We start from the raw sequence: 57,671 nt of genomic DNA, 5'->3' as shown, positions 1-57,671 counted from the left end.
CCTGCGCGGCAATCAGCGCCCCGAGGCCCGAATAGGCGGCATGGCCGAACGACAGCAGTCCGGTCTCTCCGAGCAACAGGTTGTACGAGAGCGCGAAGACGATCATCGTGGCGGTCTGCGCGAGATAGACGAGCAGCCAGCTTTGACGCCAGATCAATGGCGGTGCCGTGAGAAGGACAATGAGCGCGAGCCACGGTGCGAGACGACGCCACATCGCGTGAGAACGCTGGGTCCCGGCTACGGGCGACGCTTGCGCGGGCTCCGGCTTGAGCAGTTCACGCATGATCGTCGCGCCGGCCGGAGAGTCCGCGCGGGCGCAGCGCCAGCATGCCGACGAGCAGCAGGTACGGAATCAGCGGCGCAAGCTGCGCGAGCGTCAGCGCATCCCATTCGCGCGGCAGCGAAGCGTCGAACGTAGCGAGCACGTCGCCGAGCGAAACATCGCTCGCCACCGCCAGGGTCTGCACACAGCCGATCAGCAGCGACGCAGCCAGCGCGCCGCCCAGCGATCCCAGCCCGCCTATCACCACGACGACGAACACAATCGAGCCGAGCGATTCGGCCATAGCGGGTTCGATCACGGAAAGCGGCGCGCCGATCACGCCGGCCAGCGCGGCGAGCGCCGTGCCCGCCGCGAAGACGCCGGTGAAGACGCGCGGCACATTGTGGCCGAGCGCTTCGACGGCGCTCGGGTGCGTCAGCGCGGCCCGCACGATGAGGCCCGCCTTCGACACGCGCAGCACCGCGTACAGCGAGAAGAGCATCACAAGAGAGACGAGCATCATGAACGCTCGATAACGCGCGAAGGTCGCGTCGTAGAGCGTGAAAAGCGGACCGTCCAGCGCGGCCGGCACGCTCGCGCCGAGCGGACTCAAACCCCAGCCGAGCTTCACGAGTTCGCCGAGCACATAGGCGGCGCCGAACGTCAGCAGCAATTCCGCCAGATGGCCGTGGCTTCGCACCCGGCGTAACAGCCAGCGCTCCAACGCAGCACCGATCAAACCGACGACGAGCGGCGCGATCACGAGCGCGCTCCAGAATCCGGCCCGCGCGGCCACCGAATAGCCGACGTAGGCGCCAAGCATGTAGAAGCTCGCATGCGCGAAGTTCAGCACGCCGAGCATGCTGAAGATCAACGTCAGCCCGGCCGACAGCATGAAGAGCAGCAGTCCGAAGCTGAGCCCGTTAAGCAGGTTGATGGCTAACGACTGCACGTGCCTAATCCGCCGCTGTGCCGGTGACAACGCGGATCGGCTCGAGCGCCTCGCGCAGTGCATCTGGCAGGCTCACTGGACGGCGAGTGACGCGATCCACGTACACATGCACGAAGTGGCCGTGCGCGGCGGCTTCGTCGCTGCCTTCCTTGAAGAGTCCCACTTCGTAACGCACACTCGACGTGCCGAGCCGCGTCACTCGCAAGCCCGCTTCGACGCGCTCCGGGAACACGAGCGGCGCGAAGTAGTTGCAATGCGTCTCGACCACCAGCCCGATCGTTTCGCCGCGCTCGAAATCAAGCACGCCGGCGCGGATCAGATACTCGTTCACCACCGTATCGAAGTAGCTGTAATAGACGACATTGTTCACGTGACCGTAGACGTCGTTGTCCATCCAGCGCGTGGTGATGGCGAGAAAGTGCGGGTATGAGCTTCGTGACGCGGCGGCGGGTTTGGACATTGGGGTGGCTGGGTCGCTTGAGTGGTGGTGTCGGGGTGCGGTCGGGTTTGGGGCGATGCCTGCCGTTGCCGTATTTGCGGCGCCGCTGTCCGGCTCGCCGACGTTACCGGCGATCGGGCCGCTCACGACTATTGCCCCGGCTTGTCGACGAATTCGAACGGCAAGCCGCGCCGCCGCATCCATTCGCCGAGCGCCTGCCCGGTGCCGGCGCGCCATGGCCGCAGCTTCGCCGGCTCGACCAGCCGGTACTCGAGCAGTTCCGGCGACAGAGAGATCGTGCCGTTTGCCTTCACGTGATACGCGATGATCAGTTCGTTCTTGCGAATGAATTCATACACGCCGATCAGTTCGACCGACTCGGCATGCAACGACGTCTCTTCAAGCACCTCGCGCGCAATGCCCTCTTCCGGCGTCTCGCCGTTTTCGAGGAAGCCCGTGATCAGCGCAAAGACGCCCTCCGCCCACGCAGCATTGCGCGCGAGCAGAATTTTGCCCTCGTATTCGACGATCGCCGCGACCACCGGCAGCGGATTGTTCCAGTGCACGTAGCCGCATCCGGCATCGGGACAGGTCTGGCGGATGCGCCCGCCTTCGTGCTCGGCGTCGGCGCGCTCCGTCAACGGCGTCGCGCAGCGGGGACAAAATCGGTATTCGGTCATGGTGAGGTGACTTGGAGGTTCGGTCTTTGCCGGCGCGGCGCGCTGGCGGCGTTGCGGTGTTGCGGCTTACACGGCTTCCCGGCTTCCCGGTTTGCACAGCGGACGAACTTTACGCCGCGCACAACTCGCGGACTTCGGTCGCGAAACGCTCGACCGTTTCGGGTTGCGTGTCCCACGCGCACATCAACCGGCAGCCGCCCGCGCCGATAAACTCGTAGAACTTCCAGCCGTGCGCACGCATGGCCTTCGCGGCTTGCGCGGGCAACTGCGCGAACACCGCGTTCGACTCGCGCGGGAACATGATGCTGACGCCCGGAATTTCCTGCAACCGCGTTTGCAGCAGTTGCGCCATCGCGTTCGCGTGACGCGCGTTGCGCAGCCACACGTCGTTATCGAGCAGGCCGAGCCACGGCGCAGAAATGAAGCGCATCTTGGAAGCAAGCTGGCCCGCCTGCTTCAGTCGGTAGGCGAAGTCGGCAGCGAGCGCGCGGTCGAAGAACACCACCGCTTCGCCCACCGGCAAGCCGTTTTTGGTGCCACCGAAACACAGCACGTCGACGCCCGCGCGCCAGGTGATCTCGGACGGATGCACGTCGAGCGCGGCGACCGCATTCGCGAAACGCGCGCCGTCCATATGCACCTTCAGATGACGCCGCTTGGCGATTGCAGCGATCGCGCGCACTTCCTCGACGGTGTAGACGGTGCCGACTTCGGTCGACTGCGTGAGCGTGACGACCTTGGGCTTCGGGTAATGAATGTCGGCGCGACGCGTGACGACCGCCTCGATCGCATCGGGCGTGAGTTTGCCGCCGATGCCGGGCGCCGTGAGCAGCTTCGAGCCGCCAGAAAAGAACTCGGGGCCGCCGCATTCATCGGTCTCGATGTGCGCGAGTTCATGGCAGATCACTGAGTGGTATGACTGGCAAAGCGACGCAAGCGCAAGCGAATTGGCCGCCGTGCCGTTGAACACGAAGAACACTTCGCAATCGGTCTGGAACAGTTCGCGCAGACGGTCGCATACCTGATTGGTCCAGGAGTCGTCGCCATAGGCCGGTTCGTGGCCGCTGTTGTTGGCGGCGATCAGCGCATGGAGCGCTTCGGGACAGATGCCGGCGTAGTTGTCGGACGCGAAATGTTGCATGGTGAGCAGCGCGGCCGGCGACAGACGCGCGGGGATGACGGAAAGCCGTCATTTTAGTGCTAGAGGGCGGGATTTGTTTTTTGAGGGGGTGCGGTTTTGGGGTTGAGCGTGGGTGGTTCGAGCTTGGGGGGCAAGCGTGAGGTTTTTGCGTGGGATCGCGGAAGGGGGTTGTTCGAGGATATTCGCTGGCGAGAATGCAATCGGAGCACGCGGGCAGCGCGTTGTCCGGTCACCGGTCTGCGCGACCGTCGGCAGATTTACCAAGTTATCCGACGCCGGTGTCCAAGGACAAGTATGCAACCGAAGGGCGCGACGGCGCGTTGTCTCGTCACGGGGCTGCGCGACCGTCGGCAGAGTTACCAAGGCGTCCGCCGCCAGTCTCCAAGCGAGAGTATGCAACCGGAGGACGCGACGGCGCGTCGTCTCATCACCGGGCTGCGCGGCGGTCGGCGAACTTACCGCAGGTGTCCAACCGCGGCTTTAACCGCAGCCGCACTCCGGCATGCGCCCTCGCCCGCGAGGCATTCTGGCGACGGCTACAAGACCGCCCGCCCCCAGCAACAACACGCCGGCCGCCAGCCACAAAGCCGGCGAAAACGAGCCGGTATGCGCGGCGATCGGCGCGGCGACGAGTGGTCCGATGATCTGGCCGAGGCCGTAGGCGGCAGTGGCATAGCCCATGAGGCCGGCCGCGTCGTCGCCGCGCAGACGCCGTGCCTCGCGCATCGCGAACAAGGTAATTGCAGTAAAGGGCACGCCGATCAGAATGCTTCCGAGTGAGAAGCCGCCCGCGGTCGGCCAGACAATGCCGAGCGCGATACCGCAGGCTTGCAACACGTAACTGCCGGCCAGCAACACGCGATTGTCCAAGTGCAACGGCAGCCGCGCGGCCAGCAATGCACCGACAATCAACGCGGCGCCGAACATCGGCCAGAACAGATCGGGCCACGGCGAGCCGGGCAGCGCATGGCGGGCGATAACCGGCAGAAACGTCGCGGTAATGATGTATCCGAAGCCGGGCACACCGTAAAGGACGACGAGCCAGAAAGCGTCCGCGGGATGGCTGCGACGCTCGTTGCTCACGGTCGGGCGGGTTGCGTGGCCATAGTCGCTTCGCGCGGCGGCGTTGGGCGTTGCCGGGGCAGGGCTGGGCGCTACTGTTGCATGTGCGGTTGCAGCGGCGGTTGCAGCGGCGGAGACGTTTGCTTCGATGGCGTCAGGCGCGGCGGTGGCAAAACTCTTTGCCGTAGTTACGCCGGAGTTCGCGGCAGCCAGACCCTCCGGCGCCGCCGTTGGGCCGCGCGTCGCCGAGCCAAAGCTGGATGTACGTGGTTGGCCGGTGCGTTGACCGGCGCCTCCTACCGTTCCAGTGAACGATCCGCTAGCCGGCCTTTCTCCCATCGCCTTTTCATTGACTAAAGGCGCAGAGCGGCGATGCGCATTCTCAGCACCCGAACCGGAAGCGGCCGACGCGCCGAACGCGGACCAGACCACCACCGTGAGAACCGCCGAGATCAAGCCAAAGCCGATCCAGCCCACCGTCGCGCCATAACCGCCCGCCGCGCTGACCAGCAAGCCGGTTCCAACGATGCCCACGCCCGGCCCTGTGTAAATCACGCCGCTCCATGCAGGCTGACCAAGTTCCGCGAGCCGCCGCAGGCCCCATTGCGACGCGAACACGAAAGTCCAGGCGCTCACCGCTCCGGCGATGAACCGCACCGCGGCCCACACCCAGAACTGACTCGTGACGCCCATTGCCAGTGTCAACAAAACGGTCAGTACCAGCCCCGAGCGCACCATCCGGGCGGGCTCGACGCGCAACGCCGCGCAGGTCAAAGCGCCGACGAAATAGCCCGCGTAATTGAACGACGCCAGCCAGCCGCCGTGCTGGATGTCGATCGGCGGCTGACCGAACACGCCGCCGCCGTGCAGCATCAGCGGCAACAGCGGTGTGAACGCAAACCGCCCGACTCCGAGCGCGACGGCCAGCGTCACCATACAGGCGAGCGCTGCGCGCCGGGCGGCATGGGGTTCCGCGGACATGAATTGGGCTTGGGAAGCAGAATCGTTCATGGATGGCCGTTGAAGGAAACGCACGCGACATGCAGGAAGCCGCGCGGCAGCTCACATGAGCTGCGGCGCGGTCGGCCCCATGCCGACCAGCATGCGGGCGGCGCCTGAGCCGAAGCTGTATCCATATTAGCTTGACGATTTGATCATGGAAAATGAATAATTTGGATACCATCCATCGCGAGGAGAGAATCGTGGACCTGGCAGCCTTGACGATTTTTCGGGCAGTCGTGCGCGAAAACGGCGTGACCCGCGCCGCCGCGAAGCTCAATCGCGTGCAATCGAATGTCACCACCCGCATCAAACAGCTTGAAGAGCAGCTCGGGGCGGATCTCTTTATCCGCGACGGGCGACGCCTCGTGCTGACGCCCGCCGGGGAGACGCTGCTGCCGTACGCCGAACGGCTGCTCGCTCTTGCCGACGAAGCACGCCACGCGGTGCGCGCCGACCGTCCGAGCGGGCGGCTGCGTCTGGGCACAATGGAAAGTGTCGCGGCAACACGTCTTCCCGGGTTGCTCGCCCGCTATCACCAGCAATGGCCCGACGTCGCACTTGAACTCGAAACCGGTACGACCGGCAAGCTGATCGAACGGGTGCGCGAATTCGAAGTGGACGCCGCTCTCGTGGCAACACCACTGGACCCGGCGGCGCTTGGCGACTTGTTCGAGACTGTGCCGGTGTTCAGAGAGGAACTGGTGATGCTGACGCCGCGCGGCCATCGGCCCATTCGCGGAGTGCGCGACATCGCGCTATCGACGCTCGTTGCGTTCGAGCGCGGCTGCGCCTACCGGGCCTACATCGAGAAATGGTATCTGGAGCACGGCGTGAGGCCGGCGCGGGTGCTGGAACTCGGCTCGTATCATGCGATCGTGGCTTGCGTGGCCGCGGGCGCCGGGGTGGCCGTTGCGCCCCGCTCGGTGCTGGGACTGCAAGCGGACGCGAGCAACATCGCTGTGCATGACTTGCCCGACATCGGTGTGATCGAGACATTGCTCGTTTGGCGACGTGGGCATTTTTCGTCGGCCCTCAACGCGCTTAAGCAGACTCTGGTCGCGCAGGAGAGCGCTGGGGTTGTGACGGTGGAGGTGGCTGCGGGTGCAGGTTCAGATGCTGATCCAGGCGTGCGCGCTGACATGAGCGCTGGCGTCGCCTGATTTTTCGCTACAACGCTGGACACTCAGCGAGTATCTGAAATTGGCCGGTAGACGCGTCACGCCGCCGTGTCTCGCTCCCCCAACGGTAGGCCCGAAACGCTAACCGAACGCCGACGCAGCCAAAAAAATTGGGTCACCCGCCACGCCGACAATCCGGCGCACCGCGTGACCCACTTCAGATCTTTTCAACGAGGTTCGGCTCGATCCAGCCCATAACGGCCGGATCGAAACCCGATCAAAGCTGCGCTTCGACCCACCCCTTCACACCAGCAAGCGCTGCGGGCAGATTTGCCGGCTCGGTCCCGCCAGCCTGCGCCATATCCGGCCGACCGCCGCCCTTGCCGCCCACCTGCTGCGCGACGAAGTTGACGAGCTCGCCCGCCTTGACCTTCTTGCTCGCGTCCGCGGTGACGCCGGCGATCAGGCTGACCTTGCCGCCTTCGACTGAAGCCAGCACGATCGCCGCGCTCTTCAGCTTGTCCTTGAGCTTGTCCACCGTTTCGCGCAGCGTCTTCACATCTGCGCCTTCAAGCGTGGCGGCCAGAACCTGCACGCCGGACACTTCGATCGCCTGACCGGCGAGTTCGTCGCCCTGGCTCGACGCCATCTTCGACTTGAGCGCGCTCAGTTCCTTCTCAAGCTGCTTCACCTGATCCTGCACCTGGGTGATGCGCTGCGTCAGTTCGGACGGTTGAGCTTTCAGCACGGCCGCCGCGGCATTGATGCGCGCGTCGAGATCCTGCACGAAGCGCACGGCGTTGTCGCCCGTGATTGCTTCCACGCGACGGATCCCTGCCGCCACACCGCCTTCCATCACGATCTTGAAGAGACCGATGTCGCCGGTGCGTTGCACGTGCGTGCCGCCGCACAACTCGCGGGAGAAGCCGAGGTCGAGCACGCGCACTTCGTCGCCGTATTTCTCGCCGAACAGCGCCATGGCGCCGCCCTTCACCGCTTCGTCGAACGGCATGACGCGCACGATGCCCGGTGCGTTCGCCAGCACTTCGGCGTTGACGATTTCTTCGACGCGGCGGATCTGCTCGTCTGTCATTGGCGCGTTGTGCGCGAAGTCGAAACGCGTCTTGTCCGGATCGACGAGCGAGCCTTTCTGCTGCACGTGGGAGCCGAGCACTTCGCGCAACGCCTTGTGCATAAGGTGCGTGGCCGAGTGGTTGCGGGCCGTGCGGGCGCGGCGCACCGCGTCGATTTCAGCCTTGACGACGTCGCCCACCTTCAGCGTGCCCTGTTCGAGGGTACCGTGATGACCGACCACGTCGGCCTGCACTTTCAGCGTGTCGGATACCGCAAAGCGCACGCTCGCGTTGGCGAGCAGGCCCTGATCGCCAACCTGGCCGCCCGACTCTGCGTAGAACGGAGTATGGTCCAGCACGACAACGGCCTGCTGCCCGTGTGTGACTTCCTGCACCGAAGCACCATCGACATAAAGCGCGACAACCTTCGCGTCGTCGAAGATTATTTCTTCGTAGCCGTGGAACGTGGTTTTCGCGCCCGAATATTCGAGCCCTTGCGCCATCTTGAACTTGCCCGCTGCGCGAGCCTGTTCGCGCTGACGCGCCATGGCTTCATCGAACGCTGCTTCGTCTACCGTCACTTCGCGCTCGCGACATACGTCGGCGGTCAGGTCGAGCGGGAAGCCATACGTATCGTGCAGCTTGAACGCAAGTTCGCCGTCGAGTGTCTTGCCGCCCTTCTTTTCGAGGTCGGCCAGCGCGTTTTCGAGAATCGACATGCCGTGCTCGATCGTCTCGAAGAAGCGTTCTTCTTCCTGACGCAGCACGTCGGTCACGCGCTGTTGTGCGTCCTTCAGTTCCGGATACGCGCCGCCCATTTGCGCGACGAGATCGGCCACCATGCGATGGAAGAACGAGCCCTTCTTGCCGAGCTTGTAGCCATGACGGATAGCGCGACGCACGATACGGCGCAGCACGTAGCCGCGACCTTCATTGCCGGGAATCACGCCGTCGACGATGAGGAACGAGCACGCGCGAATATGATCGGCGATAACTTTCAGCGAGTTGTTCGTGAGATCGCTCACGCCGGTTTCGCGCGCGGCAGCCTGGATGAGCGCCTGGAACAGGTCGATCTCATAGTTGCTGTGCACGTGCTGCAACACCGCGGCGATACGCTCGAGACCCATGCCTGTGTCGACGCACTGCTTGGGCAACGGCGTCATGTTGCCTTGCGCGTCGCGATTGAATTGCATGAACACGAGATTCCAGATCTCGATGTAGCGGTCGCCGTCTTCTTCCGGCGATCCCGGCGGGCCGCCCCACACGTCCGGGCCGTGGTCGTAGAAAATTTCCGAGCACGGACCGCACGGGCCGGTGTCTGCCATTTGCCAGAAGTTGTCCGACGCGTAACGCGCGCCCTTGTTGTCGCCGATGCGGATGATGCGCTCTACCGGCACGCCGACTTCTTTCGCCCAGATGTCGTGCGCTTCGTCGTCTTCGTGATAGACGGTGACCCACAGCTTGTCTTTCGGCAGCTGGTACACGCCCGTCAGCAGTTCCCACGCGTAGTGGATTGCGTCACGCTTGAAATAGTCGCCGAACGAGAAGTTGCCCAGCATTTCGAAGAACGTATGGTGGCGCGCGGTATAGCCGACGTTTTCCAGATCGTTGTGCTTGCCGCCCGCGCGCACGCTGCGCTGCGCGGTAGTGGCGCGCGAATACGGACGCGACTCCGCGCCGAGGAACACATCTTTGAACTGCACCATTCCCGAATTGGTGAAGAGCAGCGTCGGGTCGTTGCCGGGCACAAGGCTCGACGAGCGAACGATCGTATGGCCCTTCGATTCGAAGAACTTGAGGAATTTCTCGCGGATTTCGGCGGCTTTCATAGCGTGCGGGGGACGGTCCTGACTGTTTCCAGACTTTTACCGGCGGCATCGGAAGATGCGCCAACTGTTTGTTTCTTAAACGACTGATTATACGGGATCGGCGGCCTCGCGCGGCGCGCTGCCGCGTGGTCAGCCGTTCGGCCAGGTCGCACCGGGTAGTGTGAGACACAGGACGCGCCAAGCCGCGCATGGGTCCTCGCGTGGCTCTTGGAGCGCTTGTGAGAATTGCGCGTCATTCGTCTTATGACGTTTGGCCGACTGCGCCGGCGCCCGCGAATCGCTTAAGATTGCCCACATACACGGTGCCTTGCGCGCCGGCCGCTTACATAGGAGACATCGACAAACATGGGCGCTCTCAGTCATATCCGCGTGCTGGATCTCACCCGCGTGCTCGCCGGCCCCTGGTGCGCGCAGACGCTTGCCGATTTCGGCGCAGACGTGATCAAGATCGAACGCCCCGACGTGGGTGACGACACGCGGCACTGGGGCCCTCCGTACCTCAAGACGCCCGAGGGCACGGACACGCGCGAGGCGGCTTACTATCTCGCCGCGAACCGCAACAAGCGCTCGGTGACCATCGACATCGCGTCGCCGGAAGGTCAGCGGATCATTCGCGAACTGGCCGCGCAAAGCGACGTGGTGCTGGAGAACTACAAGGTCGGGCAACTGAAGAAATACGGCCTCGATTACGCGTCGCTGAAAGAAGTGAAGCCGGATCTGATCTACTGCTCCGTGACGGGATTCGGGCAGACCGGACCGTATGCGCAGCGGGCGGGCTACGACTTCATCGTACAGGGGATCGGCGGATTCATGAGTATCACCGGCGAGCGCGACGGCCAGCCTGGCGGCGGCCCGCAAAAGGCCGGGGTGGCGATTGCCGATCTCATGACCGGCATGTATTCGACCATCGCCGTGCTCACGGCTCTCACGCACCGCGACCGCACCGGGGAAGGCCAATATATCGACATGGCATTGCTCGACGTTCAGGTCGCCATGCTCGCCAACATGAATTCGAACTACCTCGCGAGCGGTCAGCCGCCAGTCCGCTGGGGCAACGCGCATCCGAACATCGTGCCGTACCAGACGTTCCAGACGAGCGACGGCTGGATCATCGTCGCGGTCGGCAACGACGGCCAGTTCCGCAAGTTCGTCGAGGTGGGCCAACGCCCGGAACTTGCCGAAGACGAGCGTTTCGCGACCAATCCCGCGCGCGTGCGACACCGCGACGTGCTCGTGCCGATCCTCGCAGAGATGGTCCGCTTGAAGGGCAAGCAGGACTGGATCGCGGCGCTCGAGGCAGCCGGTGTGCCGTGCGGTCCGATCAACGATCTCGCCGAAGTGTTCGAAAACGAGCAGGTGGTGGCGCGCGGCATGCAGGTCGATCTGCCGCATCCGTCGGGCGGCACCGTCAAGCTGGTGCGCAATCCGATCAATATGACGGGCACGCCGCCACAAGCGCTCACGCATCCGCCCACGCTGGGAGAGCATACGGAAAGCGTTCTGCGCGACGTACTCGGTTACGGCGACGAACGGATCGCGGCGTTACGCGGGCAATCCGTGATTTGAGAAATGCCCGCTTCCGCGCGGGCTGGCTCTCGTCCCGCGCTCAAGCGGAAGCGCGCAGCGCAGCGAGCCAGCCGCGCGCGTCGTCCCAATCGCCGAGCCCGCTGTCGGCATTGATATGTCCGCGGGGACCCACGTCGATCCAGCGGCTGCCCCACGCGTTTGCGCAGGCTTGCGAGAACGGCACGCCGCCGTACGGATCGTCGCTACTCGCAACCACGATGCTCGCAAACGGCAAACGCTCAGTCGGCACCGGCGCGAATCCGCTCGCGTCCTGCGGGAAGTTCGCTCCAGCGGGATCGGGAACGGCGACAAGCAACGCGCCCGCCACTTTGCCGAGCTGCGCGACGCTCGCATACTGCGTGGCCCAGAACGCGGCCGTCAGGCAACCGAGGCTGTGGGCAGCGAAGACGACCGGACCATCAGCGGCTGCCACCGCTGAGTCGAGCGCGCGGCACCACGCATCGCGCACGGGATAATCCCAGTCAGGCATCTGCACCCTCGCGAATGCGGGATCAAGAGCCTCCCAGCGCGTCTGCCAATGCCCTGCGCCGGAGTTCTGGTAACCCGGCAATACGAGTACGCCCGGCTGTCGTGCGTTCATTGTGTTCCCCGTAGATTTTGTTTTAGCGTGCAATCGCGGCCGACCGCTATCAGCGGTGGCCAGCTGCAACCCGTCGAGCGCTCAACGTATCACACGTCCTGTTCCCATGCCACGTGGATCGGCGGCCGGCTCGGGCGTCGTGCCGTCGATGCGGATCATCTGCACGTCGCCGTTGAACGACTGCCCTTCCAGCGTGTAGCCCAGGTCCTGCAGCGCGGTGGCGAGTTCGCCCGTAATGGGATGATACGGCTCGAAGTAAATCGTCTTGGGCGGCAGTAACTGATGATGAAAGCGCATCGCGGCGAGTGCATCGCCGGGCGGCATATTGAAGTCGTAGAGATCGGTCATGACCTGGAAGATCGACGTGAGAATGCGCGATCCTCCGGGCGTCCCGATCACAAGCGACACCTTGTTGTCCTTTAGCAGGATGGTCGGCGTCATCGACGAAAGCGGGCGGCGGCCCGCCACCACCGTGTTGAGTTCCGCACCCGTGGCAGCCGTGGCACCCGTGGCACCGGTCGCAGCCGTCGCACTGGTCGAGCCAGATGGGCCTGCGGCGCCGGCCTTCGTCACGAAGTCGTCCATCGCGTCATTGAGCAGGAAACCCGCGCCGTCGACCACCACGCCCGAGCCGAATTCGCCGTCGAGCGTCGTGGTGTTCGACACCGCGTTGCCCCACTTGTCCACCACAGAGAAATGCGTGGTCTGCGCTTTTTCGGGTACCGCGTCGCCAAGGCCGGGTTTGACCGGCGTCGCGCCTGGCACTTCGTCCGCACTGACTTCGGAGGCGCGCTGGCTAAGATAGGCGTCGTCGAGCAGCTTATCGACCGGCAGCTTGTACGAATCCGGGTCGCCCAGGTACTGCTGGCGATCGGCGAACACGCGGTCTTCGATCTGCGCGACCAGATGGATATACGGCGCAGAGTTCAATTCGAGCCCGTCGAAAGCCGGCTTCAGATCGGCCTTCATTTTCAGCATCTGGATCAGCCCCACGCCGCCCGAACTCGGCGGCGGCGCCGTCAATACCTGATAGCCGTTCCAGTTTGCAGTGAGCGGCTGACGCCACACGGCCTTGTATTGCAGCAGGTCACCCTTCGTGACGAAACCATGCCCGTACATCTGCTGCGCGAGCAGATCGGCGGTGCGCCCTTCGTAGAACTCACGGCCGCCGTCGCTCGCAATCCGTGTGAGCGTTTGCGCCAGTTCCGGCTGCCGATAAGTGGCGCCGGCTTTCATGCCCGAGAAATAGGCGTCGAAGTTCGTCCTGCCGGCGAAATTCTTCGCCGCCGCGTCACGCTGCTGCTGGAGCCGGGGATCGACCTGAAAGCCTTCAGTGGCGTAGCGGATGGCGGGCGCGAGTACCTGCTTCCACTTCAGCTTTCCAAAACGCTGCTGAGCCTGCCACATACCGTCGACGCTGCCCGGCACAGCCACCGCGCGATGGCCGATGGAACTCATGCCCAGCACGACGTTGCCTTTGTCGTCGAGATACATGTCGCGCGTCGCCTGTTGCGGCGCGCGCTCGCGGTAGTCGAGGAAATACGGCTTGCCGTCGACGAACAGCGTCATGAACCCACCGCCGCCGAGGTTCCCGGCGTCCGGCCGCGTGACGGCCAGCGTGAACGCGATGGCCACGGCGGCGTCCACCGCGTTGCCGCCTGCGGCGAAGATTTGCTGCGCGGCGTCGGCGCTGTAGCGATCCGGCGCGGCCACCGCGGATGCATCGAACACGGCTTTAGGCTGCGGCGTTTTGGCGAACACCGCGGCGGGCGCGACGATGCACGCAGCGAACGTGGCCGATAACGTGGCGGCCGCGATCAATCGCGCAAACGAAGTAAAGGCAAAGGGCGCGCAAGGCGCGTCGTGCGTCAAGATTGGCATCCGAGAAACTCCGGCAACTTAGGGCGCCATGTTGCACGAACGGAAAAAGTCCGAGCAAGGCGAGACGGAACGTGCGGCTTGCGTGAGCGCAGCGCGAGGCGGATGCGCCGCCACGGCGCATCCTGCACCGTTCTTGAATGATCGGCAGGCGCCGACGTGGCCGCCCGGGGCGGCGCGCGGCGGCCTGACGGCAAAGCGCGTTTCTTGCGCCCGCGCAGACCCGCGCCGACCGGCATGCTAAGTCGCTGTCAGGCGCGGAACAAAACGATTTACCTCCTGTTACAGCCGGTCTGCGCATCGAACTGCGCCCGAACTGCCGCGCGAGTCCCCGCATAACTCGCGGCGCGGCGCGCCATGAAAGCCGCTCGAACGTCGGCTGCGCGCCGCACTCGCCTGCCGCATCGTGCCTCGTCAGGTAGAATTGTCGGATAAGTGGGCGTATTGCGCGCCCCCGACAGACTTTCACCATCTCGCATGAATACCGAACGCAACGACGCGCCAGCGGCATCCAATTTCATCCGCAACATCATTGACGACGACAACCGTACCGGCAAGTGGGGCCAGCGCGTCGAAACGCGCTTTCCGCCCGAGCCGAACGGCTATCTGCACATCGGTCACGCCAAGAGTATCTGCCTGAACTTCGGCGTGGCGCGCAGCTATGGTGGCGTATGCCATCTGCGCTTTGACGACACCAATCCGGAAAAGGAAAGCGTCGAATACGTCGATTCGATCATCGACGCCGTGCGCTGGCTCGGCTTCGAGTGGCAGAAAGACGGCAAGGAACACCTCTACTACGCGAGCGACTACTACGACAAGCTGTACGAATTCGCCGAGTTGCTCATTCAGCGCGGCAAGGCGTATGTCGACAGCCAGTCCGCCGAGGAAATGCGCGCGAACCGCGGCTCGGCTACCGAGGTCGGCACGCCCTCGCCCTTCCGCGAGCGTTCGGTGGAGGAAAATCTGGACCTGTTCCGCCGCATGAAGGCGGGCGAGTTCAAGGAAGGCGAGCACGTGCTGCGCGCGAAGATCGACATGTCGTCGCCGAACTTCAACATGCGCGATCCGGTGCTTTACCGGATCCGCTTCGCGCATCACTACCGCACGGGCGATAAGTGGTGCGTGTATCCGATGTACGACTACACGCATTGCATTTCGGACGCACTGGAAAACATCACGCATTCGCTGTGCACGCTCGAATTCGAAGACCACCGTCCGCTGTACGACTGGATTCTGAACGAGCTGGCCGAAGCGGGTATCTTCACGCGCCCGCTGCCTCAGCAAATCGAATTCTCGCGTCTGAACCTGACGTACGCGATCACCAGCAAGCGCAAGCTGCTGCAACTCGTGAACGAAGGCCACGTGGATGGCTGGGACGATCCGCGCATGCCGACCATCGTCGGCGTGCGGCGTCGCGGCTTCACGCCTGAGTCGATCCAGTTGTTCTGCGAGCGTATCGGCGTGACGAAGGTCGATTCCTGGATCGACATGAGCGTGTTCGAAGGCGCACTGCGCGACGATCTCGACGAAAAGGCGCCGCGCATCGCCGCCGTGCTCGACCCGCTGAAACTGATCATCGACAACTTCCCTGAGGGCCTCACCGAGCCGTGCAGCGCGCCGGTGCATCCGCATCATCCGGAACAGGGCATGCGCGAGTTTCCGATTTCGCGCGAGCTGTGGATCGAGCGCGACGACTTCACCGAAACCCCGCCGAAGGGCTATTTCCGCCTCTTCCCGGGCAACAAGGTGCGTCTGCGCTACGGCTACGTGATCGAATGCACGGGTGCGGAGAAGGACGAGAACGGCAACATCGTCGCGGTCCATTGCAACTACTTCCCGGACAGCCGCTCGGGCACCGAGGGCGCGAACAACTACAAGGTCAAGGGCAACATTCACTGGGTCAGCGCGGCAGCCGCGTGCCCGGCCGAAGTGCGAATTTACGACCGCCTCTTCAAGGAACCGCAACCGGACGCAGGCGGCCGCGACTTCCTCGAAGCGCTGAATCCCGACTCGAAGCGCGTGGTCAACGCCTACCTCGAACCTGGCGCGCACGGCACGTTGCCCGAACAGCGCTATCAGTTCGAGCGTCACGGTTACTTCGTCGCGGACCGTGTGGACTCGCAGCCGGGCAAGCCCGTGTTCAACCGGATCGTGAGTTTGCGCGACAGTTGGGGCAAGCCGGCGTAAGCGGCGAAGCCAACGGCTAACGGCTAACGGCTAACGGCAAGTCGCCGCTTCAGAGGGCGTTAGCCGCGCACCAATGATCGACCAGGGCGTGCATCTGTTTCATCGGATGCACGCCTTTTTCTTTGTGCGTGCCTTCTCGCGTCGGGAATCGTCAGCAGAAGCGCTGCCGCGCCGCTATAGCGACCGATGCAATTCCGTCAGTGAAAGCGTGGTTTGAAAGAGCCGCGCGAGGCTGCGGCTCGCGTACTTTTCCACTTCGTCGGGCGCGGTCCAGCGATAGGCATCCATCTCGGGAATCAGCTTACCGTCCGAGCGGCGCGGAAAAAGCGACGTGCATGTGTAGGAACTCAGGTCGAGTTCATCGACGGTGGCGCGCGCTGCGAACAGATGCAGATCCTTGTCGCGCCGGTAGACAAAGAGGCCCAAATCCTTCAGACGCTCCGGCCCGATTGCGACTCCGGTCTCTTCGACCATCTCGCGCAGCGCGGTGACGTGCGGGGCCTCGCCTTCCTCGCCATGACCTTTCGGAATGTCCCAGTGCGATGTCTCGGTGGCATGCGCGAGCAGCACGCGGCCTTCGGGATCGAGTAGCACGATTCCGCACGAGACGATCCGCGGACTCATCGCCGCCCCGACCCAGTCCGACTCACCGCATCCGTGCGGGCTCGCGAACGACCCGCCGGCATTCCAACGACTGGATGCATGCCTAGTTCTTCTTCTGCAACTGCCACTTGCCGCCGCCCTGCTTGCAGAACTGCGGGCGCAGGTTCATGGACTGCCCTTTTGCATTGAGCACGACACCGAGGTCGCGACACGTGCGCTCGCCTTCTTTCGACGTGCTCGCGATCGTAATGGTCGCGTCGATCTTCACGCTGTTGCGCGTGCCTTCATTGACCCAAGTGATGCTTTCGCCGTCCTGCTTCTGATCGAGTGCGGCGAAGACCGCCTGCTTGATCGACTCGACGTCGCGCTCTTTCATGTAGCTGATCGGCGTGTCGTTGAGGAAACCGAGATTCGCCGCTTGCGCGCCGATGGCCGCTCCAAGCAGGAGACCGGCGGCGGTCAGTTGACGGAGTGCACGAGTTCGCATCGACATGAAGGGGCTCCTCGGATACGTTTTACTGCGTTTTTGGGCGGTCTCGAGCGCACTGATGGCCGCTGTTGATCTGGACCCCAAAAGCATAGCATGTCCGTCGCGACAGCTTGGGCGCGCTGCGCCGAGGTGACCCGTTCCCCTTCCACGCAACGATCGCCCGTGGAAAACGATGCGCGATGCGCGGCTACGGCCCGCGGCCCGCAGTCGCTCTCATTTAGCCGCTCTTACCTAATCACTCTGATTTAGTCGCTCCTATTTTTAGGATGGCTCCCATATCACCGTGCGTCACGCTTTCCTAAGATTGGCCGTATTGCGCTTTCGCACTGCTCCCTTCAAACGCCCAATCATGGAATTCACCGTTGCACTGGAAACCTTTGCCGTCGCACTCGCGCTGCTTTGCGTGGCGCTCGTGCCGGTCGCTATCCGACGCGATCCCGGTCTCGCGCGGCCCATCATCCGGATCGACGGACTGCGCCGTCCCCGCTGGCCGAACCTCGTGACGCGCGCCGGCATCGCATGCGTGCTCGTTTCTTTTGCGCTGCTGCTCGCCGCCTGTTTCTGCATCGTCGCCGGCGCATCTATCTGAAGCGCCGGATCACCTCGGGCGCGCCGCTCCCGAAGATTCTTCGTCAGTTCCCCACCTTGTAGCCATCGGTGAGCGTATTCAGAAACGCCACCATGTCCTTGATCTCTGCGTCGTTCAGCGCAGGTTTGTCGCCCGGCTTGCGGTCGAACGGCGGCTCCGTATTCAGATTCGCCCAGTAGCGCTGCGGCAGATCGTCGAACTTCTGGACCTTCCCCTTCGACACCGGATAAAACTTCTCCGGGTTCGTGTCGCGTTCGGCATAAAAGTGCAGAACCTGTTCGAGCGAATGATAGATACCGTTGTGGAAGAAACTCTTCTTCAACGCGACGTTGCGCAACGTCGGCGTGCGAAAGATGCCGCAGAACTCCGCGCGTCCCTTCAGGTCGGTGCGCTCCGGGCCGCATGCGCCAAGATCGTAGAAGCGCGGATCGCGGTTCACGGGCAGCGCGCGATTGCGCGGCACGCCGATCGCAATCAGCCCGAAGTCGCTGAACTGCGGCGGCGCCCCGTCCAGCGTCCGTTGACTAATGTGACAGCTCGCGCAGTTGCCCTTCTTTTCGTCGTTGAAGAGTTGCAAACCGTGCAGCTCGGCTTTTGTGAGCTGCGTTTTTCCCGCCAGATAAGCGTCGTATTTGCTGGTGTACGGGTAGAACACTTCGGGCGTTTGCTCGAAGGTTTCGAGCGCTTGCAGCACGGCTTTGAAGGTCGCGTCGTCGCTATCGAAAATATGTTCGCCGAACGCGGCGCGGAAGGCGCCCGCGTATGGCGCAGCCTTGATCGCGGCGGTGACTTTCGCCGGCGAGCTGCCCATTTCGAACGACGACAACAACGGAATGCGCGCCTGGTCGCTGCCGCGATCCACCCGGCCGTCCCACGTGAGGCCACCGGTTGGACCGGCATCGACGCTTTCGTCGCCTTCGTCGTCGGGCTCGTGATAGTGCTCGGCGAACGCCGGCACCGATTGCAGATATTTGAGCGTCGGCGCGGCGCGCATGCCGGTGCGGTGCATGTCGCCGCCGCCCAGTTGCACGGACAGCGAGTTGGCCGGCGAAAACGCGTGGTCCGGACTGTGGCACGACGCGCACGCCAGCTTGCCCGAACCGGATAGCGACGGGTCGAAGAACAGCTGCTTGCCGACCGCGGTCATCTGCCGCACGGATTCGTAGACTTGTGCGCGCGATTGGCCACCGCCCGACGTCGCCTGCTGCGGCGTTGGTTGCGTCACCTCATGTGCCACCTCATGCGCCGCGACCCGCACGACGGCCGCAGCGGAATCCACCGAAGCATGGGCGGCACTCGCACCCGCATCCGCGGCAGCGGCCGGCGCGCCCGCGTCGCAGCCAGCGAGACTCATGCTCACCGCCATTCCCGCAACCACGAACGAAAACGCTATCGCGTGACCTCCGCGGTTGACCGCCGGCCTCGCGCGCGACAACGCCACGTCGGGCGCTACTGTTTTCCGGATCCCCGTCAGACCGAGTCGCATGTGAATGATGTGAATGTGCGATATGAAGTCCGCGAGCGTATTTCATGGATATGACGTTCAAATGACATTCGCCCCACAGCGAATCGCCGCGCCGAAGCAATTCGTAATGAATACATCTTTCTGTCAAATTGCATCGCCACACTTTCGCGGGCGGTCATCGAGCTATCAAACGCACGCGGCCCGTCCCCAACGCGAGAGAGAGAACTTACAAAGATGAACAAGAAACTGATCTGCGCGGCGCCGTTGGCGATCGCTGCAGCGTTAAGCCTTTATGCATGCGGCGGCAACGAGGTTACGCAACCGGACATCACGTCGATCAAGAACGTTGTGGTGATCTACGCGGAAAACCGCAGCTTCGACAACCTGTACGGCAACTTCCCCGGCGCCAACGGTCTGCAGAACGTGAGCGCGGCGAGCGCGAAGCAGTTGGATCGCGACGGCTCCACGCTCGCGACGCTCCCGCAGGTCTGGAACGGCCTCACGCAAACCGGCGTGACGCCGGTCGTCACGCAGGCCATGACGGCCAACTTGCCGAACAGCCCGTTCGCGATCGACGACCCCAACGGTTTCAACACGCCGATCACCGCGACGACGCGCGATCTGTATCACCGCTTCTATGAGAACCAGATGCAGATCGACGGCGGCAAGAACGACAAGTTCGCCGCATGGGCCGATTCGGGCGGCCTCGTCATGGGCCATTACACGCTCAATGCGGACAAGCTGCCGCTGTGGAAAATCGCGCAGCAGTACACGCTTGCCGATAACTTTTTCATGGGCGCATTCGGCGGCTCGTTTCTGAATCACCAGTGGCTCGTGTGCGCGTGCACGCCGACCTATCCGAACGCGGACAAGAGCCCGGCGGCCGGTTCGATTTCGGCCGTCGAAAGCGACGGCGTGACGCTCAAGGTTGCGTCCAATTCGCCGGCTTCGTCGCTCAATGGGCCGCCCAAGTTCGTGCTGTCCGGCAACCTCACGCCTGACTTCTACGCGATCAACACGATGCAGCCGCCGTATCAGCCGAGCGGCAACAAAGCGGCCTCGGGCGGCGACGCGAATCTCGCCGATCCGGGCGCAGCCACCACGTTGCCCGCGCAGACGCAGCAACACATCGGCGATCTGCTGAACAATGCGAAGGTGTCGTGGGCGTGGTACGGCGGCGCGTGGGGCGCGGCATTGAGCGCCGCCCAGAACGGCACGTCGAACGTGATTTACGGCGCGAACCTGACGGCGCCTAATTTCCAGCCGCATCATCAGCCGTTCAACTACTTCGCGGATCTCGCACCGGGCACGGCAAACCGCTCGCAGCATCTGCTGGACGGCGGCCTCGGCGGCACGGAGTTCATCAAGGCGATCGACAGCGGCACGCTGCCGCAAGTGACGTTCTACAAGCCGCAAGGCAACCTGAACGAGCACCCGGGCTATACCGACGTCGCGTCGGGCGACCAGCATATCGCGGACGTGATTTCGCATCTGCAGAAGAGCCCGCAGTGGAACAACATGCTGGTGGTCGTCACTTACGACGAAAACGGCGGCTTCTGGGATCACGTCGCGCCGCCCAAGGCCGATCGCTGGGGTCCGGGCACGCGTATTCCGGCGCTGATCATCTCGCCGTTCGCGAAGAAGGGTTTCGTCGATCACACGCAATACGACACGACTTCGATCCTGCGCTTCATCACGCACCGTTTCTCGCTGCCGACGCTCCCGGGCATCGCGGCGCGCGACTCGGCGCTCGTCGCCAACGGCGGCAAGCCGATGGGCGATCTGACCGCCGCACTGAACGTCAGGCAGTAAGCGCGACAGCGCAGCGGCACTGGTAAGCAACAGCCGGCCTTGCGGCGCGGCTTTCGACGGGCAGCTTCGGCTGCCCATTTTTATTGGCGCGATTTATTGGCGCGATTGATTGGCGCGACGCATAGACCCGCAGCCGTGATATGGGCGTGATGGCCGGTGACCTTCGGCGCGGCGCATCGGACTCGACGAGCGTATGCTGCGCTACAGGCTCGACGGTTTGCGTCGACGTCATTTCGCCCGATCATCAGGAGTTCGACAGCATGACTGAAAGAACCATCAAGGTCCCCGGCGCCGATCATCCGATTAGCGTCGAGCCCGCGCGGGCTCGCGTTGTCGTGACGGTGGCGGGCCGCGTGATCGCCGACACGGAAAAGGCGCTCGTGCTGCGCGAAGCGTCTTATCCGGCGGTGTATTACATTCCGCGCAACGACGCCGACATGAACCTGCTCGCGCGTACCGACCACACGACCTACTGCCCGTACAAAGGCGAGTGTGCGTACTACAGCATCACGCCGGGCGGGGAGCGCGCGGTCAATGCAGTGTGGACCTACGAGTCGCCGTATGCGGCTGTGAAAGAGATAGCTCAACATCTCGCGTTCTATCCGGACCGCGTCGATTCGATCGACGTGCAAGCGCTGTCGTAACGCGGGAGAACGCGAGGCAATAAAAAAATCCCATCACCGGATTCGGTAGATGGGATTCTTGACATGCGGGCAATGGCGCGGCGGGCGAGGATCGAACTCACAACCTCAGGTTTAGAAGACCTGTGCTCTATCCAATTGAGCTACCGCCGCAAAGGTCGGCCCGGATTATAACCGATCGCCTCATGCCCGCCAGAACGCGGCGGGCACATCGCACATTATCAGACCGGCTGCGGATGCAGCGCAAACCAGCCAAGGAACACGATGCCCGCGATCACGCAGTACACGCCGAACGAAGCAAGACGTCCGCGGCCTTCGAAATAGCGCATCAGAAAACGCACGCTCAGATACGCGGCGATGGCGGTCAGCACGCCGCCGAGCAGTGCGTCCGCGAGTTGGCCCGGTGCATGGAAAAGCTTCGGTACCTCAAGCAAACCGGCTGCGAAAATGATCGGCGTGCCGAGCAGGAACGAGAACTCCGCGGCTTTCTCCGCCGTGAGGCCAGCGGCATTGCCGGCAATCATCGTGAGGCCGCTGCGCGAAAATCCGGGAATCAGCGCGCCGACTTGGGCGAGGCCGACGAGGAACGCCTGGCCAAAACCCATTTTCTCCGGCGCCTGATGCGCGCGCGAACGCTGCAGGCGATCGCCCAGCCACAACAGCACGCCGTTGACGATCAGCGCGATTGCCACGATGCGCAGGTCGTGGAAAATCCGTTCTAGCCGCTTCTCGAGCAGCAGGCCGACGAGCCCGGCCGGAATCGTGCCGATGATGAGCGCCCACATCATGTGAGCATCGTCGTTACGGCGGCCGCCAAACGACGCGAAGAAGCCGCGTACGAGTGCGCACCAACGTTCGCGGAAATACCACAGCAGCGCGAAGGCCGTACCGAGGTGCAAGGCGACGAGAAACGGCAGCAACTGCGGCGCGTGTTTATCGATATGCATGCCGAACAATGCTGGCACGAGCAGCGTATGACCGAGGCTGCTCACCGGGAAAAGTTCGGTCACGCCTTGCAGCACGCTCAGGAAGATAAGAAACGACAGATTCACGCGGCAGTCCTTGTAAGGAAGATGTCGGGGACAGCGCGCCGCACAACGAATTACCCGGCGCGTTAAAAAGCGCACCGATTATGCCTGGCTGGCAAGTCAGCGCCAAGCGTTTGGGCCACATTCGGGGAGATATTGACGCGCTGCGTCACGACATAAGACTGTCGCTACGCGAAACGCAAACGAAAAGGGCCGCAGAGAGACCGCAGCCCTTTCAATCGCCTAACGGCGAACGCGGGATGAGCGCGTTCGAGAAGTCGTCAAGCTTACGAAATGCAAGCCGCTCGCATGGGCGACGCGACGCATCGTTTGAAGCGAGCGAGCAAACAGCGGGCGAGCACCCAGATCAGCGATCGAGCTTGTAAAAGAAGTAGACGGTGCTTGCAGTGAACATGCCGAAGAGAGCGACACCCATTGCCATTGCGAGATCCATAACCCCTCCTGAGCGATCTCGCCCGGCGGTAGATATCACCGGGCAGTGAGACGGATTATCGGCAACGATCGGCCGCTTGCGACACCCGCAATTTCCCCAGAAGGGTTTCCCCGTAGCGTAAAGCAGAGCAAAATCGTCGTTTCCGCCGGTACCGGAAGTCGCGGCTGCTGCGGCTGCCGCGTCCGGCGCGTCTACCACTTACTCCATCACACCATCGACCATGCCTCTTTCACCGCAGCAGGACATTCTCGAAATCGCTCAGGACGCCTCCGTGCTCCGCTTCGCGCCGCAAGCCGGCGGCCGTCTGCTTTCGTGGATCATCGACGGCGAAGAGGTGATCCATTGGCCCGAGCACGCCGACTGGAGTCAGCCCGCGCGCATCCGCGGCGGCAATCCGCTGCTGTTTCCGTTTCTCGGGCGTCATCGCGTGGACGGCAAGATCGGCTACTGGCGAGACGCGCAGGGCACGGTCCGCGAGCTGCCCATGCACGGCTTTGCACGCGACCTTCCGTTCGACCCTCACGCCGACGTGCACGGCGCGGGCCTGCGCCTCGTGCTCACCGATAGCGACGCCACGCGCGGCGGTTATCCGTTCGGCTTCCGCTTCGGGGCGGCCTACACGCTGATCGACGCGCACACGCTCGAAGTCACGCTGACGACCACCAACACCGGCGACGCACCGCTGCCCTATTACGCCGGCCATCACTTCTACTTCACGCTGCCGCACCGGCAACGTGCCGAGACGTCGCTCGAATTGCCGCGCACTGAAAGGCGCTTCCAGCAGGCAGACGGCTCGATCAGCGCGGCCGAGCCGGGCGAAGCGCGTTACACACTCGACGAAGCACGCATTCACGACCGCTTCCATTGCCTCACGGGCGCACCGGAACGACCAGTACGGTTGATCGCGCCTGGGCTCGGTCGGGTGGTCACCATCGATCTGCAGCGGCCGAACTCCGTGCCCTGGTACGCGGTGACGACATGGACGGAAGCGGCCGAGTCCGACTTCTACTGCGTCGAACCGTGGCTCGGGCTGCCCGACGCGATTCATAACGGCATGGGCCTGCGCTGGCTCGATCCGGGCAAGACCGAGGTTGCCGCGCTGCGCATCAGCGTCGGAAAACTCGACTAATTTCCGGTCACACGGGCGGCAGCGGTCACGTGCGCGCGGCTCGATTGCGCGAGATGCCGAGCGCGCCCAATGCCCGTTTTTCCGATGCTGCAACGCAAAACCGTTAGAATCGGACGCTTTGTATCTACCTGCCGCGTGATCGGGATCGGCGCGCGGCAGCGCTTTGCGAGGTCCAATGTCTGAAACAACAAGAATTATCAAACGACTCGCGTGCGTGTCGTTGGTGGCGCTCATCGCCGCGTGCGGATCGGCGCCGGTGGGGCCGGGCTTTTATCGCGTCGAACGGGGCGACACACTGTCGAAGATCGCGCGTAGTCACCACCAGTCGGTGCAAAGCATCGTGCGCTGGAACAACCTGACGAACCCGGACAGCATCGAGGTCGGGCAAGTACTGCGTGTCGATCCGCCCAACGGCGCGGCTTCGACGAACGGCGCCGTGCGCAGCAGCGGCAACGGGAGCGCGAGTGCTTCGGCCGCGCCGCGTTCCGCGCCGGTCGAGAGCGCGCCCTCTTCCCCGCCGGCGTCGTCGATCTCGCTCGTGTGGCCGACCAACGGCAATGTCATTCGCGGCTTTGACGGCGGCAATTCAAAGGGCATCGACATCTCCGCTCCAGCGGGCACGCCTGTGGTTGCGGCGGCGGCGGGCACAGTCGTCTACGCGGGCAACGGGCTGCGCGGCTACGGCAATCTGCTGATTCTGAAGCACAACGCGGAGTATCTGACCGCCTACGCGCACAATCGCGTGCTGTTCGTGAAGGAAGGCGAAACCGTCGCGCAAGGCCAGAAAATCGCCGAGGTGGGCGACACCGATACCAATCGGGTCATGCTGCATTTCGAGCTGCGCTATCAGGGCCGCTCGATCGATCCGTCGCGTGCGCTGCCCGCACGTTAGACGTGACGTTAGACGCGACGTAGGCGTGGCGACAGCCTGCTGCTGGCGCGCCGCCTGGCTCGCGGCGCTACAGTCCGCGCATCCGGAGCACCGCGTTACACGGACTGACAGGGGAACCCTGCGTGCTATAAACGCTCAATCCGACACGCGTGGCTTCATGCCACGTCTTTCATGTCATCTGTAAGGGAATCTGCAATGAAGAGCGCATTTGCGTCCGTGGCGACGGCCGCAGCGATCAGCGTGGGCCTGCTGACATTGGGCAGCCTCAGCGGCTGCTCGACCACCACCAACATGACTTATCTGCCAAGCGGCGACACCGGCTTTGCGATCAACTGCAGCGGCAGCGACGCCAGCACGAGCTGGGCCGAATGCTACAAGCGCGCCGGCGAAGTCTGCGGCAATTATGGCTACGACGTCGTATCGAAAGATGTCGACAACGGCGCGACTTCGGGCGGCACCGTCGGCGGAATTTTTGGGGCGAACGTGAAAAACCGCTCGATGGTGATCCGCTGTAAGCAGTAAGGCATGCGTACCACGCTGCCGGGTTGCACGAAGTGCAGCCGGCCGCGCACCCAACGCCCCGACCGCGGTTCGATGCGTGCGGCGAACGCCAGCAACGCTCCGAATGCAATTGGCCACGCGGCAACGAATATGATTACCCAAGTCATAACCTAGGAAAGAAAAGGTAAGCTTTTATGATCCACGCGTGGTGTGTAATCGCGGTGACGGCAATTAAAGGTCTGCCCAAAAAAAAGCCCGGCGCGAGGCCGGGCTAACGGGGGTTCGGCGCATATCGGCAAAGGACCGGTTCACCATGCGCCAGAACGAAATTTAACAACCCGGTTTTACAAGCGCAATATCTTAATTTCGACAGCAATGTGATGCGACGCACGGATTTCGCATTATGTGAACCGAAAACATAGGCAATAACCGCCTAATAAATCAGGCCAGCCCGGCAGACGGCAGGTTATAATCCCGGCGGTTCAAACATGTTAATACGCCCGCAAACCCTTTCGCAGCAAGGCTCGGGATCACTCCGCCTCAGCAAGGCTGACAAATAAGGCGCCTCTCTTTCCAGCGCTGGCGCCTCGCCTTATTCGCGGACCGTTGGTGTTAAAAACGCTAGGTGCGCCACCGCACCAATTCAATTAAATAATCGGAATCAGCACGCGCTGCTCACGTCCAATAACCCCTCATGAGAATCCGCGAATGGCGAAACTCTAAACTCGCCTCAAATCCACCGACAAATAAGCCGCTTAAAATCCCAGGTTTCAGGCGTTGAATAAATCAGATGTTAGTCATTCGTGCGGTTCCGCACAAGTCGGCCGAAAGTCATAATCCGGCCGGGTTGCGCGGTGGCTTTACATGACTCGCAATCCCAGCTCGGTGATGAGCACCGCAGCCTGTAGATGCGAAATTGTCGCGCCTTTGAAGAGGGCCGCGTCCACCAGCCGCACGCCGCTCAAGTCAGCCTCGCGCAGATCGGCGCCGTCGAACCGCGCGCCCTTCAAGTGTGCGTCCTTGAGGCTGCCGCCATCGAAAATCGCCTCGCGGAAATCGACGCCCGCGAGGTCGGCGTCGGAGAAATCGAGCTGATGCAGCGTCGCCTTGCGGAACGACAGTCCGCGCAAGTGCGCGCCGACCAGCAGCGTTTCGACGAAGCTCAGGCCCAGCGCCGTGCACGCCTCGAAGTTCGCGCCGGTCAGCTTGCAGCTGCTAAACGACGCGGACGCGAGCTTGGCGCGCCGCCAGTCCGTGTTGTTCAGATCACTCGACTGGAATGCAGCATCAACGAGATCCGCCGATGCGAAATCGGCCTGGCGCGCCCGGCAACGAACCCAGCGTGTCTGCGCAAGCGCTGCGCCGAAAAACGAAGCCTCGGCAAGCGCGCAGCGGTGGAACTGCGCGCCGCGCAAGTCGAGCCGCGAAAGATCGGCGCCTTCCAGATCGCAATCGTTGAAGACGAGCGGCGCGGCGCTCGCCTGCCTGTTCGCGACGGCGCTTGCCGCGATCAGTTGCTCGACGTCGGCGCGGGTGAGCGTGGCGTCGGCCACTTCGTGAACTGGCGCGCCCGGAGCCGGCGCGGTTGAATCGAGTGACATGAAGGTTCAGAATCGGACGAATTGCGAAGGGCTTAAGCGTACCGGAATGCGTGCCGCGCCGGCTGCTTGCGCCGATGGTTTATAGTATCGACCCCCGCCAGAACCCGCTTACGATGACTTCCAACGACGCCGCCCATAGCCCCCTGTACGCCAAGCTCCTCGCCGAAACAGCGAAAATCGGCTGGCCGGAACTGGAACGCTTCTTCGCGCGCGGCATGCTGCTACGCGTCGCTAGCGACCTGGATCTCGTGAGCGTGGCCGAAGCCATCGCCAGCGACGACACCGCGCAGATCACGCAATGGCTGTCGGCGGGACTTGTCGAGCGAGTGCAGTCCGAAACCGCCGCGGACTTCGCCGCGCGCGACCCTGACCTTTGGGCCGTGGTCGTTTCTCCGTGGATTTGCGTGCAGGAACGCCATTGAGCGAAGCGGCGTCAGGCGTCGAACATACGGCGCCCGCGCTGCCGGTGCGCTGGCATCGCCGCGTGCTTGCGCTTGCATTTCCAATCGTTCTCGCCAATCTGACTCAGCCGATTCTCGGTGCCGTCGATACCGCCGTCGCCGGTCATCTGGACGGAGCGGCGTATCTCGGCGGCGTCGCGCTTGGCGGACTCTTCTTCAACTTCGTGTTCTGGGGCTTCGGCTTTTTGCGCATGGGCACGACCGGCCTCGTCGCGCAGGCGCACGGTGCGGGCGACCACGCGGCATTGCGCGATAACGTCGTGCGAGCACTATTGCTCGCGGCCGCGATCGGCGCCGCAATACTCGCGCTACAGGTGCCGCTGATCGATTACGCTTTGCGCGCCATCGGCGGAAGCGACGCCGTGCAGCGCAACGCACGCCTCTACTGCCACGCGCGCATCTGGGCCGCCCCGCTCGCGCTCGGCAACTACGTGGTACTCGGCTGGCTGCTCGGCACGCAACGCGTGCGTCTCGCGCTGTTGTCGCAGGTGTTTATCAACGGCGTGAACATCGTCGCGGTGTTCCTGTATGTGTATGTGTTCAATTGGGGCGTTGCGGGGATCGGCGCGGCTACTTCCACCGCCGACGCGCTCGGCTTCGTGCTCGGCGCCGCGCTGCTGTGGCACGGCAGGACGCGCGGCCTGCCCGCCCTCACTCGGCAGGCGCTCTTCGACGCCGCGGCGCTGCGGCGCCTGATCGTTCTCAATCGCGATATCTTTTTGCGCACCCTGTGCCTGCTGCTGTCGTTCGGCTGGTTTGCGCACCTCGGAGCGAAACAGGGCGACGCGACGCTCGCCGCGAACGCGCTGCTGCTGAACTTTCAGACCTTCATGGCTTACGGGCTCGACGGCTTCGCACACGCCGCTGAGGCGTTGGTCGGCGCGGCAATCGGCGCGCGCGACCGGCACGCGTTTGTCCAGGCCATCAAGGTTACGGCGCTATGGTCGGCGCTCGGCGCGCTCGGCTTCGCACTCGTTTATGCCGGGCTGGGTTCGTGGATCGTCGAGCGCCTGACCGATCAGGCAGCCGTGCGTGCCACGGCCGAGCGTTATCTGCCTTGGGCGGCGCTCTCGCCGGTGGTGTCGGTAGGCGGATATGTGCTCGACGGCGTGTTTATCGGCGCAACACGCACGCGAGAACTGATGACGTCGATGGTCCTGTCGTTCGCGATTTTCGTCGGCGCCTCGTGGCCGCTGCTCATGCTGTACGGCAACCATGGCCTGTGGGCCGCGATGCTTGTCTTCATGGCCGCGCGTGGCGTGACGCTTGCGCGTCATCTGACGAAAGTGGTGGCGAGCGTGGGGGCGTAGCGGCGAGGGCCCGTCGGTTTTCCGCTCGCGTTCAACGCGCCACGGGCGCGGGCACCATCGCGGGCGGGCGGGTGTCGGTGGGCACACCATGATAATCGGCAGGATCCTGCGGCGGGGCCGCGTGGTGGCCGGATGGTTCGTTTGCACAACCCGCGACACTGGCACTCAGGAACAAGGCAATCATCGAAACACGGAACATGGACGGTAGTCTCTCTTCTGGGAAGGAACGCAAGGCGTGAGCGCCGGAGCTGCGGAGCTGCGGAGCTGCGGAGCTGCGGAGCTGCGGAGCTGCGGAGCTGCGGAGCTGCGGAGCTGCGGAGCGCGAGAGTCTACCCGCAACGCTCGTTCCATGACGCGGCGCGCGCAGTCCGCTCTGCCGTTTCGCGATGCGTGACCTACTATAAAGTCACAGCAGAACGTCAAAGGAGACTGCCATGGACGCTGAATCGGTTGCCGGTCTGGTCGGACTCGGGATCGGCCTCGCCGTGCTGCTCGCACTTTCGATTTTTGAATCGAAGACATATCGACGCGAACACGGCGAAGGCATGCTGCATCACTGGCTGACTCATCAGCACGTGCACATGCCGCACTGGAAGCGCCGCCGGCACTGAAGGTTTTTGTGCCTCGCTCGATTGCAGGTTGTCCCGCGATTGCGGGAGGGGCGCTGTCGTGTCGGTCGAGGTGCGTCGTCTGCTCATGTTGCGATTGAGGCGCCACGGCTGGCCGGGTTGCGCCTGAGCCTGTCACGCCCAGATCTGTCCCGCCTTGAGCCTTTCCCGTCAAGCGCCGATCCTGACCTTCCGTGTCCGGCCTTGGCCTTCGTCTGGCCTGCTCCCGCGCAGCCAGCACTACAAGCTTAGGCACACGCATTGCTGATTGGCTGGCTGCAAGCAGCGCACGTTGCAGGTCGCTCATCGCGACGGGCAATTTGCGTCGGATCAACGAACCATGCGGCCCGGCATTCGTCGGAGCCGGACAGGGAGAACTCAAATGACAATCGGAACCATCCTCCTCATCGTGCTCATCCTGCTGCTGATCGGCGCGTTGCCGACCTGGCCGTACAGCAGCGGCTGGGGCTACCGCCCGACCGGCCTGCTCGGTGTTGTGCTGATCATCGTCATCGTGTTGCTGCTCATGGGACGCATATGACGCGGCTAATTTCACTCCGACGCAATTCGCGATTGACTCTGGCACCTAAAGCCACGTAGAATCTCGGATTCGTCGGAGCGTAGCGCAGCCTGGTAGCGCATCTGATTTGGGATCAGAGGGTCGAAGGTTCGAATCCTTTCGCTCCGACCACGAAAAAAGCAGCAACGGCATCACAAAAACCCGCGTCGCCTCCGGCTTCGCGGGTTTTTGCTTTTTGCATCCGAATGAATGCAGATGAGCCCGAGGCCGGGCTCGCGATCTGCTAAAACAATTGCAACCGAAGCGCGATTCAGCCGACGGAGCAAGCTGCCCCGCTAGACTTCAAGCCCGCGCCCCAGCGTTGGAACCGTGCAGCGCGCCGTGCAAAGCACTGCAACACCCGCATCCAGACTCGAGGAGCCACGCATGAATCTGATTCTCTGGCGTCACGCCGAAGCCGAGGACTACGCCGCCACGGATCTCGCCCGCGCACTCACCACTCGCGGTCGCAAGCAGGCGCAACACGTCGCCAAGTGGCTGCGCACGCGTCTGCCCGACGACGCCGTGATCCTCGCCAGCCCCGCGGTGCGGACCATCCAGACCGCGGAGACGTTGAGCGATCAATACCGTGTCGTGCGCGAGCTGGCGCCGAATGCAAGCGCGCAAGACGTGCTCACCGCATCCGGCTGGCCGAAGGGCATCGCCGAAACGGTGGTGATCGTGGGTCATCAGCCGACGCTCGGCCACGTTGCCGCAAAGCTGCTTGCGAACAGCGACGCCAGCTGGCCGCTCAAGAAAGCGGGCCTATGGTGGATCGCCAGCCGCGAGCGCCACGGCGACGACCAGGCGGTGCTGCTCGCAGCGATGACGCCCGAACTCGTCTGATCCGAGCGGCAAACGGCGCGCCGCCAACGTCCGCAAGCCCGGCGCGGCGAGTACGAGGAACGCGGCCCGGCAAGCGACGCGGCACCCGCCGCTTTCATACAGTCATCCAATCGTCATGGCTTTGCCATGCGAGCGTCACCGGGCGTTACTACATTGGCGAAAAAAGACTCATCCTTTTTTCGACCAGGACGCCCCAATGCGAGAACTGCCGACGCCTACCCTGCCCCTCGCTTCGATCTTCGAGTCGCGTCGCCTGCCCCGCGCCGAAGAGACGGTCACCGCCCAGCACCGGCTGCGAGTCACGTGGGCTCGCACCGACGAAGAGCTTCGCGAGGCGCAGCGCCTGCGTTACCGCGTGTTCGCCGACGAAATGGGCGCTCGCCTGAGCGGCCCCGCAGGCCTCGACGTCGATCCGTTCGATTCGTACTGCGATCACCTGCTGGTGCGCGATCTCGACACCCTGAAAGTGGTTGGCACCTATCGCGCGTTGCCGCCGCACCAGGCGGCGCGCATCGGACGTCTATACGCGGAAAGCGAGTTCGACGTCTCGCGTCTCACTCACCTGCGCGCGAAGATGGTCGAAGTCGGCCGCTCGTGTGTGCACGCAGACTATCGCAGCGGCTCCGTCATCATGTCGCTGTGGGCCGGACTCGCGGCTTATATGAAGCACAACGGCTACGAGACGATGCTCGGCTGCGCGAGCGTCGCGATGGTGGACGGCGGGCACTATGCAGCGAACCTCTATTGCTCGCTGCGTGATAGCGCGCTGACCGCGCCGGAATATCGCGCATTTCCGCACACGCCACTGCCCGTCGACGAACTGCAGACCGGCGCGAATGTCGCACCGCCACCGCTCGTCAAAGGATATCTGCGACTAGGTGCGAAGATTTGCGGCGCACCCGCATGGGATCCCGACTTCAATACCGCCGACTTTCTGACGCTGTTCCGTCTGTCGGACATCAACGCCCGCTATGCGCGCCACTTCCTCGGCGATGCACTGCCGCGCTGACAACGCTCGAGCGAGCTTGCAAGCAGAAACAGAAAAGCCCGGTAAAACCGGGCTTTTCTACATGTGCCGCTTGCTCTGTCTACGTACTGACAGAACCGGACATCGACACGTCACTCGTCCGTATAGACCACTCGATACGGAATCCCAACCTTTTCCCACTCCGCGGCTTCCTGAATCAGGCTGTAGTCCGTAAGCGGATTATTGGCGACCCACTCGTTAGGCAAACGCACCTCATATCCGCCGTTGGCCTGCGCGACCGTGATGCCAGGCAGGCCGACATCCGCACGCCGGCGGCATAGCAGTGCGGCGAGCCGCAAACAGAACAGCAGCGGCCACTCCACTTCGCGCGTTTGCGACAGCTTGCCGAGCTTGCCTGCATGACCGAGCACGAGCGCTGCAAGCCGCGCCTGGTCGGTGCGCGAAAACCCGGGCATGTCTGCATTGCTCGTGATATAGGCCGAATGCTTGTGATAGGCGCTGTGCGAGATCGACAAGCCGATTTCGTGCAAAGCCGCCGCCCAGCCGAGAAACATGCGGTTCTCCTGGCGGCGTTCTTCGTCGGGCTCCGCGAACTGATCGTAAAAGCGCACCGCCAGCTCGCCGATGCGACCGGCCTGCGGACGATCCACGCCATAGCGGCGCATGAAGCCTTCCACTGTGACCGTGCGCATGTCTTCGTGTTGCGAACGACCGAGCAGATCGTAGAGCACGCCGAGTCTCAAAGCGCCATCTGTCGTATCGACGTAATCGACGCCCAGTTCGTCGAACACCGCGATCATGATCGAGAGGCCGCCCGCGAGCACCGGGATCCGGTCGCCCTTCAACGCAACCAGCTTAAGACGATTGACGTTCTCCGCCTTGATCAGCGCACGCTTCAAACGCTCGAGGCCCCCGCGCGAAATGCCGTGCGTGATGCCTGCATCGTTAAAGCCGTTTGCCTCGACGAGTTCCGCAAGGGCCCGCGCCGTGCCGGACGAGCCAATTGCCTGCTCCCAGCCGGTTTTCTTGTATTCGGCCGAAATGATCTGGATTTCGCGGCCTGCTGCAAGCTCGGCCTGACGCATCGTGTATTCGTCGACGTTGCCTGACGGGAAAAACGCCCGGCTGTGGCTCACGCAGCCGATGTACAGGCTTTCCATCTTGATCGGCGTGTAGTGCGAGCCGATGATGAACTCCGTCGAGCCGCCGCCGATATCGACCACGAGCCTCTTACCCGGGCTCGCGGGCACGGAGTGTGCTGCCCCGGCGTAAATCAGCCGCGCTTCCTCGCGGCCGGCAATCACCTCGATCGGAAAGCCTAGCGCAGCCTGTGCTTCGCCGAGGAATTCACCCGCATTCTTCGCGATTCGCAATGTGTTGGTCGCGACCGCGCGAACGTGGTCGGGATGAAAGTCGCGCAGCCGCTCGCCAAAGCGCTTCAGTGCATCCCAGCCGCGCACCTGTGACGCGCGATCGAGCATCTTGTCGCGCGACAGACCGGCGGCGAGCCGCACGGGCTCACGCAATGCATCGACCTGATAAATCTGGCTGCCCGCGTCGGTTTCCTCGACCCGGCCGACGATCAGCCGGAAGCTGTTCGAACCAAGGTCGACTGCAGCAAGGAGTTGTGGGGTATTGACCATCGGGTATGCGGACTCCATGCGCGCGAGCGCGGCAGCGGTGGATGTGAGCAAGGCGGGACCGTCACGCGAGGTTCCCTTCGTCTTGCGGCCGGCCGCGCTGTTCAAAGACGCCATTCTAAGCGTACCGGAGCTCACGATGTCACCTCGCGGAGATGGGGGTGCCCCATGGTCCCATACGGACTGCGTCATATTGACGACAGGCGAGGAATACAGCGTAGAATTTATAACATTGAGAATGTCATAACAACGTCATCATACTGTGAGAATTTCCGAGCGTCTTTCTGCCTCCATATCTGACATTCCATTCTCGCTGCCGATGTCCATCCGCTACCCCTTATTGAATCGCGAGCTGGGCATTCTGGGTTTCAACGAGCGTGTGTTGGCGCAAGCCGCCGACCCCGCCGTCCCTTTGCTCGAACGCCTGCGCTTCATCTGCATCACCAGTAGCAATCTCGACGAATTCTTCGAAGTCCGCATGGCCGGACTGCAGGAGCAGATGCGCGACAACCCCGGTGCGCTGTCGCCCGACGGCATGTCGCTGCAGCATGTCTACGACCTCGTGGTCGAGCGGGCACAAAAGCTCGTGCATCGGCAGTACACCATGCTGCACGACACCGTGTTCACCGCGCTGGAAGCAGAAGGCATCTACTTTCACGGCACCGAAGCCTGGAGCGAAGCGCAGACCGAATGGGCGCGCAACTACTTCTTCGACGAACTCCTGCCCGTGCTCACGCCGATCGGCCTCGATCCGGCGCATCCGTTTCCGCGCGTGCTGAACAAGAGCCTGAACTTCGTCGTCGAACTCGAGGGCAAGGACGCGTTCGGCCGTCAGGCGATGATGGGCATCGTGCAGGCACCGCGTGCGTTGCCGCGCCTCGTGCGGATGCCGCAGGCACTGTCGGGCTATCCGCATGGTTTCGTGCTGTTGAGTTCGCTATTGCAGCGCTTTGTCGGCGAACTGTTTCCGAATCTCGTCGTGCGAAGTTGCAATCAGTTTCGCATTACGCGCAACAGCGAACTGTTCGTCGACGAAGACGAAATCACGAATCTGCGCGTCGCGCTACAGGGCGAACTTCCCGCGCGGCACCTTGGTAACGCGGTACGCCTCGAAGTATCCGCGGAGACACCCGCGCATGTCGTGCGGCGCCTGCTCGACGAGAGCGGCCTGTCGAACAAGGACTGCTATTACGCGGACGGCCCCGTCAATCTCGTGCGTCTGATGCAATTGCCGGAGATGGTGGATCGGCCCGATCTGAAGTTCGTGCCGCACATTCCCGCGATCCCTTCCGCCATTGCCAACGCAGCGAGCATGTTCGACGTGATCGATCAGGGCGACGTGCTGCTGCATCATCCGTACGAAAGTTTTCAGCCGGTTCTCGAACTGCTGCTGCAGGCTGCGAAAGATCCAAACGTCGTCGCCATCAAGCAGACGATTTATCGCACGGGCACCGACTCGCCGCTGATGGACGCGCTCATGCAAGCCGCGCGCAACGGCAAGGAAGTGACGGTGGTGGTCGAACTGCTTGCGCGCTTTGACGAAGAGACGAACATCAACTGGGCCTCGCAGCTCGAAGCTGTCGGCGCGCATGTGGTGTACGGCGTGGTGGGCCACAAGTGCCACGCAAAGATGATGCTGATCGTGCGGCGCGCAACGGTGGGCGGCAAGATGACGCTCAAGCGCTACGTGCACCTGGGCACCGGCAATTATCATCCGCGCACTGCACGCCTTTACACCGACTTCGGCCTGATGACCGCGGATCAGAAAATCTGCGAGGACGTGCACCACGTTTTTCAGCAACTGACCGGCATTGGCGGCGAACTCAAGTTGCACGAGTTATGGCAGTCGCCGTTCACGTTGCATCCTAAACTCGTGGAAGCAATTCGCGCCGAAGCGGAGCATGCGCGCGCCGGCAAGAAAGCGCGCATTGTCGCGAAGATGAACGCACTGCTCGAACCCACGGTGATCGCAGAGTTATACGAAGCATCGCAGGCAGGCGTGAAGATCGACTTGATCGTGCGTGGTGTGTGCTCGTTGCAGCCGGGCGTGCCGGGCCTGTCGGAAAACATCACGGTGCGCTCGATTGTCGGGCGCTTTCTCGAACATCATCGCATCTACTATTTCTATGACGACGGCCGCGAGCAGGTGTATCTGTCGAGCGCGGACTGGATGGATCGCAACTTCTTCCGCCGCGTGGAAGTCGCGTTCCCCATCAACAATCGGCGGCTCAAACGGCGTGTGATTGCAGAAGGCCTGTCGGCGTTTCTCGGCGACAACCAGTCTGCGTGGCTGATGCAAAGCGATGGACACTATCGTCGGCGGCGTCCCGGCAAGTCATCGCGCAATGCGCAAATGAGTCTGTTGACTAAGTTCTGTCCGTGAGGGCCGGCGCACTCCGCGTCGAGCGGGTGAACGCTGCTACGTATATAAAAAAAGCCCGCTTTCTAGCGGGCTTTTCTTTGAAGCGAGTGCTTCTCACGCATGCGCCGGTTGCCGCCGTGTCGTGCGGTACACCGGGAATCTCACGGTAAAAGTACTGCCGCGCCCTTCCTCGCTTTTCACGTCGAGTTGCGCATCGTGCCGTTGCAGCACATGCTTCACGATCGCAAGTCCGAGGCCCGTCCCGCCGGTGTCGCGCGAGCGACTGCGATCGACACGATAAAAGCGCTCGGTTAGCCGTGGAATGTCGGCAGCCGGAATACCCAGGCCGCTATCCGTCACGGAGAACACGGCAGCGCCGGCTTGCGCCTGCCAGCTGACCTTGATCGCGCCGCCGTCGGGTGTATAGCGAATGGCATTGGTCACCAGATTGCCTAACGCGCTCAGAATCTCGGTTTCGACGCCGGTAACCGTGAGCCCCTCGTCGGCGTCGAATGTAATCTTGTGATGGTCGCTCGACAGGCTCTCCGCGTCGTCACGCAAGTGCCGCAATACGGCGCGCATGTCGATCATCTGATCGCTCGGCGGCTTGTTATCGCCTTCGAGTTTTGCGAGCACGAGCAGATCGTTCACGATATGGCGCATGCGAGACGCCTGCTGCTCCATCAACTCCAGATAACGCGCGCGCTCGGTTTCGGCCAACGGCAACTCGCGCATCGTCTCGAGAAAACCGGAGAGTACCGTGAGCGGCGTCTTCAGTTCATGAGACACATTGGCGACGAAGTCGCGCCGCATCGCGTCGGTGCGCTCAAGTTCGGTAATGTCTTGCGACAGCACGAGCTTGCGGTTCTCGCCATAAGGGAACACTTGCACAGAGAGCACGTTCTGCCGCTTCTCGCCCATGCCGCGCATGATCAGCATTTCTTCGTAGTGGTGCGAGTTCAGATAACGCACGAAGTCCGGCTGACGCACCAGATGCGTGATGTGCTGACGCAAGTCGCGCTTCGCGTCGAGCCCGAAATGCACTTCGGAAATGGCGTTACACCACTCAATCTGATCGTGGTCGTCGAGCATTGCGACGCCGTTCGGCGACGCCTGAATTGCCTGAATGAAACGCGAATGCTGCTGCTCGACCTGGCGCACCTGTGCATGCCAGCGCTTCGCGAGCTTGTGCAACCGGTAATAGATTTCGCCCCAGATGCCGGGCGCACTCGGCACTTCGCCGTAAACCGGCGCGTCGAGCAAACGCCACAAGCGCTCTTTATGGAAGGTACCGAAGAAGCTTTGCAGAAGCAGCATTACGACCGCGAGGATCAATGCTGCCTTCACATTCACCAATGCGCCGACCACCACGCACAGTATGGCGAGCAGCACGATCGAAACGATGGAGCGCGCCCAGATGATGTTCATGGTCTAAACGTTCGAAGAGAGCGGCGAGCGCGCCGCTACCCATTGATCAAGCGATCAAGCGATCAAGCGCTTTTGGCCAGACGGTAGCCGCTGCCGCGGACCGTCTCGATCATAGCATCGCAGCCGGCCGGCTTGAGGGCCGCGCGCAGACGCTTGATGTGCACGTCCACCGTGCGCTCTTCGACGAACACGTGGTCGCCCCATACCTGGTCGAGCAGTTGCGTGCGGCTGTGCACGCGCTCGGGATGCGTCATGAAGAAATGCAGCAAACGGAATTCGGTCGGGCCGAGATCGAGTTTGATCTCGCTGCCTTCCGCGTGCGCCGCGACACGATGCGTTGCCGGATCGAGCTTCAACCCATTGATCGCGACGACGTCTTCGGTCAATTGCGGCGCGCGGCGGCGCAGAACTGCCTTGATGCGCGCCATCAATTCTTTCGGGGAAAACGGCTTGGTGACGTAGTCGTCGGCGCCGATTTCGAGGCCGAGCACCTTGTCCTGTTCATCGCCGCGCGCGGTCAGCATGATGATCGGAATGTGCTTGGTACGCTCGTTGTTGCGCAGGTCGCGCGCGAACGCAATACCCGACTTGCCCGGCAGCATCCAGTCGAGCAGGACGAGGTCGGGCAATACGTCGCTGATCAGGTTCTGCGCCTGCTCGGCGTTGTACGCGCGAATCGGGCAGTGTCCGGCGTGTTGAAGATTGACCGAAATCAGTTCGGAAATCGCGGGCTCATCTTCAATGACGAGAATGCTGCTGGGCATCGGCACCTCTGGTCCTTATCTCTGGATTAACTGAGTGCTTCGCGTTCGAGCGCGTCGCGCGACTTGTGCCGCACGTCCGTACCCTTCACGATGTAAATGATGAACTCGGCGATGTTCTTCGCATGGTCGCCGATCCGCTCGATGGCTTTCGCGATGAACAGAAAATCGAGGCCCACCGAAATGGAGCGCGGATCTTCGGTCATGTACGAAATCAGCTTACGCACGAACGCGCGGAATTCTTCGTCGATCGCTTTATCGTCACGCACGATCTGCGCAGCGGCGACCGTGTCGAGACGCGCGAACGCGTCGAGCGCGCGGCGCAGAATCGACACCGCCATTTCGCCCGACAATTTGATCTCGGCGATATTGATGGTGCGCGATGCGCCGTCTTCCATGAGACGCTTGGTGCGCTTGGCGATTTTCTCGGCCTCGTCGCCCGCGCGCTCCAGATTCGTGATGGTCTTCGAGATTGCGATCAGCAAGCGCAAATCACGTGCGGCCGGCTGACGGCGCGCGATGATGTTGCTGCATTCCTCGTCGATCTCCACTTCCATCGTGTTCAGGCGGTCTTCGGCCGCGATCACTTGCTCGGCGATGTCGAGATCGAACTCGTTGAGCGCCTGCATCGCTTTGACGATCTGCGATTCGACGAGGCCGCCCATTTCGAGCACCTTCGAGGAAACCAGATTCAGGTCGGCGTCGAACTGGCTGGACAGGTGTTTATCGGACATGTCGTACTCCGTTGTTTTTGCCCGGCCGATTAGCCGAAGCGGCCCGTAATGTAGTCTTCGGTTTCCTTGCGGACCGGCTTGATGAAGATCTTTTCGGTGTCGCCGAATTCGATCAGCTCGCCAAGGTACATATAGGCAGTGTAGTCCGAACAGCGGGCCGCCTGTTGCATGTTGTGCGTGACGATCACCACCGTGTAGTCGCTCTTCAGTTCGGCGATCAGTTCTTCGATACGGCCCGTCGAAATCGGGTCGAGCGCCGAGCACGGTTCGTCGAGCAACAACACCTCCGGGCGGATCGCGATGCCGCGCGCAATGCACAAACGCTGCTGCTGGCCGCCGGACAAACCGTAGCCGCTCTGGCCGAGCTTGTCCTTCACTTCGTTCCACAACGCGGCCTTCGTGAGCGCCCATTCGACGCGGTCGTCCATTTCCGAACGCGGCAGCGTTTCGAACATCTTCACGCCGAACGCAATGTTGTCGTAGATCGACATGGGAAACGGCGTCGGCTTCTGGAACACCATGCCGATGCGCGCGCGCAGCAGCGAGATATCGCGCTTCGAGGTCAGCAGGTTTTCGCCGTCCATCAGGATTTCGCCCTCGGCGCGTTGCTCCGGATAGAGCGCGTACATCTTGTTGAACGTACGCAGCAGCGTCGACTTGCCGCAACCCGACGGGCCGATGAACGCGGTGACCTTGCCTTCGGGAATCTGCAGATTGATGTTCTTCAGCGCGTGATACTTGCCGTAGAAGAAGTTCAGGTCGTTGACCTCGATCTTCGGGCGCGACGGCGACGGCTCCTGGCCGCCTTGTGCGGGATCGAAACCGGCGGGCGCAGTGGGACGCGAGATCGGATTGAGTTGAGTTTCTGCCATATTCATCGGATTACACTCCGCCCTTACTTGTTCGTGAAGATCGTGCGCGCGAGGATGTTCAGTCCCAACACCGCGAGCGTGATCAGGAAGACGCCGGCCCACGCGAGCGATTGCCACTGCGCGAACGGGCTCATCGCAAACTTGTAGATCGTGACCGGCAGGTTCGCGACCGGTTGGCCCAGATCCGCCGAGAAGAACTGGTTCGACAACGCGGTGAAAAGCAGCGGCGCCGTTTCGCCGGCAATACGCGCGACGGCGAGCAGCACGCCGGTGACGATGCCCGCAATGGACGCCTTCAGCGTAATCGACAGCACCATCTTCCACTTCGGCGTGCCGAGCGCGAACGCCGCCTCACGCAGTGCGTTCGGCACCAGTTTGAGCATGTTCTCGGTAGTGCGGATCACGATAGGAATCTGCAGCAGCGCGAGCGCGAATACGCCGGCCCAGCCGCTGAAGTGCCCCATCTTCGCGACGACGAGCGCGTAGACGAACAGACCGACCACGATCGACGGCGCCGACAGCAGAATGTCGTTGATGAAGCGGGTGACGCTCGCGAGCCAGCCTTTCTGTCCGTATTCCGCGAGATACACGCCTGCAAGAATGCCGATCGGCGTGCCGACGAACGTTGCAAGCGCAACCAGCATCAAGCTGCCGACGATCGCGTTGGCGAGACCGCCGCCATCGGTGTTCGGCGGCGGCGTGGACTGCGTGAACAGCTCGATCGACAAACCGCCGATACCGAGGCGCAGCGTCGTGTAGAGAATCCAGATCAGCCACAGCAGGCCGAAGGCCATCGCAGCGAGCGACAACGTCAGCGCCATCGCGTTCTTCATGCGCCGGCGTCCTTGCAGACGCACGCGCATTTTTTCGAGCGCGGCTGCGTCGTTCGAACCCGGCATGTTCAAGGTGGACTGGCTCATTTGGCGCCCTCCCCTTTCTCGAGACGAAGCAGCATGATCTTGGAAATCGCCAGCACGATGAATGTAATCACGAACAGAATGAGGCCGAGTTCCATCAGGGCCGACGTATGCAGGCCCGGATCCGCTTCGGCGAATTCGTTGGCGAGCGCCGACGTGATACTGTTGCCCGGCGAAAAGAGCGACACGTTATCTAGCAGATTCGTATTGCCGATCACGAAGGTCACGGCCATGGTCTCGCCGAGCGCCCGGCCGAGGCCGAGCATCACGCCGCCGATCACGCCGCTCTTCGTGAAGGGCAGCACGATCTTCCACATTACTTCCCACGTCGTGCAGCCGATGCCGTAAGCCGATTCCTTGAGCAGGACCGGCGTGACTTCGAACACGTCGCGCATCACCGAAGCGATGTACGGAATGATCATGATCGCGAGAATCACTCCCGCGCACAGAATGCCGATGCCGATGGGCGCGCCCTGAAACAGCGCGCCGACCACCGGAATGCCGCCGAGTACCGCGCCGAGCGGCTTCTCGAACCACGTCGCAAAGATCGGCGCGAACACGAGCAGGCCCCACATGCCGTAGACGATGGACGGAATCGCGGCGAGCAGTTCGATCGCGATGCCGAGCGGCCGGCGCAGCCACGCGGGCGAGAGTTCCGTCAGAAAGAGTGCGATGCCGAAGCTGACCGGCACCGCGATGATGAGTGCAATGATCGATGTGGCGATCGTGCCGTAGATCGGCACGAGTGCGCCGAACTGCTTGCTCGGCGGATCCCATTGCGCGCTCCACAGGAAGCCGAGGCCGAATTGTTTGATCGACGGCATGGACGCGACGATCAGCGAAACGATGATGCCGCCGAGCAGCAACAGCGTGACGATAGCGGCAAGGCGCGCGAGGCCGCCGAAGATCACGTCGCCGGCGCGGCTGGGCGCTTTCTGCTGGGACGCGCTGCCGGGCGGTGTCGCCCGCGAAGCGCCTGACGCGAGTTGGATGTCGGACATAAGAGCCTGATGGACCTTTTCCAGTTGCCGTGCGACGTATGCCGCGCGGCCGGTAATGCGTGAGTACCGACTGATGTTGCCGGGTGCCGGGACGTCGCCGGGACGTGCCGTCAATGCCATTGGCCGTCCTCACGCGAGGACGGCCAATGTGTTACGTACAGCCCGTTGCCTGCTACTTCTGGGGCAACGCTTACTCGGCGAGCGGCTTGCCCGCTGCGTCCTTGACCTTCGACTTCCACTGCGTGCGGATTTCCGACACGACCGATTCCGGCAGCGAAATGTAGTCGAGATCGTTCGCGGCTTGCGTGCCGTTCTTGAATGCCCAGTCGAAGAACTTCAGCGTCTCGGTGCCTTGCGGTGCCTTTTCCTGCGTCGTGTGCAACAGCACGAACGTCGCGCCGACGATCGGCCATGCGTTCTTGCCCGGCTCGTTCGTCAGGATCTGGTAGAACGATTTCGACCAGTCCGCGCCTGCTGCCGCTGCCTTGAACGTATCCGTCTTCGGCTCGACCACCGTGCCCGTCGAATTCTTCAGCGCGACGTAGGTCATATGGTTCTGCTTGGCGTAGGCCCATTCGACGTAGCCGATTGCGCCCGGCAGACGTTGCACGAATGCGGCGACGCCGTCGTTGCCCTTGCCGCCCGTACCCGTCGGCCAGTTGACCGTCGAGCCTTCACCGACCTTCGACTTCCATTCCGTGTTGACCTTCGACAGGTAGTTCGTCCAGATGAAGCTGGTGCCCGAACCGTCGGCGCGGCGAACCACGGCGATGTCCGTGTCCGGCAGCTTGACCTTCGGGTTCAGTGCAACGATCGCGGGATCGTTCCACTTCTTGATCTTGCCCAGATAGATGTCGCCGAGCACTTCGCCCGACAGGACGAGTTCAGCCGGCTTCACGCCCGGTACGTTGACGACCGGCACCACGCCGCCGACCACCGTCGGAAACTGGAACAGGCCGTCCTTGGCGAGTTCGTCGTCCTTCAGCGGAGCGTCGGAGCCTGCGAAATCGACGGTCTTGGCAACGATCTGCTTCACGCCGCCCGACGAACCGATACCCTGATAGTTAACCTTGCCGCCGCCGGACTTCTGATAGGCGTCGGCCCACTTCGTATAAATCGGTGCTGCGAAGGTGCTGCCCGCGCCGGTGATGTCTGCGGCTTGCGCTGCGATCGCGAAGAACGCGCCAGCGACGCCAGCGAACACGGTTTGCATCAATTTCATCGAAACCTCCAAGGTGTGAGCGGTGTGAGCGAGTAAGACGAACACCGCGAAGCTTAGGGTCTCTTTGTGACAGTAACGTGACTTACCGTGAAACGTACGTGACAGTGGGTTTACGAAGGTGAAAGGCGTTCTGGTGGGTAAATCACGGAGCGGGCGCATCGTTGCCCGGTGCCTGTATAGATTAGGCGAAAAAGATGGGGTGGGGGTTTGCGGTGGAGCGTGGGGATCTAGCGATGCGGGAGTGCGCATCGGCTCGCCGCAATGAAACTCGGGCATGCGCGGGCTGGGCCGTCGATGGTCGGCCCCGCCCGCGCATTGAGGCGCCCGCTTAAGCTGTCGCCTGCTTCACCGCAGCAGCGATGGATTCGGCATGACGAAGCGCATCGTCGGCATGTTCCGCCTCCACCATGACCCGCAACACCGGCTCGGTGCCCGATGCGCGAATCAGCACGCGTCCGCGGCCATTGAGCGCGTCTTCAGCGCTGGCGATAGCGCGCCGGATCGCGTCGCTGCCCTTCCAGTCGGCGTCCGGTTTCATCCGCACATTGATCAGCTTTTGCGGGAACAGCGTGACGCCGTCGAGCAGTTCGGCCAGCGTCTTGTCGCTGCGCTTCATGGCGGCGAGCACGAGCAGCGCCGACACGATGCCGTCGCCGGTGGAATGGCGGTCGAGCGACAGAATGTGGCCCGACCCTTCAGCGCCAAGCTGCCAGCCGTGCTCCCGCAACTGTTCGAGCACGTAGCGGTCGCCGACTGCCGCGCGCACGAACTTGACGCCTGCCGCCTGCAACGCGACTTCGACCGCCATATTGGTCATCAAGGTGCCGACCGCACCTTCGACCTTGCCGTCGGTCGCGATACGATCTTTCACCAGCACGTACAGCAGTTCGTCGCCGTTATACAGGCGCCCTGCCGCGTCGACGACCTGCAGACGGTCAGCGTCTCCGTCGAGCGCAATGCCCAGGTCGGCGTGGTTGGCCCGCACCGCCCGCACGAGCGCATCCGGCGCGGTCGCACCGACGCCGTCGTTGATATTGAAGCCATTCGGCGCAACCCCGATCGGGATGATCTCCGCGCCGAGCTCGTGAAAGACGTGCGGCGCGACGTCATACGCGGCGCCGTGCGCGCAGTCGACCACCAGCTTCAGTCCCCGCAAATCGAACGCCGCGGGAAACGTGCTTTTGCAGAACTCGATGTAGCGGCCGGCGGCGTCGTCAAGACGCCGCGCCTTGCCGAGCTGCTCAGACGAAGCACAGGCGAGCGGCAGCTCAAGGTGCTCTTCGATCTGCGATTCCACCTCGTCGGGCAACTTGTTGCCGTCGGCGGAAAAGAACTTGATGCCGTTGTCGTAATACGGATTGTGCGACGCGCTGATCACCACGCCGGCCGCGAGCCGCAACGCGCGCGTCAGATAGGCGATGCCCGGCGTGGGCATTGGACCGGCCAGCATCACGTCGACGCCTGCTGCGGAAAAACCGGCTTCGAGCGCAGCCTCGAGCATATAGCCGGACACCCGCGTGTCCTTACCGATCAGCACGGTTGGCCGCGTGCCCGTGCGTGCCCAACGGTCTGCACCGACCAGCACCTTGCCGGCCGCATAGCCGAGCCGCAAAACAAATTCCGGCGTGATGGGCCCTTCACCGACCTTTCCCCGAATTCCGTCCGTGCCGAAATAACGACGTGCCATCTTTTATGTTCCTCCTTGGCTGTGGGTTCAACCCCGCGGGCCGGCGTGATTCGCCGCGTTGCGCAGGGCTACCCAGACTTTCAATGCGTCTACTGTTTGTGCGACGTCGTGCACGCGGAGAATCGCGGCGCCGCGTTCCGCCGCGCAAACGGCTGCAGCGATGCTGCCGGCGACGCGCTCCGGCGCCGCCCGTCCGGTGACCGCGCCGATCATCGATTTGCGCGACATTCCCGCAAGAATGGGATATGGCGGCTCGCCGCGGGGCGCCGTATCCGGCAGAGCCGCGAGCAGCGCGTAATTATGCTCGACCACTGCCTTACCAAAACCGAAACCGGGGTCGACGCTGATGCGATCCCGTGCGATGCCCGCCTGTCTGAGCGCGTCCACCCGTTCTTCCAGAAACTGCCGGACTTCGCTGACGACGTCGCCGTAAGCCGGTTCACCCAGTTGCATGCTCTGCGGCTCGCCGAGCATATGCATGACGCACAGACCGCAGTCGCTTTCGCGGACCGCGTCGACGGCGCCGGGCATGCGAAAGCCCCAGATGTCGTTGATCAGATCGGCGCCCGCGGCGAGCGCGTGGCGCATTACTTCGGGCTTATAGGTGTCGACGGATAGCGGCACGTTGGCGCCGCGCAGTTGCTCGACAAGTGGGATCACACGTTCTAGCTCTTCGTCGAGCGGCACTGGCGGCGCGCCCGGACGCGTGGATTCGCCGCCGATGTCGATGATGTCCGCGCCGTCAAGCAGCATGCGTTCGGCTTGACGCAACGCATCGCCGCGCATCGCATACTGGCCGCCGTCGGAAAAGGAATCTGGTGTGACGTTCAGGATGCCCATGACCAACGGGCGTTCAAAGCTCAGCCTGAACCGGCCGCATTGCAACGGCTCCGGGATACGGGGAAAAGGAATAGCGACTGTGGCCACGTAGCGTTACATCACTTATGACGGATAAATGCAAAACGGGCCGGTGTGAAACACACCGGCCCGCACTTTCTACTGATAGCCGATCAGGCCGGAGCGGTCGCGCTGCCCGGCTTGACTTCGGTGCCGGGGCTGCCGCCCGACGAAGCGTCGCTTGCCGACGGCGGCGAGCTCTTAGGCGAGCGCGGCGGACGGCCTGCCATGATGTCGTTGATCTGATCGGCGTCGATCGTTTCCCACTCCATCAGCGCGGCGGTCATTGCTTCGACCTTGTCGCGGTTTTCGTCCAGCAGGCGCTTCGCGAGGTTGTATTGCTCGTCCAGCACGCGCCGGATTTCGGCGTCGACCTTCTGCTGCGTTGCTTCCGAAATGGTACGCGTGAAGCCACGACCAAACGGCGTTGCGTCGTTTTCGTCGTCAACGTAGACCATCGGGCCCAACGCGTCCGTCATGCCGAAACGGGCCACCATGGCGCGCGCGGTTTGCGTGGCCTTGTTGAAGTCGTCCGACGCGCCGGTGCTGATCAGGTTGAGGAACAGCTCTTCTGCAACACGGCCGCCGAACAGAATGGCGAGACGATCGAGCAGATAGTCTTTCGAGTACGTTTCGTTGTCATGCTCCGGCAACTGCCACGTGACGCCCAACGCACGGCCACGCGGAATGATCGTGACCTTGTGCACCGGATCGGCCTTCGGCAGCAACTTGGCGATGACCGCGTGACCCGACTCGTGATACGCGGTGGCACGCTTCGATTCTTCGCGGATCACGGCCGACTTGCGCTCCGGGCCCATGAAGATCTTGTCTTTCGCGTCTTCGAAGTCCGTCATTTCGACAATACGCTTGCCGCGGCGCGCCGCGAACAAAGCAGCTTCGTTCACGAGATTCGCCAGATCAGCGCCCGAGAAGCCCGGCGTGCCACGCGCGATCACCGCTGCGTCGACGTCGTTCGAAATCGGCACCTTGCGCAGGTGAACCTTCATGATGTGTTCGCGACCACGAATGTCCGGCAGACCGACATAGACCTGGCGGTCGAAACGGCCCGGACGCAGCAGAGCCTTGTCGAGCACGTCCGAACGGTTGGTTGCAGCGATCACGATCACACCCGAATTCGCCTCGAAGCCGTCCATCTCCACCAGCATCTGATTCAACGTCTGCTCGCGCTCGTCGTTACCGCCGCCCATGCCGGCGCCGCGATGACGGCCGACCGCGTCGATTTCGTCGATGAACACGATGCACGGTGCATGCTTTTTCGCCTGCTCGAACATGTCGCGCACACGCGCCGCGCCGACACCGACGAACATTTCGACGAAGTCCGAACCCGAAATGCTGAAGAACGGCACCTTCGCTTCGCCAGCAATGGCGCGCGCGAGCAGCGTCTTACCGGTTCCCGGCGGGCCGACCAGCAATACGCCACGGGGAATGCGGCCGCCCAGCTTCTGGAATTTCTGCGGATCGCGCAGGAAATCGACCAGTTCGGAGACTTCTTCCTTCGCTTCGTCGCAACCTGCGACGTCGGTGAAATTGATTGCGTTGTTGTTTTCGTCGATCAGACGCGCGCGAGACTTGCCGAACGAGAACGCGCCGCCTTTCCCGCCCCCCTGCATCTGTCGCATCATGTAGAACCAGAAACCGATGATCAGGATCGTCGGCCCGAGGTAATACAGCGCGGACACCAGCGCATTGGGTTCGTCGTCAGCCTTGCCGCTTACCTGAACGCCATACTTCATCAGATCGCCGACCATCCAGATGTCGCCGGGCGACACGATCTGGTACTTCTGGCCGTCTGCTGGAGTGACCGTGAGGTTCCGCCCCTGGACAATGACGTTCTTGACTTTGCCGTTCTTCGCGTCGTCCATGAACTGCGAATAGGAAACGCCTTCCTGGACACGGGGCTTGTCGAACTGCTTGAACACCGTAAATAGCACCAGTGCGATAACCAGCCACACTGCTGCTTTCGAAAACATATTGTTGTTCAAAGCACCACTCCTTCACTTAGACGGGCGCCTACATTTGCCTTGCGGCACCACGAAAGCATTCTAATCCAGTCCGCAGACCCCTGCCATAAGGTTTCGCTACCACAGAAATAGCGTAGCGGGCTGTAACGGTGCAAATTTCCACCGTCATCAGCGCATTTATGGACAGACTCTGAACCATTCTGCAGGCCCTGCGAGAGCCGCCCTATGTGGGCCGCCCTATGTGGGCCGCCCTACGCGGGGCGCTTCAAATGCTTACCCAAAATAAACGTTTCTGACGACTTGTCCCGCGAAGCCTTCGGCTTGCGGGCAGCCACCACCTTGAACTGGCGCTTGAACTTTTCGACAATCTGGCTGTAACCACTGCCGTGAAAGCATTTGACTAAAAGGGCTCCATCCGGTTTCAGGTGATTCTGCGAGAATTCCAGCGCGAGATCGCACAAATGCTCGATCCGCGCCGCATCCGCCAAGGCCACCCCTGACAGGTTGGGCGCCATATCCGAAATTACAAGGTCCACTTGGCGCTCTCCCACTAATTCTTCCAACTGGGCCAGCACCGAGTCTTCGCGAAAGTCGCCCTGAATGAAGTGGACGTCGGCGACCGGCTCCATTGGCAGCACGTCGAGCGCGATAATTGTGCCGTCGATCCCGCCTTCCCGCTCGGCGTCGCGCCGCGACCCTTTGGCGAGTTTGTTGCGCGCATACTGGCTCCAGCTGCCCGGCGTGGAGCCCAGATCGACGATGACCTGCCCCGGGCGGATCAGCTTGTCCTGCTCATCGATTTCCTTCAGCTTGTACGCTGCGCGGGCGCGATAGCCTTCGCGCTGCGCCATCTTTACGTAAGGATCGTTGATGTGGTCATGCAACCACGCCGTGTTGAACTTGTTTTTTGCCATTAAACGTTGAACTCTTGCTGCGTCATGTCACGCTTTAGCGGATAATACGCGGTTAATTCGCGCGGCGACCGCCAAAAACCGGCAGTTATCCGCGATTCTGTTGTTCTGACGCGCCGCCTGCCGTACTGTCCCACTCGTATCCCGATTGCGCCCAAACCGAATCAATCGAAAGACGGGATAGGCCACGCAGGCGCTGCCATTTTAGTCGAGTCTCCCACTTCACATGCCCGCCCTCAAAGTCTCTTCCGACCAACGCGCCGAGTTGCGCTCCCAGGCACATGCGCTCAAACCGGTCGTGCTCGTCGGCGCCGAAGGTTTGACCGACGCCGTGCTCGCCGAGATCAAGGTCCACCTCGCCGCTCATCAGCTGATCAAGATCCGTGTGTTCGGCGACGAACGCGAAGAACGCATCGCCATTTACGAACAGATCTGCGACACGCTGAACGCCGCGCCGATCCAGCATATCGGCAAGCTGCTGGTTATCTGGAAGCCGGAGGCCGCAGCGCAACCTGCGGTAAAGAGCAAGCGCGGCGCATTGCCGAGCGCCCGCGAAGCCGCTGTCGAAGCCAAACCCGGCAAGGGCCGCGCGCCGCGCGTCGTCAAAGTCGTGAAGCCTAGCGAAGTGCCCATGCGCAAACCCAAGGCGAAAGCAGTGCTGGTGCGCGGGAACGAACGCGTCACGCAAGGCGGCAACATCAAACGCGCGAAAAAGCGGCAAACAAGCGCCAAGCGCGCGCATCAGTCGAAATAAGCAAACGTATGAAAGGTGCGGCGAACTCCGCGCCTATTGCGTGCGGCCAGCTTTGACTTCAAGGTTTGGCCGCGCTCTTCGCCTGGCGCGCTGGCAGCGCAAGCGAGCGCCACACCACAGCAGCAGCCCTCCAGCCGGCGCTTTAGCCTGTCACTTTTCCCGAAACATCGGGGGCGCCCTGCTGTACTGAACCAGCGCCCTCGCCCAGCGGCAGCTTCCAGACCAGAACCAGGCCGAGCAGGCTTTCAATCAGATAGAACAGGCTGGAAACGCCGTGCAGCATGCCGAAGCGCGCAGCATAGGTGGAGTGCCCGACATCGGTGCCCGCTTCGACCGCGGCGATACGCATCGCATTCATGAACGGCTGCAGCGCGAAATAACCAACCAGCACGCACACCAGCATTCCCGCGACAAGCCAGCGCAACCGGCGATACGCGTTCCCGCCGCGCCGGATCACCACGTTCGCGAGGCCGAGCAGCAAAATGCCGCACACGGCGCCGAGCACCCCTTCGATGCGAAACAGCTGCGCGGCCACTGCGCCCGCCGTTGTCCGGTCGAGCGAAGTGAACAGCACAGGCGCAACGGCATAGCCGATAGTCAGCAGGCTGCCGACCCACACCACCGTCAGCAGACGGAAAATCCGATGCGGCATCAGGGACACCGGAGCGGCCCTCAAACGTAGCTAACTGCGATGATTTCGTACTCGCGCACGCCGCCGGGCGCCTGCACCGACGCCACGTCGCCTTCCGACTTGCCGATCAGCGCGCGCGCAATCGGCGAGCTGATGGAAATGAGGCCGTGATCGATATCCGCTTCGTCGTCGCCGACGATCTGATATTTGACCGAAGCGCCCGAGGCGAGATCTTCGAGTTCGACCGTTGCGCCGAACACCACGCGGCCATCCGCGTCCACTTTGGACGGATCGATCACCTGAGCGCCGGCGAGCTTCGATTCGATTTCTGCGATGCGGCCCTCGATAAAACCCTGCTTTTCCTTCGCTGCGTCGTATTCTGCGTTTTCCGACAGGTCGCCCTGCGCGCGCGCTTCCGAGATCGAGTTGATCACGGCGGGACGCTCAACCGATTTCAGGCGCTGCAATTCGTCGCGCAACATGTCTGCGCCGCGCTTAGTCAATGGAATAGTGCTCATAAACAACTCTCGTGAAAACGCCGGGCCGCTTCCGGTTCGCTGAACCCCGCGCCGCATCTGAAGCGAAAGAGCCAGATGCGAGGAGTGCTTTGAAACAAAAAGCGGCCGTAAAAAAACACCGCGGTTAAGTGCATTCCGTGGGAGCCGGCGACCCGGAAGAAACCGGGACACAGCACCTGCGGAACGCCGCTTAACCGCGGCACTTACATCTTGGACAGGAACTCGAAGCCTTAGTTTAGGCGAGCGTGCAAGCCTTGTAAATCATAGACTTCCAGATCCTTCAGGTAGCGCAAGCCTTCGACGGCCGCGCGCGCGCCCGACATGGTCGTGTAGTACGTGACCTTGTTCGCCTGTGCGCTCATGCGGATCGAGCGCGAGTCGGCGATCGCGGCGCGCGTCTCGTCGACGGTCGTGAAGACCAGCGCAATTTCGCCGTTCTTGATCATGTCGACGATGTGCGGGCGGCCGTCCTTCACCTTGTTCACGACCTTGACCGGCACGCCGGCCGCTTCGATCGCAGCCGCAGTGCCCTTGGTTGCGACAATCGGATATCCGAGTTCGTGCAGCATGCGCGCGACTTCGACGGCCTTCGGCTTGTCGGCGTCCATCACGGTCAACAGCACCGTGCCCGACTCCGGCAGACGCGAGCCCGCCGCCAGCTGCGACTTGAAAAGCGCCTCTCCGAACGTTTGGCCGACACCCATCACTTCGCCGGTCGAACGCATTTCCGGCCCGAGCACGGGATCGACAGCCGGGAACTTGACGAACGGGAACACAGCTTCCTTCACGCTGAAGTACGGCGGATCGATTTCCTTCGTCACGCCTTGTGCCGCAAGCTTTTGACCGACCATAGCGCGCGCTGCGATTTTCGCGAGCGGCAGGCTGGTCGCCTTCGACACGTACGGCACCGTGCGCGAAGCACGCGGATTCACTTCCAGCACGTAAATGATGTCCTGCTTCGAGCCGTCCGCCTGCGGAACTTGCTGAATCGCGAACTGCACGTTCATCAGGCCGACCACGTTCAGCGCCTTTGCCATTGCACCGGTCTGACGCTTCAGTTCAGCAATGGTCTCGCCCGACAGCGAGTACGGCGGCAGCGAGCAAGCCGAGTCGCCCGAATGCACGCCCGCCTGTTCGATATGCTCCATCACGCCGCCGATGAACACCGCTTCGCCGTCCGAAATGCAATCCACGTCGCATTCGATTGCGTCGTTCAGGAAGCGGTCGAGCAGCACCGGCGAGTCGTTCGACACTTTCACGGCCTCGCGCATGTAGCGCTCGAGGTCGCGCGGCTCGTGGACGATTTCCATTGCGCGGCCGCCCAGCACGTACGACGGACGCACCACCAGCGGGTAGCCGATTTCGTCGGCGAGCTTGAGCGCTTCGTCTTCGGCGCGCGCGGTGCGGTTAGGCGGCTGGCGCAGGCCGAGGTCCTGCAGCAGTTTCTGGAAACGCTCGCGGTCTTCGGCCGCATCGATCATGTCGGGCGACGTGCCGATGATCGGCACACCGTTCGCTTCGAGATCGAGCGCGAGCTTCAGCGGCGTCTGGCCGCCGTATTGCACGATCACGCCGACCGGCTTTTCCTTGTCGACGATTTCGAGCACGTCTTCGAGCGTCAGCGATTCGAAGTACAGACGATCGGACGTGTCGTAGTCGGTCGAAACCGTTTCAGGGTTGCAGTTGACCATGATCGTTTCGTAGCCGTCTTCGCGCATGGCGAGCGCGGCATGCACGCAGCAGTAGTCGAACTCGATGCCCTGGCCGATCCGGTTCGGGCCGCCGCCCAGGACCATGATCTTCTTGTTGTTCGTCGGATTAGCCTCGCACTCTTCCTCGTAGGTCGAGTACATGTAGGCCGTTTTCGTGGCGAACTCGGCCGCGCATGTATCGACGCGCTTGTACACCGGGCGCACGTTCAGTTCAATGCGGCGAGCCCGCACTTCGGCGGGCTTCGCGCCGACGAGCTTGGCGAGACGCCGGTCCGAGAAACCGCTTTGCTTCAGATACTTCAGTTCTTCCTTCGAGAGGCTCGCGAGCGTACGGCCGGCCAGCGCCTTTTCCTTCAGGATGATCTGTTCGATCTGCGCGAGGAACCACGGGTCGATCGACGTCTCTTCGAAAATTTCCTGCGCCGTCATACCGATACGGAACGCGTCGCCGACGTACCAGATACGGTCCGGACCGGCTTCGCCGATCTCGCGGATGATCTCGTCGCGGTTATCGGTCTTTTCGTCCAGACCGTCGACGCCTACTTCAAGACCACGCAGCGCTTTCTGGAACGACTCCTGGAAAGTGCGGCCGATCGCCATGACTTCGCCGACCGACTTCATTTGCGTGGTCAGGCGCGAATCGGCTTCGCGGAATTTCTCGAACGCGAAACGCGGAATCTTGGTGACGACGTAGTCGATCGTCGGTTCGAACGACGCCGGCGTCTGGCCGCCGGTGATTTCGTTCTTCAGCTCGTCGAGCGTGTAGCCGACTGCAAGCTTGGCCGCGACCTTGGCGATCGGGAAGCCGGTCGCCTTCGACGCCAGCGCCGACGAACGCGACACGCGCGGGTTCATTTCGATCACGATCATCCGGCCGTCTTTCGGATTGATCGAGAACTGCACGTTCGAACCGCCGGTGTCCACGCCGATCTCGCGCAGCACGGCGAGCGACGCGTTACGCAGAACCTGATATTCCTTGTCCGTGAGCGTTTGAGCCGGCGCGACGGTGATCGAATCGCCGGTGTGGATGCCCATGGGGTCCAGGTTTTCGATCGAGCAAACGATGATGCAGTTGTCCTTCTTGTCGCGGACCACTTCCATCTCGTACTCTTTCCAGCCGAGCAGCGATTCTTCGATCAGCAATTCGCGCGTGGGCGACAGGTCGAGACCGCGCTTGCAGATTTCCTCGAATTCTTCACGGTTGTACGCGATGCCGCCGCCCGAACCGCCAAGCGTGAACGACGGGCGGATCACGACCGGATAACCGCCGCTGCCGGTTTCAACGGCGATGCGCGCCTGAACCTGCAGCGCTTCTTCCATGGAATGCGCGGTGCCCGACTTGGCCGAACCGAGACCGATCTTGGTCATCGCGTCCTTGAACTTCTGGCGGTCTTCCGCCTTGTCGATTGCTTCCGGCGATGCGCCGATCAGCTCGACCTTGTACTTTTCCAGCACGCCGTGCGCGTGCAGATCGAGCGCGCAGTTCAGCGCGGTCTGGCCGCCCATCGTCGGCAGGATCGCGTCCGGGCGCTCCTTGGCGATGATGCGCTCGACCACTTCCCACGTGATCGGCTCGATATAAGTCACGTCAGCCGTGTTCGGGTCGGTCATGATCGTCGCCGGATTGCTGTTGACGAGGATGACCTTGTAGCCTTCCTCACGCAGCGCCTTGCATGCCTGCGCGCCCGAGTAATCGAACTCGCACGCCTGGCCGATGATGATCGGACCCGCGCCGATAATGAGAATGCTCTTGATGTCTGTCCGCTTGGGCATAACGCTCTCGCTAATGTATTCCTGAATTCTTTCCGTCAGCGCGCGCCGCCTGGGCGTTGCGCGCGCTTTACCTCTCGCTGCTTCTGGCCGCGCTCGTTATGCCGCCGCGGTCTTGCCGGCCTTCTTCGCGTCCATCAACGCGGTGAAGCGGTCGAACAGATAGGCGATGTCGTGCGGGCCCGGCGACGCTTCCGGATGGCCCTGGAAACAGAACGCGGGCTTGTCGCTCAAAGCAAAGCCTTGCAGCGTGCCGTCGAAGAGCGACACGTGCGTGACGCGCGCGTTGGCCGGCAGCGTGTCGGCGTCCACAGCGAAGCCGTGGTTTTGCGACGTGATGATCACGCGGCCGTCGTCCAGATCTTTCACCGGATGGTTGGCGCCGTGGTGGCCGGTTTTCATCTTCACGGTCCTGGCGCCGAGCGCGAGGCCCATGATCTGGTGGCCGAGGCAGATGCCGAACGTAGGAATGCCACGCTCGATCAATTCCTTCGTGGCCGCGATTGCGTAGTCGCACGGCTCGGGATCGCCCGGGCCGTTCGACAGGAAGATGCCGTCCGGATTGAGCGCGAGCGCGTCCGCGGCCGATGCCTCTGCCGGCAGCACGGTCACGTGGCAGCCGCGCTCAGCGAGCATGCGCAGGATGTTGTACTTGACGCCGTAGTCGAACGCGACGACGCGATACTTCGGCGCATTCTGTTTGCCGTAGCCGCTTTCCAGACGCCATTCGGTCTGCGTCCACTCGTAGGTTTCTTTCGTCGACACGACCTTCGCGAGGTCCATGCCCGCGAGGCCGGGGAACGAGCGTGCGAGTTCGATAGCCTTGGCCTCGTCGTCCGAGCCGGCGAGAATCGCGCCGTTCTGAGCGCCCTTGTCACGCAGAACGCGGGTCAGCTTGCGGGTGTCGAGACCGGCGATCGCGACCACGCCTTCGTCCTGCAGATACTGCGTGAGCGTGCGCTCCATGCGGAAATTCGACGCGAGAACCGGCAGGTCGCGAATGATCAGCCCGGCGGCATGGACTTTCGTCGCTTCGACGTCTTCGGCGTTCACGCCGACGTTGCCGATATGCGGGTACGTGAGGGTCACGATCTGGCGCGCGTAGCTCGGGTCAGTCAGAATTTCCTGATAGCCGGTGATAGCGGTGTTGAACACCACTTCGCCAATGGTATGCCCGGGGGCGCCGATCGAATAACCACGAAAGACCGTGCCGTCGGCGAGCGCGAGCAGAGCGGGAGAAAATGACGGCAACACGGGAGACTCCTTGGGGGAACACCCTGTTGCCGACCTGCCTATCCGGTTTGCGAGCCGCAGCGGACAGCATCATGCGATGCGCGCGCAGACTCGCTCGCGTACTGCCGTTGACGTTGCAAAGCGCGCGCGGGGTGTCCAATGTGTCCATTTTGTGGACGGATCGGCTTGGTGCGGGCTGCTTGCTACGCCAGTGGCGCGCGGCGGATGAACGGTATGGAAGAGGTAGGCGCTAGGGTGCGGGTTGATAAGCTCAAACCTCGGAATTATAGCCTGAGACTGCCCTTCCCTCCAAATCCGAGATGGCATGCCGACACCTCCGCGACCCACGGCAATCCGGTTAAAGCCTTATTGGGCGGGCTCGCACGGCAAGCCGGCAAGTTTTACGTTGCCGGATTCGGGATAGTACGAGCCGTAAGGTGCCGGTTCAGCGGCTTCCCGGAAAATTGCCGGGGAAGGCTCATGCGTCCTGCCGAGCGTGGGCCGCGGCGTGCACCGGCTTGCGCCCCGGAATCACGTACCAGACTGCGCTGAGCACCTGAAACGCGATGAGAATTCCCCACGCCGCGAGATGAGCGGCCGCTGGATAATGGCCGCCGCTCGCCGGCCAATGCGACAACACGGCGCCCACGCCGATCTGAAAGCCGAAGATCAGTAGAAAAATGATCAATGTCAGCGTGGTGTTCACGCGGCCGGTCATCTGCGCCGGAAAGCTGCGCGCCATGACCGCATACGTGAGAATGCCCGTGCCACCGAAGATTCCGTAAGCCGCCCACAGCAAGCTCGCCGGGAGCGGCGCATTGAACACGATCAGCAGCTGGGTCAACACATACAGCGCCATGCCGATGCCGCAGAACGCATACAGCGATACGCCGCGCCGCTCCAGACTGCGAGCCGCTGCGCCGAAACCGACGCAACCGGCCATCATCGCGAAACCAAGAATCGACACCAGCGCAGCGGCTTCTTTCGGCGCGAAGCCTTGAACGTCGCGCAGCCACGCGCCGACCCATAGCGATTGCATTGCATAGAAAACGCCCTGCGTGACGACCGAAAACGACGCGATTTTCCAGAAGGTGGCGCTCCGTAGAATATGCAGCGTGCCCTGAAACTGCGCGCCGATACTCGCCTGATGACGGGTCTCATTTGTCTCCGGGACGAGCATCCACTGAGCGAGCGCAACGGCGACCGTCATCAGACCCAGGCCGACGCAAACCGAGCGCCAGCTGCTGAAGGTGAGCACCCATGTGAGGGGCGAGCCGACCATGACTCCGCCGAAGCCGCCGATCGCCATCACGAGACCGTTCATCAGCGGCAGACGCGCCGATGCGAAATGCTGCGCCAACGCCTTGAATGCGGCACCGAGGCACACGGACACGCCCACGCCGATGAGCAACCGCCCCGCCATCATCATTCCGAGGCTGTGGGCCGCTCCGAACACCCAGATCCCCGCGGCGGCAAACAGCAAGGTGACTGCCGTCACGCGCCGCGGGCCAAAATGGTCGAGTAATACGCCGGCCGGGATTTGCGCGCCCGCGAAGCCGAGAAAGTACAGACTGGTCAGCACGCCAAGATCAGCCGCGGACAGCCCGAGGTCGTGGGTGATAAACGGCGCAAAACCGAGATTGACGCCCCGGAACACATAGGACACGAAATAACCGGCAGAAAACAGCAGAAAGACGCGCAACTGGGTCGACGACATACGCTCAATATCCGGTTGGCCGCAGGCCAAATGACGAACGATATCGGAATTCGGCTATGTCCGCCGCCGGCCCCGCAAATGGAAAACGCCGTCACCACAGGGTGACGGCGTCAATGAAACGGAAATACGTTCGCAGCGAACCGGCTGGGTGAGCCCCAAAGGCAAGGGGCCCAGTCAGGGCCCCGATTGCCACCGCCGTGCTTACTTGCTCTTCTTTGTTTTGCTCGACGTGGAAGCCGACACTTTGGTCACTTTGCCAGCAGGCGCGACAGACGCTTTCGATTTGCCGGCCTTGGCAACCGGCTCGGACACCTTCACTACAGCGGAGTGGCCGCGTCCCTTCTTTGAGTCGTTGTGCGATTCGCTTTTCGAGCCGCCCACACGCGTGCCGATCTTCTGGACACCGCCGCCCTGGACGTCGGTCGCGATACGCTCGGGACCCGGTTCGCTCGGAACAGTCCTGCCGACTGGCACGTGCAGCACGATGACCTGCCCGCGCGTCACGCTATCCCGATGCGTGCGGTTCCACGACTTCAACTGCCCGACGGATACGCCATAACGCAACGCGATAGCCGCCATGGACTGATTGCGGCGTACGCGGATCAGCATTTTGCGGGTGTCGGGAACGTCGGGCTCCATAGCGAGCACGGCGCTTTCGGCGACGTCCGCGCTGATGTCCTCGTCGTCATCGGAACCGCGCGGCACGACGATGGTTGAACCCGGCTTCAGACGCATGCCGACCGGAATCTTGTTGACTTCCATAAGGGTGTCGGCATCGACACCGATCTTTTGCGCGATGGCCGCCGGCGCCGAACGCTCGGTGACCGTGTACGTGGTCCACGACGACAGCGAACCCGAGTACGTTTTCAGATTGCGCTCGAACGCGCTCGCGTTGTCGAACGGCAGCAGGATTTGCGGCTGCGTAGCACCCAGAATCACCGGCTTTCTGAACGACGGGTTCAACGAACGGAATTCGTCGAGCGAGAGATTAGCCAGTTTGGCGGCCATGTCCACGTCGATATCGTGCGACGTGGTGACGGTCACAAAATACGGGTGGTTCGGGATCGACGGCAACGCGAGCCCGTACATTTGCGGGTTCGACACGATGTTCTTGACCGCCTGCAGCTTCGGCACGTAGTTGCGCGTTTCGTTGGG

At 62.6% G+C, this 57,671-nt stretch carries 49 protein-coding genes and 2 tRNA genes (2 of these 51 cut by a window edge); 18 read left to right on the top strand and 33 right to left on the bottom strand.

The annotated features are described in order from the left end of the window. The 6 genes from H281_RS0122910 to H281_RS0122885 form a co-directional block, all read right to left on the bottom strand. A protein-coding gene (locus H281_RS0122910) for a branched-chain amino acid ABC transporter permease (protein ID WP_020069476.1) crosses the window boundary here: on the bottom strand, positions 1-283 show its beginning. The gene continues 1,034 nt to the left of window position 1, outside the view; only the first 283 of its 1,317 coding nucleotides appear in the window; the start codon lies at positions 281-283; its stop codon lies beyond the left edge, outside the window. Continuing rightward, positions 276-1,214: a branched-chain amino acid ABC transporter permease gene (locus tag H281_RS0122905; protein WP_020069475.1), complete on the bottom strand. Its 939-nt coding sequence runs from the start codon at positions 1,212-1,214 to the stop codon at positions 276-278. The genes H281_RS0122910 and H281_RS0122905 overlap by 8 nt, the downstream gene beginning before the upstream one ends. 4 nt (positions 1,215-1,218) lie before the next feature. After that, the gene (locus H281_RS0122900) at positions 1,219-1,674 is read right to left on the bottom strand and encodes an acyl-CoA thioesterase (RefSeq protein WP_027804867.1); all 456 of its coding nucleotides are present in this window, start codon (positions 1,672-1,674) and stop codon (positions 1,219-1,221) included. Positions 1,675-1,802: 128 nt separating this feature from the next. Then, a complete protein-coding gene (locus H281_RS0122895) occupies positions 1,803-2,333 on the bottom strand; it encodes an NUDIX domain-containing protein (protein WP_020069473.1) in 531 nt (176 codons plus the stop codon). Positions 2,334-2,442: 109 nt separating this feature from the next. Beyond that, positions 2,443-3,474, bottom strand: a complete 1,032-nt coding sequence (locus H281_RS0122890) for a threonine aldolase family protein (protein WP_020069472.1) — start codon at positions 3,472-3,474, stop codon at positions 2,443-2,445. Positions 3,475-3,954: 480 nt separating this feature from the next. Next, positions 3,955-5,547: a YbfB/YjiJ family MFS transporter gene (locus H281_RS0122885; RefSeq protein ID WP_027804866.1), complete on the bottom strand. Its 1,593-nt coding sequence runs from the start codon at positions 5,545-5,547 to the stop codon at positions 3,955-3,957. A 191-nt stretch (positions 5,548-5,738) separates the two neighbouring features. Between H281_RS0122885 and H281_RS0122880 the strand changes: the two genes are divergently transcribed. Then, on the top strand, positions 5,739-6,698 hold the full coding sequence (locus H281_RS0122880) for a LysR family transcriptional regulator (protein WP_020069470.1): 960 nt from the start codon (positions 5,739-5,741) through the stop codon (positions 6,696-6,698). Between the two features lie 235 nt (positions 6,699-6,933). Here H281_RS0122880 and alaS read toward each other — a convergent pair whose 3' ends face one another. Beyond that, positions 6,934-9,558, bottom strand: coding sequence for an alanine--tRNA ligase (gene alaS, locus H281_RS0122875; RefSeq protein ID WP_020069469.1), 2,625 nt, complete (start codon positions 9,556-9,558; stop codon positions 6,934-6,936). A gap of 345 nt (positions 9,559-9,903) precedes the next feature. Between alaS and H281_RS0122870 the strand changes: the two genes are divergently transcribed. Next, complete coding sequence (locus H281_RS0122870) at positions 9,904-11,124, top strand: CaiB/BaiF CoA transferase family protein (protein WP_020069468.1); 1,221 nt, start codon at positions 9,904-9,906, stop codon at positions 11,122-11,124. A gap of 40 nt (positions 11,125-11,164) precedes the next feature. Here the strand turns inward: H281_RS0122870 and H281_RS0122865 are convergent, their stop codons facing one another. Together H281_RS0122865 and ggt are read right to left on the bottom strand one after the other, a co-directional pair. After that, the gene (locus H281_RS0122865) at positions 11,165-11,725 is read right to left on the bottom strand and encodes an RBBP9/YdeN family alpha/beta hydrolase (RefSeq protein WP_020069467.1); all 561 of its coding nucleotides are present in this window, start codon (positions 11,723-11,725) and stop codon (positions 11,165-11,167) included. Between the two features lie 81 nt (positions 11,726-11,806). Further along, positions 11,807-13,606, bottom strand: a complete 1,800-nt coding sequence (gene ggt, locus H281_RS0122860; RefSeq protein WP_020069466.1) for a gamma-glutamyltransferase — start codon at positions 13,604-13,606, stop codon at positions 11,807-11,809. 474 nt (positions 13,607-14,080) lie between these two features. Here ggt and H281_RS0122850 point away from each other — a divergent pair, with 474 nt between their 5' ends. Continuing rightward, entirely contained in the window at positions 14,081-15,790 is a 1,710-nt protein-coding gene (locus H281_RS0122850) for a glutamine--tRNA ligase/YqeY domain fusion protein (protein ID WP_020069464.1), read from the top strand. Between the two features lie 174 nt (positions 15,791-15,964). Here H281_RS0122850 and H281_RS0122845 read toward each other — a convergent pair whose 3' ends face one another. Together H281_RS0122845 and H281_RS0122840 are read right to left on the bottom strand one after the other, a co-directional pair. Further along, complete coding sequence (locus H281_RS0122845) at positions 15,965-16,414, bottom strand: NUDIX domain-containing protein (protein WP_020069463.1); 450 nt, start codon at positions 16,412-16,414, stop codon at positions 15,965-15,967. Positions 16,415-16,496: 82 nt separating this feature from the next. After that, complete coding sequence (locus H281_RS0122840) at positions 16,497-16,886, bottom strand: RT0821/Lpp0805 family surface protein (protein ID WP_020069462.1); 390 nt, start codon at positions 16,884-16,886, stop codon at positions 16,497-16,499. Positions 16,887-17,232: 346 nt separating this feature from the next. On the opposite strand from H281_RS0122840, the gene H281_RS0122835 reads away from it, so the two are divergent. Further along, the gene (locus H281_RS0122835; RefSeq protein WP_020069461.1) at positions 17,233-17,472 is read left to right on the top strand and encodes a hypothetical protein; all 240 of its coding nucleotides are present in this window, start codon (positions 17,233-17,235) and stop codon (positions 17,470-17,472) included. 43 nt (positions 17,473-17,515) lie between these two features. Here H281_RS0122835 and H281_RS0122830 read toward each other — a convergent pair whose 3' ends face one another. After that, entirely contained in the window at positions 17,516-18,838 is a 1,323-nt protein-coding gene (locus H281_RS0122830; protein ID WP_241077905.1) for a cytochrome-c peroxidase, read from the bottom strand. A gap of 333 nt (positions 18,839-19,171) precedes the next feature. Between H281_RS0122830 and H281_RS0122825 the strand changes: the two genes are divergently transcribed. Together H281_RS0122825 and H281_RS0122820 are read left to right on the top strand one after the other, a co-directional pair. Further along, a complete protein-coding gene (locus H281_RS0122825; protein ID WP_020069459.1) occupies positions 19,172-20,749 on the top strand; it encodes an acid phosphatase in 1,578 nt (525 codons plus the stop codon). Between the two features lie 260 nt (positions 20,750-21,009). Then, entirely contained in the window at positions 21,010-21,393 is a 384-nt protein-coding gene (locus tag H281_RS0122820) for a DUF427 domain-containing protein (RefSeq protein WP_027804864.1), read from the top strand. 73 nt (positions 21,394-21,466) lie between these two features. On the opposite strand, the gene H281_RS0122815 is transcribed toward H281_RS0122820, so the two are convergent. Further along, positions 21,467-21,543 (bottom strand) — tRNA-Arg (locus H281_RS0122815). Between the two features lie 68 nt (positions 21,544-21,611). Beyond that, on the bottom strand, positions 21,612-22,442 hold the full coding sequence (locus H281_RS0122810) for an undecaprenyl-diphosphate phosphatase (RefSeq protein ID WP_020069457.1): 831 nt from the start codon (positions 22,440-22,442) through the stop codon (positions 21,612-21,614). 650 nt (positions 22,443-23,092) lie between these two features. Here H281_RS0122810 and H281_RS0122800 point away from each other — a divergent pair. The 3 genes from H281_RS0122800 (at position 23,093) to H281_RS0122785 (ending at position 25,415) form a co-directional block, all read left to right on the top strand. Then, complete coding sequence (locus tag H281_RS0122800) at positions 23,093-24,001, top strand: aldose epimerase family protein (RefSeq protein ID WP_020069455.1); 909 nt, start codon at positions 23,093-23,095, stop codon at positions 23,999-24,001. 175 nt (positions 24,002-24,176) lie between these two features. Then, entirely contained in the window at positions 24,177-24,893 is a 717-nt protein-coding gene (locus H281_RS0122790; protein WP_020069453.1) for a peptidoglycan DD-metalloendopeptidase family protein, read from the top strand. 195 nt (positions 24,894-25,088) lie between these two features. Beyond that, complete coding sequence (locus H281_RS0122785; RefSeq protein ID WP_020069452.1) at positions 25,089-25,415, top strand: hypothetical protein; 327 nt, start codon at positions 25,089-25,091, stop codon at positions 25,413-25,415. A gap of 839 nt (positions 25,416-26,254) precedes the next feature. Here the strand turns inward: H281_RS0122785 and H281_RS0122780 are convergent. Next, the gene (locus H281_RS0122780) at positions 26,255-26,995 is read right to left on the bottom strand and encodes a pentapeptide repeat-containing protein (RefSeq protein WP_020069451.1); all 741 of its coding nucleotides are present in this window, start codon (positions 26,993-26,995) and stop codon (positions 26,255-26,257) included. Positions 26,996-27,108: 113 nt separating this feature from the next. Here H281_RS0122780 and H281_RS0122775 point away from each other — a divergent pair, with 113 nt between their 5' ends. The 7 genes from H281_RS0122775 to H281_RS0122745 all read left to right on the top strand — a co-directional run bounded on the left by H281_RS0122775 (position 27,109) and on the right by H281_RS0122745 (position 31,788). After that, positions 27,109-27,417 (top strand): DUF2288 domain-containing protein, encoded by a 309-nt coding sequence (locus H281_RS0122775; protein WP_027804863.1) that lies wholly within the window; start codon positions 27,109-27,111, stop codon positions 27,415-27,417. Further along, positions 27,414-28,766 (top strand): MATE family efflux transporter, encoded by a 1,353-nt coding sequence (locus H281_RS0122770; protein WP_020069449.1) that lies wholly within the window; start codon positions 27,414-27,416, stop codon positions 28,764-28,766. Before H281_RS0122775 ends, H281_RS0122770 begins: the two co-directional genes overlap by 4 nt. 434 nt (positions 28,767-29,200) lie before the next feature. Continuing rightward, positions 29,201-29,377 carry a hypothetical protein gene (locus tag H281_RS36940; protein WP_020069448.1) on the top strand — a complete coding sequence of 59 codons (177 nt, stop codon included), beginning with the start codon at positions 29,201-29,203 and terminating at the stop codon, positions 29,375-29,377. Positions 29,378-29,756: 379 nt separating this feature from the next. Beyond that, the gene (locus H281_RS36085) at positions 29,757-29,915 is read left to right on the top strand and encodes a DUF3309 family protein (RefSeq protein ID WP_020069447.1); all 159 of its coding nucleotides are present in this window, start codon (positions 29,757-29,759) and stop codon (positions 29,913-29,915) included. A gap of 73 nt (positions 29,916-29,988) precedes the next feature. Beyond that, positions 29,989-30,065, top strand: a tRNA-Pro gene (locus tag H281_RS0122755). A gap of 255 nt (positions 30,066-30,320) precedes the next feature. Beyond that, positions 30,321-30,779, top strand: coding sequence for a phosphohistidine phosphatase SixA (gene sixA, locus H281_RS0122750; RefSeq protein ID WP_020069446.1), 459 nt, complete (start codon positions 30,321-30,323; stop codon positions 30,777-30,779). A gap of 196 nt (positions 30,780-30,975) precedes the next feature. Next, the gene (locus H281_RS0122745; protein WP_020069445.1) at positions 30,976-31,788 is read left to right on the top strand and encodes a GNAT family N-acetyltransferase; all 813 of its coding nucleotides are present in this window, start codon (positions 30,976-30,978) and stop codon (positions 31,786-31,788) included. A 110-nt stretch (positions 31,789-31,898) separates the two neighbouring features. On the opposite strand, the gene ppx is transcribed toward H281_RS0122745, so the two are convergent. Continuing rightward, positions 31,899-33,524: an exopolyphosphatase gene (gene ppx, locus H281_RS0122740; protein WP_020069444.1), complete on the bottom strand. Its 1,626-nt coding sequence runs from the start codon at positions 33,522-33,524 to the stop codon at positions 31,899-31,901. 202 nt (positions 33,525-33,726) lie between these two features. Between ppx and ppk1 the strand changes: the two genes are divergently transcribed. Next, a complete protein-coding gene (gene ppk1 / locus H281_RS0122735) occupies positions 33,727-35,790 on the top strand; it encodes a polyphosphate kinase 1 (RefSeq protein WP_027804861.1) in 2,064 nt (687 codons plus the stop codon). A 93-nt stretch (positions 35,791-35,883) separates the two neighbouring features. Here the strand turns inward: ppk1 and phoR are convergent, their stop codons facing one another. The 11 genes from phoR to H281_RS0122680 form a co-directional block, all read right to left on the bottom strand. Beyond that, positions 35,884-37,197, bottom strand: coding sequence for a phosphate regulon sensor histidine kinase PhoR (phoR, locus tag H281_RS0122730; RefSeq protein ID WP_020069442.1), 1,314 nt, complete (start codon positions 37,195-37,197; stop codon positions 35,884-35,886). Positions 37,198-37,259: 62 nt separating this feature from the next. Then, positions 37,260-37,961 carry a phosphate regulon transcriptional regulator PhoB gene (gene phoB, locus H281_RS0122725; RefSeq protein ID WP_006051991.1) on the bottom strand — a complete coding sequence of 234 codons (702 nt, stop codon included), beginning with the start codon at positions 37,959-37,961 and terminating at the stop codon, positions 37,260-37,262. A gap of 26 nt (positions 37,962-37,987) precedes the next feature. Next, positions 37,988-38,692 (bottom strand): phosphate signaling complex protein PhoU, encoded by a 705-nt coding sequence (gene phoU, locus H281_RS0122720; RefSeq protein ID WP_020069441.1) that lies wholly within the window; start codon positions 38,690-38,692, stop codon positions 37,988-37,990. 29 nt (positions 38,693-38,721) lie between these two features. Next, entirely contained in the window at positions 38,722-39,570 is an 849-nt protein-coding gene (gene pstB / locus H281_RS0122715) for a phosphate ABC transporter ATP-binding protein PstB (RefSeq protein ID WP_020069440.1), read from the bottom strand. 17 nt (positions 39,571-39,587) lie between these two features. Beyond that, positions 39,588-40,484, bottom strand: coding sequence for a phosphate ABC transporter permease PstA (pstA, locus tag H281_RS0122710; protein WP_020069439.1), 897 nt, complete (start codon positions 40,482-40,484; stop codon positions 39,588-39,590). After that, positions 40,481-41,482 carry a phosphate ABC transporter permease PstC gene (gene pstC / locus H281_RS0122705; protein ID WP_027804860.1) on the bottom strand — a complete coding sequence of 334 codons (1,002 nt, stop codon included), beginning with the start codon at positions 41,480-41,482 and terminating at the stop codon, positions 40,481-40,483. Before pstC ends, pstA begins: the two co-directional genes overlap by 4 nt. Positions 41,483-41,672: 190 nt before the next feature. Then, positions 41,673-42,704, bottom strand: a complete 1,032-nt coding sequence (gene pstS, locus H281_RS0122700) for a phosphate ABC transporter substrate-binding protein PstS (RefSeq protein ID WP_020069437.1) — start codon at positions 42,702-42,704, stop codon at positions 41,673-41,675. A 328-nt stretch (positions 42,705-43,032) separates the two neighbouring features. Continuing rightward, on the bottom strand, positions 43,033-44,391 hold the full coding sequence (gene glmM / locus H281_RS0122695) for a phosphoglucosamine mutase (protein WP_020069436.1): 1,359 nt from the start codon (positions 44,389-44,391) through the stop codon (positions 43,033-43,035). Between the two features lie 27 nt (positions 44,392-44,418). Next, positions 44,419-45,303 carry a dihydropteroate synthase gene (gene folP, locus H281_RS0122690; protein ID WP_408735244.1) on the bottom strand — a complete coding sequence of 295 codons (885 nt, stop codon included), beginning with the start codon at positions 45,301-45,303 and terminating at the stop codon, positions 44,419-44,421. A 98-nt stretch (positions 45,304-45,401) separates the two neighbouring features. Further along, positions 45,402-47,291: an ATP-dependent zinc metalloprotease FtsH gene (gene ftsH, locus H281_RS0122685; RefSeq protein WP_006051983.1), complete on the bottom strand. Its 1,890-nt coding sequence runs from the start codon at positions 47,289-47,291 to the stop codon at positions 45,402-45,404. A 230-nt stretch (positions 47,292-47,521) separates the two neighbouring features. Next, positions 47,522-48,184 carry an RlmE family RNA methyltransferase gene (locus H281_RS0122680; RefSeq protein WP_020069434.1) on the bottom strand — a complete coding sequence of 221 codons (663 nt, stop codon included), beginning with the start codon at positions 48,182-48,184 and terminating at the stop codon, positions 47,522-47,524. Positions 48,185-48,407: 223 nt separating this feature from the next. Here H281_RS0122680 and H281_RS0122675 point away from each other — a divergent pair, with 223 nt between their 5' ends. After that, complete coding sequence (locus H281_RS0122675) at positions 48,408-48,935, top strand: YhbY family RNA-binding protein (protein ID WP_020069433.1); 528 nt, start codon at positions 48,408-48,410, stop codon at positions 48,933-48,935. A 142-nt stretch (positions 48,936-49,077) separates the two neighbouring features. On the opposite strand, the gene H281_RS0122670 is transcribed toward H281_RS0122675, so the two are convergent. The 6 genes from H281_RS0122670 to H281_RS0122645 form a co-directional block, all read right to left on the bottom strand. Then, positions 49,078-49,587 (bottom strand): DUF4149 domain-containing protein, encoded by a 510-nt coding sequence (locus tag H281_RS0122670; RefSeq protein WP_020069432.1) that lies wholly within the window; start codon positions 49,585-49,587, stop codon positions 49,078-49,080. Between the two features lie 20 nt (positions 49,588-49,607). Next, positions 49,608-50,084 (bottom strand): transcription elongation factor GreA, encoded by a 477-nt coding sequence (gene greA, locus H281_RS0122665; RefSeq protein WP_020069431.1) that lies wholly within the window; start codon positions 50,082-50,084, stop codon positions 49,608-49,610. Positions 50,085-50,314: 230 nt separating this feature from the next. Then, entirely contained in the window at positions 50,315-53,569 is a 3,255-nt protein-coding gene (gene carB, locus H281_RS0122660; protein ID WP_020069430.1) for a carbamoyl-phosphate synthase large subunit, read from the bottom strand. Positions 53,570-53,665: 96 nt separating this feature from the next. Further along, positions 53,666-54,820, bottom strand: a complete 1,155-nt coding sequence (gene carA, locus H281_RS0122655) for a glutamine-hydrolyzing carbamoyl-phosphate synthase small subunit (protein ID WP_020069429.1) — start codon at positions 54,818-54,820, stop codon at positions 53,666-53,668. A gap of 457 nt (positions 54,821-55,277) precedes the next feature. Then, the gene (locus H281_RS34795) at positions 55,278-56,516 is read right to left on the bottom strand and encodes an MFS transporter (protein WP_020069428.1); all 1,239 of its coding nucleotides are present in this window, start codon (positions 56,514-56,516) and stop codon (positions 55,278-55,280) included. A gap of 201 nt (positions 56,517-56,717) precedes the next feature. Further along, positions 56,718-57,671 carry the 3' portion of a transglycosylase SLT domain-containing protein gene (locus H281_RS0122645; protein ID WP_020069427.1) on the bottom strand. Its footprint extends 696 nt past the window's final position, so the window shows 954 of its 1,650 coding nt (coding positions 697-1,650); its start codon lies off the right edge, out of view; the stop codon is at positions 56,718-56,720.

The sequence above is a fragment of the Paraburkholderia caledonica genome, assembly GCF_000383275.1.
Taxonomy (GTDB): Bacteria; Pseudomonadota; Gammaproteobacteria; order Burkholderiales; family Burkholderiaceae; genus Paraburkholderia; species Paraburkholderia caledonica.
The sequence above is the reverse complement of the archived record's forward strand: the minus strand, read 5'-3'. Positions and strand labels throughout refer to the sequence as shown.

Excerpts from the sequence above, each read along its gene's own strand:
- H281_RS0122900 (WP_027804867.1), bottom strand. The coding sequence starts at position 1,674 with ATGTCCAAACCCGCCGCCGCGTCACGAAGCTCATACCCGCACTTTCTC.
- H281_RS0122895 (WP_020069473.1), bottom strand. The coding sequence starts at position 2,333 with ATGACCGAATACCGATTTTGTCCCCGCTGCGCGACGCCGTTGACGGAG.
- H281_RS0122890 (WP_020069472.1), bottom strand. The coding sequence starts at position 3,474 with ATGCAACATTTCGCGTCCGACAACTACGCCGGCATCTGTCCCGAAGCG.
- H281_RS0122885 (WP_027804866.1), bottom strand. The coding sequence starts at position 5,547 with ATGAACGATTCTGCTTCCCAAGCCCAATTCATGTCCGCGGAACCCCAT.
- alaS (WP_020069469.1), bottom strand. The coding sequence starts at position 9,558 with ATGAAAGCCGCCGAAATCCGCGAGAAATTCCTCAAGTTCTTCGAATCG.
- H281_RS0122870 (WP_020069468.1), top strand. The coding sequence starts at position 9,904 with ATGGGCGCTCTCAGTCATATCCGCGTGCTGGATCTCACCCGCGTGCTC.
- H281_RS0122865 (WP_020069467.1), bottom strand. The coding sequence starts at position 11,725 with ATGAACGCACGACAGCCGGGCGTACTCGTATTGCCGGGTTACCAGAAC.
- ggt (WP_020069466.1), bottom strand. The coding sequence starts at position 13,606 with ATGCCAATCTTGACGCACGACGCGCCTTGCGCGCCCTTTGCCTTTACT.
- H281_RS0122850 (WP_020069464.1), top strand. The coding sequence starts at position 14,081 with ATGAATACCGAACGCAACGACGCGCCAGCGGCATCCAATTTCATCCGC.
- H281_RS0122845 (WP_020069463.1), bottom strand. The coding sequence starts at position 16,414 with ATGAGTCCGCGGATCGTCTCGTGCGGAATCGTGCTACTCGATCCCGAA.
- H281_RS0122840 (WP_020069462.1), bottom strand. The coding sequence starts at position 16,886 with ATGTCGATGCGAACTCGTGCACTCCGTCAACTGACCGCCGCCGGTCTC.
- H281_RS0122835 (WP_020069461.1), top strand. The coding sequence starts at position 17,233 with ATGGAATTCACCGTTGCACTGGAAACCTTTGCCGTCGCACTCGCGCTG.
- H281_RS0122830 (WP_241077905.1), bottom strand. The coding sequence starts at position 18,838 with ATGGCGGTGAGCATGAGTCTCGCTGGCTGCGACGCGGGCGCGCCGGCC.
- H281_RS0122825 (WP_020069459.1), top strand. The coding sequence starts at position 19,172 with ATGAACAAGAAACTGATCTGCGCGGCGCCGTTGGCGATCGCTGCAGCG.
- H281_RS0122820 (WP_027804864.1), top strand. The coding sequence starts at position 21,010 with ATGACTGAAAGAACCATCAAGGTCCCCGGCGCCGATCATCCGATTAGC.
- H281_RS0122800 (WP_020069455.1), top strand. The coding sequence starts at position 23,093 with ATGCCTCTTTCACCGCAGCAGGACATTCTCGAAATCGCTCAGGACGCC.
- H281_RS0122790 (WP_020069453.1), top strand. The coding sequence starts at position 24,177 with ATGTCTGAAACAACAAGAATTATCAAACGACTCGCGTGCGTGTCGTTG.
- H281_RS0122785 (WP_020069452.1), top strand. The coding sequence starts at position 25,089 with ATGAAGAGCGCATTTGCGTCCGTGGCGACGGCCGCAGCGATCAGCGTG.
- H281_RS0122780 (WP_020069451.1), bottom strand. The coding sequence starts at position 26,995 with ATGTCACTCGATTCAACCGCGCCGGCTCCGGGCGCGCCAGTTCACGAA.
- H281_RS0122775 (WP_027804863.1), top strand. The coding sequence starts at position 27,109 with ATGACTTCCAACGACGCCGCCCATAGCCCCCTGTACGCCAAGCTCCTC.
- H281_RS36940 (WP_020069448.1), top strand. The coding sequence starts at position 29,201 with ATGGACGCTGAATCGGTTGCCGGTCTGGTCGGACTCGGGATCGGCCTC.
- H281_RS36085 (WP_020069447.1), top strand. The coding sequence starts at position 29,757 with ATGACAATCGGAACCATCCTCCTCATCGTGCTCATCCTGCTGCTGATC.
- sixA (WP_020069446.1), top strand. The coding sequence starts at position 30,321 with ATGAATCTGATTCTCTGGCGTCACGCCGAAGCCGAGGACTACGCCGCC.
- H281_RS0122745 (WP_020069445.1), top strand. The coding sequence starts at position 30,976 with ATGCGAGAACTGCCGACGCCTACCCTGCCCCTCGCTTCGATCTTCGAG.
- ppx (WP_020069444.1), bottom strand. The coding sequence starts at position 33,524 with ATGGCGTCTTTGAACAGCGCGGCCGGCCGCAAGACGAAGGGAACCTCG.
- ppk1 (WP_027804861.1), top strand. The coding sequence starts at position 33,727 with ATGTCCATCCGCTACCCCTTATTGAATCGCGAGCTGGGCATTCTGGGT.
- phoR (WP_020069442.1), bottom strand. The coding sequence starts at position 37,197 with ATGAACATCATCTGGGCGCGCTCCATCGTTTCGATCGTGCTGCTCGCC.
- phoB (WP_006051991.1), bottom strand. The coding sequence starts at position 37,961 with ATGCCCAGCAGCATTCTCGTCATTGAAGATGAGCCCGCGATTTCCGAA.
- phoU (WP_020069441.1), bottom strand. The coding sequence starts at position 38,692 with ATGTCCGATAAACACCTGTCCAGCCAGTTCGACGCCGACCTGAATCTG.
- pstB (WP_020069440.1), bottom strand. The coding sequence starts at position 39,570 with ATGAATATGGCAGAAACTCAACTCAATCCGATCTCGCGTCCCACTGCG.
- pstA (WP_020069439.1), bottom strand. The coding sequence starts at position 40,484 with ATGAGCCAGTCCACCTTGAACATGCCGGGTTCGAACGACGCAGCCGCG.
- pstC (WP_027804860.1), bottom strand. The coding sequence starts at position 41,482 with ATGTCCGACATCCAACTCGCGTCAGGCGCTTCGCGGGCGACACCGCCC.
- pstS (WP_020069437.1), bottom strand. The coding sequence starts at position 42,704 with ATGAAATTGATGCAAACCGTGTTCGCTGGCGTCGCTGGCGCGTTCTTC.
- glmM (WP_020069436.1), bottom strand. The coding sequence starts at position 44,391 with ATGGCACGTCGTTATTTCGGCACGGACGGAATTCGGGGAAAGGTCGGT.
- H281_RS0122680 (WP_020069434.1), bottom strand. The coding sequence starts at position 48,184 with ATGGCAAAAAACAAGTTCAACACGGCGTGGTTGCATGACCACATCAAC.
- H281_RS0122675 (WP_020069433.1), top strand. The coding sequence starts at position 48,408 with ATGCCCGCCCTCAAAGTCTCTTCCGACCAACGCGCCGAGTTGCGCTCC.
- H281_RS0122670 (WP_020069432.1), bottom strand. The coding sequence starts at position 49,587 with ATGCCGCATCGGATTTTCCGTCTGCTGACGGTGGTGTGGGTCGGCAGC.
- greA (WP_020069431.1), bottom strand. The coding sequence starts at position 50,084 with ATGAGCACTATTCCATTGACTAAGCGCGGCGCAGACATGTTGCGCGAC.
- carB (WP_020069430.1), bottom strand. The coding sequence starts at position 53,569 with ATGCCCAAGCGGACAGACATCAAGAGCATTCTCATTATCGGCGCGGGT.
- H281_RS34795 (WP_020069428.1), bottom strand. The coding sequence starts at position 56,516 with ATGTCGTCGACCCAGTTGCGCGTCTTTCTGCTGTTTTCTGCCGGTTAT.